Genomic DNA, 48,161 nt, shown 5'->3' with positions numbered 1-48,161 from the left:
CCGCCGTCTGCTAACAGAAATTTGCCCTGGCGATCCTTATCCGCATTCGTAAACGCCCCTTTAACATGGCCAAATAGCTCACTTTCGATCAGGTGGCGGGCAATGGCGGCACAGTTAACATACACCAGGGGTTTGCTTTTTCGGTTTGATTGCTGGTGCAAAGCGCGGGCAACTAACTCTTTGCCCACGCCGCTTTCACCTTCTATTAGAATAGTGAGTTCAGAGGAGGCGGCTAAGCGGATAGATTTTTTTAAGGATTTTATTACGGTGCTGGTACCTATCATCTCAGCTTGGTTGTGCTCCTCCGCATTATGCTCACTAATGGCTTGCAGAATATGCTGCGCCTGATTGGTTTTGCTTTGTAGTTGGTCAATGATCAAACGAGAGGCTAAAAATCCGGACGCCAGTGAAGCCAGGGTATCCAGGCTTGTATTATCCAGTAAATCAAATTGATTCGGTGCCACACTATCGAGTGTTAGTACGCCCAAAAGCTGACTGTCCTTGTATAGTGGGATACCCATGCAGGAATGTACGGTAATGGTATCGTGGTTACAAATCATCCCATCGTAAGGGTCAGGCAGTGCACAGTCTGCGGCAAAACGAACCGCTTTATACTCGTTACAGATGACCTTTAGGCGGGGATGTTGGTGAATTAGAAAACGACGCCCCATGACATCTGGGCTAAGACCACGCTGCGCCGCGGGGGTTAGCGTACCCTGTTCATGAAGTAACAGCGCAACCGCGTCACAACTTATAGTTGCACAAATCGCGGCAATCAATCTTTCAAACGAATTTTCTGTGGTGACTGCACCTGATAAATCCAGTGCAAAGTTGATTAAAGCATGGCTGGATATTCTATTCATTATTTCTGCACCGCCAAATTGGCGTGTCATTTTGACACAAAAGAAATTAAATGACATTTTTTACATGTGTCATTTTGACGCTTTGTAGCTTGGGTTTGTTTTAACTTTTTGTTTTTGAATGGTTATTTTTGTGGCACGCGTTTGGCAATTGCTTTAGCAAGCAACAGTATATTTTCCAACCAAAGAGCACCCTAATGTTATCACAGAATCATATTCAGACCGTAAAAGCGACTATTCCATTACTTGCCAACGCAGGAACCGCTCTCACCACATATTTTTATGAGCGCATGTTTACACATAATCCCGAGCTTAAAAATGTGTTTAACATGACCCATCAAAAAACCGGCCGTCAGCCAGCAGCACTTTTTGACGCGATAGCGGCCTATGCCACATACATTGATGATCTGGATGTATTAGAAGATGCGGTGATGCGCATTGCCCACAAACATACCAGCTTTAATATTCAGCCTGAGCAATATGAAATCGTCGGTCACCATCTGATTGAGACATTACGAGAGCTCGCATCTGATGATTTTACTCCCGCGGTTGAAGAGGCATGGGTAGCAGCTTATGGTCAGCTGGCAGATATCTTTATTAAGATAGAAGGCGATCTTTACCAACAGCGCGCGGCAGCAGAAGGCGGCTGGGAAGGATTCAGGGACTTCCGGATTGCAGCGAAATCGTCTGAGTCCGATCTTGTCACCAGCTTTGTGTTTGAACCAGTAGATGGCAAAAAAGTTATTGATTTTCAGCCAGGGCAATATATTGGCATTAAAGTACACCCTGAAGGCAGGCAGTATGAGGAAATCCGTCAGTATTCGCTTTCAACAGCGCCCAATGGAAATACGTACCGGATAAGTGTTAAACGAGAAGGTGACGACAGTACAGCTGGTGTACTGTCGAATTATCTGCACAACCACCTTAATGTAGGTGATATCGTTGAGCTGATGCCGCCCGCCGGGGGCTTTTATCTAAAACAATCAGCATCACCGGTAGTGCTTATCTCGGCTGGTGTTGGACTGACTCCAATGCAGGCAATGTTAGACACGCTGGCACAGCAGCAACATCAATACCCGATCAGCTATCTTCATGCGTGTAAAGTCCCTGCGCAACACTCTTTCAAACATCATGTCGAAAGCCTGAAAAGTGTATTGGAGATGCAAGTGTATACCTGGTACGAAAACGCCCCAAAACTCAATGACGGGGAGTTTGAAGGCACCCTGCAAATTGATGCAGTTAAAGACAAGCTTCCGTTAAACAGCGGCGATTTCTACCTATGCGGGCCGGTACCATTTATGCTCTCTGTGAAACAGCAGCTCGTAAACGTTGGGGTTGATAATGACCGCATTCACTATGAGGTATTTGGTCCTCATCAAGATATTTGATTATCCACTCGTGACGCAAAGGTAATCAACCTTTGCGTCACTTATTGAGAAGCCCTTTTTTCAACCACTAAGACGTCTAAATCAAAGACGTAGAATCTAATGTTAGTTAATCACCTTTCATACTGCTTTTTATGATTTTAATGCAACAGGGGGTTATTAGTCATCGAAATAAGTTTACCCTCCGGGACTTCATTTATAAGGAAAAGCGTACACCTTTGCAGCGAGCAGATAGGTTTCCGCCATGGAGAGGTGATTAACTGTATTCGTATAGGCAGTGTAATAATTTTTATCGAAAAAACCTATCATTGAAATTTCACTGTTAAATAATACCCGGGCTACCCCTTCCTCATTATTTTAGCGAGCATAGCTTTTATAACGTGAAAAAGTATAAATAAATTGACTATCACGAAGAGAGCAAGGAGTGGATAAAACCAAGCATAGAAAAATTTCGCATCTGTCAGTGCTTCCTCTGACCGGAGCTGAATAGTTTTGCGCATTGATTGGGCCGACATTTTTGTCTTTTGACGTGCCTGAGAAATTTGCTCAAAAATCCCTTCTGTTTCCAGTAAAACAACCTTGCTAACGGTTTTACCATCGGTTTCACCGAGCGCCTTGTCGTACTCAAATCGAATGAAGCCGTTGGCCAGAAGCGCAGGTTCAATGAGTTTAAAGCTGGGGCCTGACTCCTCAAATACATATTGGTTAACACTAATAATCGAATAATCGGGTTGAACACCTTGTAGCTTGAAATCACTGTATCTGGCATTCCTATCTGCGCCCATATATATTTTAACGCTGGGGGAAAAGTTTACTCTGTGGCCTTGGTGGCTAGTGATTTTTTTCATTTCATTATAGTGGATATCAAAAATATCCCACCAAACTTTATTGAATGCCTCGGTTGCTACTACATCAGTTTCGAAACTAAACTCAAGCGCAAGCCCTTTGTTTATATCCCAGACATAAAATATCTTGAAATCACCATTTATTAGCCTTTTATCCTTAGTGTACTGGATTGTTTCTTGCGCGTATGCAAAAGAGGAAGTGGCAAATAAGCACACAAAAAAGACCATTCGGACATAGCTCTCCCTTACCAAGACTTACCCTCTGCTTTTCGAAATGTTAACAATTTTTAACAAAGCAGAGAGTAGGCCGCAATACGTACTATTACTTATGTTTCTCAAGGGGGAGAGCCTTAGGCTATATCCTTAGAATATTGAGGGGCGATTGAGTTGGCCCCGAAATGTTGATGATATGATAATTTTGTAGGAGTTTAATCAGTAAAACCCTTGATTGAAGCAGTTTGGGCGAGCAGAATTTTTTACAAATATTTGTTATAGGGAAAATGCACAGAGTTGCGCCAGATACGTCGAGAAAGTGGGCTACACGTATTTACCACAACAGTGCGCTGTCTTTGCTAATCCCTCAGCGTTTTTAACAAATTCATCTTTTTACGCCACTCTCTAAGCATGTATCTATGCTTTTCAACTAGAACGCTACTCGTTTTACAAATATCGTCAAACTCAGATCGTGCCTCTTTCACTGTCCAATAGAACTCGTGGCTTCTCAAATCCATTTCAAACTTTTCAACAGCTTTAATGTGCCTTGCTATTAATTTTTCCATGATTATCGTGGCTTTACTTTCTTATTATTAATTTTATAGCACAAATTAAAGCAGTGTAAACCTGATTGGGGTGTTAATAAAAACGTCCGATTTATATTGATACAAGCTTGCTTTTGAGAGGCATTTTCAACCAGCACTCAGTGATGGCCTGGTATCAGTGCGTTTAGCAGACCAGATTGTTATTTCTTAAATAGCCTCCCTTTAACGGAGCGGAATCAGTAATAAAATATCAGCTACCGGTTTGAATCGCCGCCAACCAGTCAACACTGCTAAGAATTGCCTTTAGCTCAGTTTCAGAAAATTGGCTGACGCTTTTAGGCTTGCCCGATTTCGTGGTAAGCATCATGCTGGGTGCATCACAACCTGTCACGAACCGCTTTAGTACAGCAGCAACTGATGTTGTGCCCAGCGCTGTTACCGCAACTTCAATAACACCGCTGGAAACCGCCTTTTCACCGGTGTTGCATATCTTAAGCCCCCAATTTATTTTTTGCTCATTCAAGAGAATTGCCATCACCTTAAAGCTGTCAGAAAATACATGAACCTCTAGCACTCCCACCTTAATTTTCTCCAACCTTTTGTGACAAATAGCTAAAGGGTAGGTGCTAAAAAAAAATTAGCCAAGCCTACCACGGATTTTCTCATCATTTCGGCTTTACGAGCCCAAGAGACCAGTGTGGTTAATACTGCGGTTATGACTAAACTGAATTATTTACTGGGGAATGCTCAACTCGCGCTCCTGACTATTACTGCCATTACCAGTTTGTATGATATGCAAGTCACGTTGCGGGAACGGAATCGTTATCCCTTTACTTTCAACTTTCTCCTTCATTTTTCGCTGCGTTTTCCAGTAAATATCCCAGTAATCAGGTGTAGGTGCCCAGGCTCGCAATTGTAGGTTCACAGAGCTATCAGCCAAAGTGTGAACCAGATATTGAGGCTCAGGTAACGGCAGTATTCTGGATTCTTCTGCTACCAGCTCCTTGAGTGCAGCCAGGCCGTCTTCGATTGAGTCACCATAGGAAATTCCAACGGTCAGATCCATACGACGCTTTTCATTTCGTGTATAATTTTTAATGGCACTTGCCCACACAGTGCTGTTGGGAATAGATACGAAAATTCCGTCCGCTGTTTCCAGCACCGTGGTAAACAAACCCAGATCTGTCACGCTACCAGCACTCCCGGCAACTTCGACGAATTCAGACTTTTTTAATGGCTTTAAAAATAACAACATGACGCCCGCTGCTACGTTGCTCAACGTATCTTTTAATGCCAGGCCAATCGCCAGGCCTGCGGCACCCACAAGTGCGACCAGGCTGGCGGTATTCACGCCAAACAGGTCCAAAATAATCACTAACGCAATTAAATAAACGATATAGCCGGACATTGTTGTAAGAAGCTTGGTGATAATTTCATCTTGCTTACTTAAATGGTAAACCGCTTTATGGACGGCGCGCTTTAATAGCTTTGCGCCAATGCTGGCTGCAACCAAAATAAACAGTGTAAGCAACGTATTTTTTGCAATGGCGATAAGTTGAAGCTGATGTGCGGAAAAAAAGTTTAAAATGGGATCCATGGTCCACCCTATAAAATCGTTTACCTAATCAGAAAGCTTTGTAAGAAGCATCCCGTAAGAATTCGCCCGTCGATGACGCAGCACATAAAGATAGCTGCATCATCATTCGTCATTTGAGCATATTTTATGCAAGTACATCCATGACCAGATACCCGTTATAAGCAACATATGCGCTTAATAAAACCGTGCCTTCCACACGGTTAATTCGACCCTGACGACCAAATCCGTAAGCCATTATCATCAGCAAAACCGTAAGAACCAGCATTACACTCCAGTCTCGATTGAATACAGCGGGAGAAATAGTCGATATGGGCTCAATAACACCGGCTATCCCTACCACGGCAAGTATATTGAATACATTTGATCCCACGACATTACCAATAGCAATGTCATGTTCTCCTTTTTTTGCAGCAATGATAGAAGCTGCTAGCTCGGGTAAAGAAGTTCCCAATGCCACGATGGTCAGCCCAATGATTAAGTCGCTGACACCTAACGCTGAGGCTATTTCAACGGCGCCCCAAACCAGGAGCCGGGAGCTGATAATGAGTAAAATTAAGCCAGCAGCCAGCCAGAAAATTGCCTTACCAAGGGCCATTGAATGACTTTTTAGTTCTGAGTCGAACTCGGTTTCCAGCGCATCGCCGGGATTTTTCATCCCTGAATATATGGACCACACCAAAAAAGCCAGCAAGCCTGACAGAAGAAGAATCGCATCAAAAAAGGTTAAATTACCGTCGTAAAGTAAAAAGCCACTGAATAAAACCACGGCCACGAGCAGAGGTAACTCACGTTTTATTATCTGCGATTGAACAGCGATAGGTGCGATAATCGCTGTGACACCAAGGATCAGGCTGATGTTGACAATGTTGGAGCCTAGCGCATTTCCTAATGCTAAATCTGGGTTCCCGTCACTGGCGGCCATGGCCGATACCACCATCTCGGGTGCCGAGGTGCCAAAACCAACGATAACCATACCGATAAGAATGCTAGGAAGGCCTGCATGTCCTGCTGTGGCAGCCGCGCCCTCTACAAATCGGTCAGCACTCCAAACTAGCAATGCGAAACCGACGATAATCGCTACGGAGGCTAATAGCATGACTTCGCCTCCATAGCACGTACGGATGTAATTTGAGTAAAGAGGGTAATGAAAAGGCTCTGCGTCCAGTAAGTGCTGGCGGTTGCCGGTAGGTAGCTCATAAGAATATTCCTTAGGGCAGAAAAGACCAAAGACAAAATACCACCTCTGCCCGAAATGGAACTTTGCCTTAAGTCTTGTCAAAGCCGGTAAGGCTCGAAACTGCCACAAGCTAAAAAGCTCGGAGACTGTTGACAGCTTCCCTGCATGGTGCAGGAGACTACTCCCCTAAGTGAGAGTAGAATAGATGAAAGATTTAAATAATACAAATTACGAAAATGTTTTTGTAAAGCGCTCCACGTTATTTCACTAAGACCATTTAAATAGCGATTGATGAAACAGGTAACTTAACTACACTATAAAGGTAGCTATGACCAAATTATTCCATCTGATCTGCTTGTTTTGGCTACGATATTTTCTTACTCATCTATGATTGCGTTAACTTATGGGGATTATAAATTTGCCACTGATCATCATCGGTGCTGTGACCTTGGGTATGTTGACTGCCGGGTTATTAATGCTTGTCGCTCGCCGCAAATTATCCAGACATGCTGCCGCTTCAAAATATTATGACCAGCATTTATCTGAAACATTCTTGGCATCACTTAAAAACAAGATGAACAGAGTGTTTTGGCATTATCAGGACAACGCAGGGATGGCAATAGAGGCGTTAAAACAAGGGGAGCCATTGCTCTGTCACTATGTTCTGCAAAAAGATTTCTTTTTGCTTTATGAGGGTAGAGGATTCCTTTTGAGTAAAGTGTCGAATAAGCAGCTTCGAAGCCAAATAATCAAAACTTACATTATGATGAAGCGGATGGATGAGACTATTCGAACAAACAATGATTTATTAGATGAGTTTGAAACAAAACAGCGGGCTCATCGCGAATCGGGGCGCCGCGATAAAGGTGTCATAGAATATGAAGACTCACTCACAGAACATGCAAGTCTTCTAAAGCGCGAGCATCATCAGTTTAAAAAGGCGGCGCTGGAGCTTCTTGGCGCGTTGGATGGTGAGCACTTTATCAAAAGACCACAAGGCTCTCTGATCAACGAATAAACTCTTAATAAAGTGTTTATCCTGATAGATTGGAACTTACGCTTTTTTCTGCCACGCTAAGTATATTGCAGATATCTTCAACAAGGAGCGGTGACGATAGTGAAGCGCGTTCAAATAACACTGATACCTCTCATTTCAAGTATCACCTTCTTGCTGTTTTTCTGGATCACCATGGTACGAACGCCCGGTGATGTAATGGGTCTGCGCCAGGATGTAGCAGGCGGTCTCGTGATGGGGGTTGGGCTGGGTTTGGTGCTTTCTTTAATGTTTTCCATACGCAGAAAGCCCAGGCGTTCCGCTGGACGCGGGTTTAATCTGGATATTAAACGCCATCAGACTAAGTAGAGTTATTTTCAAACCGCAGAATGCAAAAGTTTCAAGTTTGTCTCTCAACAGCATTAATACATGCCGCAGGCGCTAGCTCTGGGAGTTTCATATGCGCTTGTATTAAATGCTTCTAACCATGCCCAGCGCATTTAGGTGATATTTTATCATTATGCCGGAACACTGCCTGTAAGGCGGATATTATTAGATTTTACCTTTTTCAGTCCGAGGATTAGTTTTTGTTTGAGATAAAAACAGTTGGTCTTTTTTTTATTACCGCTCTGGCCGAAATTCTGGGTTGCTATCTGCCATATCTCTGGTTACGAGAGAACAAATCTGTTTGGCTGCTTGCTCCTGCTGCGCTTTGCCTGATAGTTTTTGCCTGGTTACTTTCATTGCATCCGACGGCAGCAGGCCGGATTTACGCTGCGTATGGTGGTGTTTATATACTCATGGCTATTCTCTGGTTATGGTTGGTAGATGGGATAAAGCCAACAATCTGGGATATTGTGGGCTCAGGCGTAGCACTACTGGGTATGGCAATTATTATGTTCGCTCCTCGCGGCACCTGACCAAGTGTCCGATTAAATGCCAAATACTCAACTACATACAAAACAGGCTTCTTTTAATGTATGCAACTAAGCTAGGTGCGTAGGGCTTGGATGACAGCTATTAGTTCAATTTCATCAAGTTACGCCACCAAATGCATGACTGATATCCAACGAAGTCACGCCGCCTATCTGCGCTACTTTATTTCTTTGAAATGAAATTCTGTCGTAACGTAAACAGGGGTATTTGTTTTGTTCTTTTTTGAAGGTGAGTACTGTAATTGCTCTGCCGCAAGCAATCCTTGGTCATTCCAGACGCCAGCGGGGTGTGACTTAACAACGTTCAGATGGGTAGGGTTCCCATTTGAATCTATCAGGTATCGGATTTTTACGTACCCAGCAGGCCTCGGTCCAAATTCTCCGTCATACTCAGAGCTAAATGAAAAGGTCTCGAAATCGACCTTCCAGTATTGAGGCAAAACATCAACAGACACCTCAATCGGTTCAGGTGATTTGTTAACATAAGTCGATGGATTGGTTGAGCAGCCTGCTAAGAAGAATGTGATTAACAGATAAGTCATCTTTTTCATAAATATCCCTTTTATATTTGTCAACAAAATGAAAATCAGCCGAGCACATTTTCAAGGTATCGCTCAAAGGTAGTGAAAGCAATCCTGACGTATAATGAGGCAGCGCAAAAGCCTTCTTGTATAGTGCCTACATACCGCACTATTGAATAACCTTGACATGAATGCGTGGCGATATATTAAGCCACGATGTCAAGGGAGAGCTGGTAATACTGGGCTTAGCTGGCATTTTTTCGGTGCCGACTGTGCTCTATCAAGCCTATGCCTTTCTGCAAGTGATTTTGATAGAGCCATTGAATGTCTCTTACACTAAAATACTCCGCATTGTATTCATCTCATTTGTTACCACGGCCCGATAATAAAATCCAAATTTGTAAGTAATATTGCGTATAACGCCCCTAACACAAAAAACCATGAGAAATTAGTCGCTTTAGCGTTCAAAAATCGCTTATGAAGTCCGGCAAGAAAATACAGCAACATTACTGGCACCAAAGCGAACAAAAAGTAGAACGTCGCTGAATAAAACACTGTTTCCACCGGATTTCCAGGATCACTGAGGGATAGCGATGCACCGTCGGATGACATTGGCACAGGAAAACTAAAGTTAAAAAACAGCAGTGTAGCGCAGACGAGAAGCCCTACATAGAAAGCTATGACTGATATAAAAATAACTGATGAGTAAGACACGTTTTTCTGTGACATCCAGCTCTTCCTTGTTTTGGATACATAACAGTGATGGTCAACAATAGGGCAAAAACCAATAGCTTACAACGTTCGAGCTTGAGCAATGTGTCCTCATTTCAACAGCATTGAATATATACATATTGTGCATCTCTTAAGCTACCACCAGTTTTTCTGTCAGAAAGCTTTGAGATGACACCTTCAATATTTCGGAAAGAAATAAATTGTGAAGAAATCCAAAGCGTACTCTTCGCTCTCCCGCTGGAAATATCATGTTGCGCTACGAATACGCCAAAAGTCACAGACTGTAAGAATAATAATAAGTAACGTATGATATTTCCTTATAGATTACAGCATCATTTGTTATGGAAAAGACAAATACGAATGCGACATGTGGTCAAAAAGCGTCCAGTATTTTTACACCTGGTAACAAAATGACACTACCCATAATGAATTGTTCGAAAAATAATCTGAAATAACAATCTGTTAACAAAATTGGCACGGATATCGCCTAGTAATTAGTCAATTAGACTTAGGTCTAGTTTTTCTAATACAAAAAGGTGAAGACAATGAAGTCAAATATAGTTAATGCAACAATGATGAAAGTGGTACCTGTCGCTAAGTATGTCGCTGCTGCAGCGGTAATTCAAACCAGTGTTGCCAATGCCACCGTGATATCCGGTAACAGTGATGCCTATGCACTGGGCGTGGATATTAATGTTGCCGGCGAACTTTTAACAGTGGATGTTACAGCACCTTCTGGTGTGTCTGGTAGCGCGCCAGCCCCTTACAATATAAATAACAATGTACTGGATGCAGAGGTAGACCTTGGCGCCGGAGTTACTGTTGGTAATCTGCTGGATGTTCAGGCTGCTGCTTTGGCAGATGAAACCTTACTGGGCGCAACCGCCAGTTCCAATGTTGATGGCGGTATGGGGGCCCGAATGACGTCCGCGACGGCTACTGTCAATGACCTGAGCCTGGATGTTGTTAATACTACCTTCTTATCTGTGATAACCGATACGGCGGTTAACCTATCTTCTTCAACAATTTACTCTGAAGCGTCAGTCGCGGGTGATTACGGTGACTTCGATGCAATGGGGAGCTCCTATATAGAAGACCTCTCTATCAATCTGTTCGGTCTGGGTGAGCTAGATCTGGCTTCATTAGGGCTCGAAGTGGATGCGGATGGCTTTATTGCCGCGTCGCCGAACTTTGAAGTACTTGATGTAAGCGGTATTGCGGGCTTAAACCTGATCCTTAATGAACAGTACGGCAGTTGTAATGATATGTTCTGTTCAATGGGCGTAAACGCATTACGACTAAGTTTTAATGCCGTAGATTTGTCTGGATTAGGCCTGAATCTTTCCGGCTTGCTGGACGGAGATATTGTAATCGGTCACTCGTACGCAGAAATGTCAGCACAGATTAATGAGGTACCGGCACCGGCTACGCTGGGCATCTTTGGACTGGTAATGCTTGCCCTGGGCTTTACCGAACGTCGGGCAGGCTAGGCTCGGCTGGTAGCAGAGGGAGTTTTCCCTCTGCTTTTTTACTTTAAAAATCAAGGTTGCAGAGAAGAAATGATCCTGCCAGTTTTTTTCGAATTCACGGCTTACCTATGGGCATTTATAAATCTCCCCTAAACTAGTGACATGCCTGAATAAACTTCATCGTGGTGGCCATTTCTATTCAGGTACCAGCTCACATCTATTTTGAAAACACATCTCTACATTTGCTTTTTAAAAACGAGTGTATAAGACACAAAAAACCAGTCATAAGTCATCGCATCCAACTTCCATCCATTTTCCCCCATTTTATTACAAAGATTTTGGATGTTACGAACCTTGACTTCTCTAAATTTGAAAATGCCACCAATTATGTGCGTTTCGTATATAAATTTTTTCATAACCTTAATCAGCTTTCTTTGTCAATGGTATTATTATCACACTTATCGGGTGGAGATGCATACTTCTGCAAACCTCTCATCTAGCTCTAAGGGATTCGGATACTCCATATGTGGGATATCTGAAGAGGCTTTTTTCAATTACACCGTCTTTATTCCACGGTATATGAATTTGTGTAGCCATAAGTTGTCTCCCATTTATAAGGAAATTTGAGTATGGCATTCTGCTTATCGGGTAGAGGTGAGGGCAGTGCGAGACAAAGAATGGACGATCAACGACCTGATTTCCTGCATCTAACTTTAGCCAGAAGCGGACCATCTAAGGTCGGCTATCTAATAATCGCTACTAGCGACCAAGAAACTAATTCTAGTTTCAAACAGTTGAATAGCTTGAGCATAAGTCAACTTCTTATAAGGATCGAAAAGCTTCTGAAAATTTTTCAGATAAATTTTTTTCCGCTATCAACATTAATAAATCGCGTTCAGCGTTTGACATACTAAATCTATGTAAAGGACCGCATCAATTTAACGATGGGCTACTACCGGCAAAAGCGGAAAGATTAGCTAAAAAGATGCCCAGGTTTTATCGACCTCTACAAAGCTATAAAGTGTCTAGGGGACTAGAGGGCTTACCAGTTGCAAATTCCAAGCAGACATTTAATTGATTTCTGACATAAACAAAGCTAATGCTACCTCTCAACTTAGTAACTAATGCTTCAACGATGGTCAAGCCAAGTCCAGTTCCACGCGCTGTACTATCTCTCCAGAAACGCTGTGTCATTTTCTCGAGCGCTTCATCAGTAAGTTGCGCGAAGTTTTGTACCTTTATAGTTAAGGTATCGTTCGTTTCTTGTATTACTAATGAGATGGGGTAGCCTGTTTCACCATGTTGGCGCGCATTCTCTAATAAATTTTTTATTATCATACCGAAGGCAAATGCTGGGATGCAGTTGATGATCGAATTGCATTCGATCTGAGTATCTACATCGTCACGCTCAATGCCCAGTTCGTTAAAAACGCTATCCAACTCGCTATCTACATTCCAGGCAGAAACATTACCAAGAACACTCTCGTTCTCTACTCTGGCAAGTAAAAGCAAGTTCTCAATAAGGCTTTGAAGACGGGTTGCACTGTAAAGGCTTTTCTTAATCGCGTTTTTCTGGGAGTTTCCTTCGGTAATGTTAGCAACCTGAAGCTGACTAATGATACCGGTGAGTGGGGTTCTCAACTCATGTGCGGCATTGTCCGTAAATGACTTTTCTCTTTCTATTGCACTTTCAACCTTTCTAAAAAGCGCATTCTGACTTTCGATAAGCGGGGTGAGCTCGACAAGTTTATGGGCTATCCGGATGGGTTGTAGGTCGTTGGGTGACCTGTCTGTAATCGCTTTTTTCAAAAGCTGAAGCGGCTTAAGTTCGTGACCCAATGCAAACCAGATGATTATGAATGATATGAGAATGGCGATAAGGGTGGGTAGCGCACTCACCAGCACAATTTCAATAAAGATGGAGTGACGTTCAGACAGCCTCTCAGCGATAACGACGTTATGTTCCTTTGTGGCGAGCGTATACACCCGCCACTCACCATCATTAATAGCTACGGTATTAAAGCCTGAAGGCAATGAATCTGGCAGGTTTAATGCATTAGGATGACTATTAGCAATCACTTCACCATTTAATGAGCTTACTTTGCAGGCAAGTCCTTTTGTCGAGCCGGTATCACTGAATCGTTCTACGCCCTCTAACCCAAATTCCGAGGGCGTGTTCTGATTAGACAAAATTAAATTATTAACCATTTTTGCCGTAGAGAGTAAGCGATTATCCATGGCTTGATTGATTTCATCTTTCAACTGGAAAACCGAAAAATAGCTTGCGACCATCCAAAAAAGAAAAAACACGGGCGCAATTATTAGTATAAACTTCAGTCGAAGACTCATTGGTTTTGCTCTTCGACTGAGGCTAAGCGAAAGCCAAGTCCACGCTCAGTAACGATAATGTTTTTACCGACTTTCTTTCTCAAGTTGAACAAGTGAACGTTAAGTGCATTGCTACTCACATCCTCATCCACCCCGTATAGATAGTCTTTTAGCTGATTATCACTCAATATCCTATTGGGGTTTGATAAAAACGCAGTAAGCAATCTTAATTCTGACGCTGAAAGAGTCAGGCGTTCGTCCTTGAGCTTTACTTCCTTGTTTGCCAAGTCGTAGTGCAAATTTCCGTGTCTCAAAAAGCTATCAAGCTGACGGGTAGAGCGTCTGTAAACACTATGGATTCTTGCCATAAGCTCTTCGAAGTCAAACGGCTTTGTTACGTAGTCATCTGCTCCGGCATTCAGCCCCTGAATCTTGTCATCAAGCGCGTCTTTTGCTGTTAGAAGAATAATTGGGAGATCCTGATTACGTTTTCTGGCGAATTTTATAAGCGAAGTTCCGCTACCATCGGGCAACGCTATATCCAACAGGCACATGTCAAACAGGCATGTGGTTAGGTAGTGCTTTGCTTCAGAGATGGTAGCAGCGTGAGTAACCTGCATAACCGAATGGCCCAGATAGACGCATATTGCATCTGCAATAACAGCATCATCTTCTACAAGTAATATATTCATAAGCCTTATTGGTTTATCTGTCGGATATTCATAAGGTATCTGTTCAAGATTAATTTCAAATTAATCTACGCTAGTTAACCTGCCAGCACAATTCGCCAACATCGTATCTATTGTGACCAGTATATCGATTGGACCCTTCGCGTTGATGACTAGTACAGCCCTTGTGTTAGTCAGTATTTTTCTACTTTGGATTTTTGTGAGTATTCTTACAAAGTCAACCGTCCACAAAAAGCTTGCTACCGACACGTTATTTTGGGGCATGGTTATTGGCTTTCTTGCATCCCGTATAACGTTCGTTATTGCATTGTGGGATGTTTATCAAAATGATTGGTTTGCAATACTTGATATCAGAGATGGTGGCTTTAATCAGGCTGCTGGCTGGTTTGCAGGAATTATCTTCGTCATGATTCGGGCTCGCGGCAATCGTAAACTGATGTCTGCATATCTTAAATCTGCACTGTTCACTGGCGTAATCATTTTCCCGCTTTTTTTATTTAATACTTTAATCAGTAGTCAAAATGCTGTGACGAGTGTGGATGTAGTCACAGCACAAGGTAGGCCACATGTAGTGAACACCCAGACGGGAAAGCCACTAATCGTTAACTTTTGGGCTAGCTGGTGTCCACCCTGCCGTCGGGAGTTGCCTATTCTGCAAGATGCGCAGCAAAAACACGACGCCGTTCAATTCGTCTTCATAAATCAAAAAGAATCGCCTGAAAAAGCCCGCCAATTCTTAGAGAGTCAACAAATAACGATAAAGAACAGCTATTTCGACTTTTCCGGTAAATCGTCTGCGCAATTAGGTGCCTATGGCCTTCCCACTACGCTGTTTTTTAATGCTGATGGCGAGCTTGTCGACAGTCACATGGGGGAACTGTCACAAGCCACATTGCAACATTATTTAGCGACCCTGTTGAATGATTTAAACAAGTAATGCGGAGAGTAAAAAATGCTTAAAAACACCCTTTTATTTTTAACTATCGTAAAGTCCGGCGTGGCAATCGCATCATCAGTACCAGAGCCACTTAAATTTGTAGATAAGCAGGGAGGTGAAGTTGTCGACGCGTTTGACGCGCCTTCGGGGTTTACTGGTTACATTATTGACTTCAGGGGGAATGCCCTGACCGTCTACCTGACTGAAGATAAGCAGTTTCTGTTCACAGGTAAAATGCTCGATTCGACGGGCCGTGACATGGGTGAAACAGCACTAAGTGCATATATAACTGGTCCGCAAAGCGAGAAAACCTGGCAGGCACTTGCCTCATCAAATTGGATCCCTGATGGTGACAAAGATGCCGAGAGGGTGATTTACACGTTTACCGATCCGAATTGTCCCTACTGTAAGAAGTTCTGGCAACAAGCCAGACCCTGGGTGGAAGCCGGGAAAATACAAATCCGACACATACTGGTGGGGATTTTAAAAGCAGATAGCTTCGATAAATCGGCTGCAATTTTAAGTGCAGAGAATCCCGCTACAGCACTATACCAGCACGAATCCGGTAACGAGATTGACGTTCGCGCCATTGCCTCACTGTCTGATAGTGTTAAAGGAAAGCTAAACGCCAATCATGCACTAATGCAAAGCTTGGGGGTTAGTGCGACGCCAGCTATTTATTACAAAGACGGCAATAATGCCGTTAGCCTCCAAATGGGTCTTCCTGGAAAATTACAACTCGAACAAATAATGGGCGCTGGAGACGACCAGTAATGTGGATAGTCAGTCTCGCGCTGCGGCAGCGATATACGCTTGGTGCGTTAGTATTGCTGCTCATATTGTTTGGTGCGCGAAGCGTTTCAAAAATGTCTACGGACATTTTGCCATCGATAAATATTCCTTACGTAAATGTTTTATGGACATACCCGGGGCTGGCGGCAAGCGATATGGCATCAAAAATTTCCTCTTTCAGCGAAATTGCGATAATGAACAACGTGGACGATGTTAAAATGGTGGCTTCAGACAGCGGTAACGGCTATTCGATGATTCAGGTCCAGTTTCATCAAAATGCTAAAATCGACGTTGCACTGTCTCAAATCACCAGCGTCTCGCAAACAATCTTAAAGCGGTTGCCCGAGGGTATGACACCACCATTGGTTGTCAATTATTCCACCTCCAGTGTGCCGGTACTGCAGCTTGCCATTTCATCGGCGAACTTAACTGAGTCACAGTTGTACGATTATGCGCGTTTAACACTGCGCAGACAAATTCAGTCAATTCCCGGACTTCGATTATCCCTCCCATATGGAGGAACCACTCGTCAGCTCATGCTGGACTTGAACAGCGATAAAATGCGCAATGCTGGCGTAAGCGCTGAAGATGTTGCTCGTGCGCTGGCACAACAAAATGTCACACTGCCCTCTGGTGAAGTCACCGTTGAGTCGACCCGTTGGACAGTTTCGACCAACGCCAGTCCTGTAGATCTCAATAGCTTTGCTGACATTCCTATAAAAAGCACGAAAGATTCTGTGGTTAGGTTAGGCGATGTAGCGAATATCAGAGATGGTGGCGCAGAGCAAACAAGCATGTCGAAACTTGATGGCGAACCAGGGGTTATGGTCTCAATACTAAAACTGGGTAATGCCTCTACGGTTGATATTATTAATGAAATTAAACAACGGCTTCCGGAGATAAGGGAAAATGCGCCAAAGGGCCTTCGTCTAGAACCCGTTTTCGATCAGTCACGCTTTGTTATTGCCGCCAGGGATACGGTAATTCATGAGGCTGTACTGGTCTCCTTTCTTGTTGCTGTTGTGGTACTCCTTTTTCTGGGAAGCGCAAAGAGCACGGCAATAGTATTGACGTCCATTCCGCTTGCACTTTTAAGTGCTCTCACGGGTCTTAGTCTGGCTGGGTACACACTCAACCTGATGACTCTGGGGGGACTCGGGCTGGCAATCGGCATTTTAGTCGACAATGCACTGGTCGAAGTAGAAAACATTAACCGCAACATCGGTATGGGCAAGTCTGTTCGTCAAGCTGTGTTAGACAGTGCCAGACAAGTTGTATTCCCTGAGTTCGTATCGACGCTAAGTATCTGTATCGTCTTGCTGCCGATTTTTACTCTTGAAGGGGCGAGCGCATTTGTCTTCAGACCATTGGCTATGGCTGTACTCCTTTCAATGGTGTCTTCTTTCATCCTCTCGCGAACACTTGTACCTACACTGGCCTTTATGCTGTTAAAAACAAAGAGTGAGAAAACACAGCCTCACTCACGTACATGGCTGCACCGGGTTCATAGTTTAGTCGAGCGTCTGAGCGATGCGCTCATCCAACGGCAAGTCCGTAATGTCAGTACATTAATGAAAAGAAAAGCGTTGGTACTGCCACTTACACTTGTGATCTTATTGCTGCTGTTAGGCACAACCTCCTCACTGATAGGAAAAGATTATTTCCCTGAATCGGACGCTGGGGGAATCAAACTGTTTATAAGAGCAGAGAGCGGCAGTTCACTGGAGCATACCGCAAAAATGTTTGCAAAGGTGAGGGAGGTTGTGAATCAGGTTATTCCGCAGCAGGAGTTACAAGCGGTTGCCGAGAAAATCGGGCCTCCGGACCCAATAAACAGAACCTGGGTACCCAGTATGTTAACGATGCCATCTGAAGGAGAAGTCTTTATCCAGTTGGCGGCTGAGCACGCGCCAACAAAACAGTACATTCGTAAACTAAGAGAGCGGCTAGCTGCTGAACTACCCGAATTAACGGTCATGTTCAGGCCTGCAGATATCATAGCGCAGACCCTCAATGGTACAGCCAGAGCCGCTATCGAAGTCAACCTGACCGGCCGTGATGTACAAAGGAGCCTGGAAGCCGCTAAACAGATGATGGAAAGCCTTAATGAAATACCTGGGGCAGTGGACATCACGCTCGGCCAGATTTCGGCCTGGCCTGACGTATATCTTGAAATCGACAGAGTGAGAGCACTGCAACTAGGTGTTGATATAGGCAAAATCAGTCAGGCAATTTTAGTATCGCTTAGCTCCAGCGCCACGGTTTACCCAAATAGCTGGGCAAATAATGGCATAAGCTACATCGTAGCCGCCCAGGTTCCATCCAGTCAGCTTGGTAATTTGGAGGAGCTACTTAACATACCGGTGGGTTTTGATTCATCGGGAAATCCCATCTTATTGAGAAACTTCGTTGAAATAAAAAAGCGAACCCGGCCAGCAAATATCAGGAGACAGATGTTGGCACCTGTGGTGAGCATTTTGGTGAATGTGGATAAAAGAGATTTAGGGGCCGTGTACAATGATGTCAGAGGCGTGATTAACAAGTTCAAAGGCAACCTTCCTCCCCAAACACGCGTTGTTACACAAGGCCAGGCAGGTGACATGGAAGATGCTTACACCACACTTGCATTAGGTATGGCGATGGCAGCGGTGCTTGTTTACCTGTTAATGGTGACCAACTTCCAATCCTGGGCTCTTCCTTTAATGGCGCTAGGTGCAATGCCTTTTGCCATTACAGGCGCTTTTGTCTCACTTTGGATAACCGGGACAACCCTGAGCGTATCGGCCTTTATGGGCATGATTATGGTTATGGGTGTCACTACTGCAAACAGTGTACTTCTGGTTAGTTTTGCGCGATACGCCATGTTGGATGGCCACCCTTCAGTTCGGGCAGCATTAGAAGCGATAAGCGCTCGAATGCGACCAGTAATGATGACCGCAATTGCCATGCTTATAGGAATGCTGCCTATGGCACTAGCCTTAGGTGAAGGGGCTGAGCAGAACGCTCCTCTGGCAAGGGCTGTGGTGGGGGGCTTACTTTTTGGAACGCCGGCTACGTTAACTATCGTGCCCTTATTAATCAGCATGCGCGAAAAGCGCTTATTCACAGAAGACGAGGTACCTGAAGATGCCAGCAAATAAGTTAATCCTAGCAACTCTGGCAACACTAATAGCAAATTGGCCTTTGCAATCATTAGCTGATTCAGTTTCACGCGACTCCGCTACATTTGAAAGCCAACCTATGATCGTTATCCCAGCGATTACCAGGGCTTGGAAGATGGCCGATCTTCATTCGAGAGCTACTGGAATCGTCGATGAAGTATATGTAGAAATTGGTGATGCCGTTTCTCGGGGCGATGTATTATTGACTATCAATGATCCCATATTGGATACAGAGCTTCGCATTCTCCAGGCAGAGCTTAAGGAAGCTGAGGCTGAGCATAAACTGAATGAGCTGGACTTCAACCGTTCAGAGCGTCTGCGTGAAGATAACTTGATCAGTGCTTCTGACAATGACCGCTTGCAAGCCAAAGTGGAAAAATCAGAAGCTTTTATTGACGCGATAAAAGCAAAAATTGCACGTAAAAAGCTTCAGCAAGCCTTCTTGACCGTTCGCGCCCCATTTGATGGCCATGTAATAACCCGAGAGGTGGAAAAGGGAGATTTAGTTATGAGTGATGACAAAGCCGGAGCCGCACTTTTCAAGATAGCGGACCTACGCCGGCTACGTATACAGTATCGCGTCCCTCAGGGAGTTTCCTATCAAATAGACAATGGTGATGGCGTTGAGTTTACGGCAAAAAGCTATAACAAGCTGCTGAACACTTCAGTCAGTCTGATTTCTAAAGATATAGATGAATCATTTGGCACTGTATTGATGGAATCCTGGATAGATAATGAAAGCTTAGAATTACCAAGCGGGCTTAGGGGAGAGGTAGCGATAAGTGCAAAATAGAATCAATTTCAACGAAATTGTAAGGCATTAGCAGAACGCGGCTTTTTTAATGTCTATCTAAAGCTACTAGAGCGAAATGTTGGCGACCTCCAGCCAACCCTATAAGCAAGGTTGGCTTGGAAATGATCCGGCGTTTATTGGCGACTACGTGAATCCTTTAGCTTTATAAGCAATTATATTTGAAAAATATAATTATAAGATTTCAATATAATGGCGTATGAGATACCTCATTAAACAGATGCTCGCCCAGGCCCACTGTCTGTTGCAGCGCCATTCCTTCGACCTAATGCTTTGCGCCAGATGCTACGACCGGCTCTAATTCGCGATTCTGTCCAGGTCTGCCTATAAGGAATATACGTGTGAAATATCACGCACAAGTGAGGCAAGCTATGAGAATCGCTTCGTTTACAAAAGCCCGAAGTGAGCTTTGGACTTCCCCCAGGCGCTTGGCAATCGGACACATGGCCACTATACAGCCATCGTTATTGCTCAACACAATTACCAGTTTATCGCGGATAGTCGGATCAAACACCTTTTCTGCTGAGGCGTACATGCCAGTAGCATCAATCAGAGCTAGCATACGAGGTGCGCCAATGGTTTATGTAATCTTATAGAGCGAATAACCACGCCCTCTATCTGAAAGTCATCCCCTTCCTTTAAAAAGTAGGGGGCGATATCGTCTGAGCCGACTACCAGGCACCGATTGCGTTTATCCACCCGCTTACAGATAAACACCCCATTCAGATTAGCCACGCAGATGCACATATCTGTAATTGGTTCGGCGCGAGAGATGATAAGCAAATCACCATCGAAAATACCGTCCCTGACCATTGAATGGCCTTGCGCCAATGCAATAAATGTTGCGCTTGGTTTATCAATTAGTAATGCATCTAAGTCTAAACCCAATTCAGTGTATTCTTTTGCCGGGGATTCGAACCCAACGAGGCCAGCCTGCGCTTTAATAGAGACTACTTTTAACATCATGATCGCCAATACTGTTTTTATATACAGCATATTAAATGATGACTATTGGGTTTAGCAATAAGATACCCTCAGTCTGACTTTTCATGCTCCGCATCATCATGATTTTTAAAAACTAAAAGCTCCCGGGTCCCTACGGCATAACTAGACGACTCCGTATAGATATTAATAACTACGTATCAAAGAGTGAATTCGACAGTGGCCCGCGGGTTACTTGCCTCTGGGCTACGGCTTTCAAGGGGTGTCAATTGGGATTGGACTTGTCTTAACTTTTAAACGGAACACTTTAGGCCACATTCACAGCCATATTCGGACAAGTCATACCTGTTACATGGAAACTTAATTTGACCGTTCAGTTTTTATCCAGCTAGTGTAGAAACGTGACTCGACGAAAGTATAATTTTGGGTACCGTGATGGCTACAGGGAACAGTGTTAAAAGCTGCTATTCGTTCGGACAGGGATGTAAATTTTACCCCGACCAGAAGCTGCTGGTATGTGCGACTAATGAACATGTTTTAAGAAACAAAACGGCAGAAGTACTTCTTATTTTATTACAGACACCCGGGCAGGTCGTGCCTGCGAAAAGCTTCTTCGATATTGTCTGGCAGGGGAAGTTTGTTAGTGAGAATGTCCTGAAGCAAAGTGTCAGTGAGCTACGCCAGTGCTTAGGTGATAGTGGGCGCAAGCTCATTGTCACCTTATCGAAGAAGGGGTACATGTTTAAGGGTGAAGTAAACCTTGCCGTAAGTTCATATCAAGACAATTCGGCCGACGCACAAAGCGAACCTGATAAAAGTCAGCTCGCCTTGGGCCGATCAGTGCCAAATTTGATACTGTGGCTCAGTCGGTTTTTTTCCCACGCTAAACTGCGCACTACACTCAGCCTGATATCTGTCTTTGCCCTATGCTTTCCCACATATTTTGCCCATGAAAAAAGTTTATATAACGAGGCTATTTACGCAAAAAACCAGCTTCTAGAAGGAAAGCTACTAATCCACAAAACGATGAACGCAAATGAATTCAAACGTGACGATAAAGACAGTGACCAGCGACTAGATGAACTTAAGGCAATTGCATTCAAACAAGACAGTGACGTACTTTTCTCACTTGGTAAGCTTTCAGCTTTCAGACACTTTGCTATGAGTGTGGGCGCGTATAAAGAAGCGCTATTAGCAGTAACCAGAGAAGAAAACCATATTGAAAATTCATATGGGTTGGTGTCCGTCCAGTATCTAGAAGCACTGCTTACAAAATCAGATATTTTGCTTGATTTAGAAAGGCGCGAAGAGGCCTTTCGGATATCGAAAGAGGCAATGGCATTAGCTGAACAGAACTTCTCAGAGAACAAACAGCTTCTCGCAAACACCTACTTGGCACACAGTAAGGCAATCCTGTACTGCCTGGAGCCCTTATGTCGTCGAGAGAAAACCATGAAAGAAGGGCGCCGGCTTGCATTACTGGCCGCTGAATTTTATAAGTCCCATCGACAGCAAGATCGTGTTCGCTATGGTGATAGCCAAATACTTTTAAGCTGGTACACGTTCACGCCTGAAAAGAAGCTTGAATTTGTGGAGCGTGGGCTTTCTGCATTTCAGAATAGTTTGGGCCCCGGTCACTCCAAAACAATCGGAGCACGTGAAGAGATTGGACGCATTAAAGCTTTCTATTATGAGGATTGGAAAGCAGCAGAGACAATTCTGACAGACACCAAAGCGATGAGAGACAAGACCGAGACCGGCGAAAGTAGAAGTTTAGCTATGTCTGAACACTACCTGGGGGAGTTATTCTTCATGAGCGGTCAATTTGAACGTGCGATTGAAGCTCTAAATAATGCTAAACACAAGTTAGCAACGAGTGTTGGTAAATACAACAATACTTATTTAGAGCAAACCATGCTCAAAGCCAGAGCACATCTTTATTTAGGGGACTTGTCCGGCTGTAAAGAAGAGCTCTTAGAGAGCCATAAAATATCCGCATCACCGAATATCTCTGCCGGTGTAGTAATCTTACGTGCCATCGAAGCTACACGGATGAGGCTTAATTCACTCGAGCCTTCAAAATCGATGGCGGAGATGGCTGTACAAGAGGGCGAGAGTCCTCCTGCCAAGGATGTTTATAAATCGCCAGGCTCAGTATTGGCGCACGAAGTTATCACCAGGAAATTTAAGCTATCACCTAAAGAAGTCGCAGGTAAATTCATCCAAAGTATCAGGGAGCTGAATAAACCTTCCAGTGAACTGAACCGATATTTCTATCCAGCGGATTTAGCGTTTATTCAGGGACGCGCTCAGGCAATTTGCGAGAAACACAGTAAGTCTTTTTGCGGTCGCATGAGTAGCATAATGGCTGTGAGACTGAACGATTCTCCCAGCTTTTCACAGCGAAGAGTATTGTAAATTGCTATTGTGTATCAGCTATATGTCTGCTGTGTACGTAAAACAGTCGTTGGTTTATTGAAAACTGAGTAGCAACAATGAGCGTTAAGCGGACCTTGAAGGTTACTAACGCGCTAGTCCATTGTAGACAAGGGGCGAACGTTCTACGCCCAAAGCAGCGACAGCGTTAGCTGTCCGACTGACTTTATTTGTTAGCCTCGAATTGCTCCAATGCCTCCGCTGCAGGCCTGAAGTAGGCGTTTATATAAGATTACAATTGATAACCATTTAATCTTCCCCTCAAATAACTGCCTTTTTTCTTTTAAACGGAGTCAAGCTTTCAGAGAGTTAATTGTTTTAATATTTTCACTTCGTTCCGATGTATAGGGCGGTATAGAGTATGTACCTACAGCATGTGCTACCAAATCACTCACCCCCTCAGAGTACAGAGAAACCTCCCCAACCACGAGAGTACGGCCGACTTTTATCAGAGAACATTCCGCAATGATTCGCTCATTTGCCGATGGCTTACGTAAGAAGTTGATGTTAAGGCTAGTTGTTACTGCCAATGGCACGATGCCAATTTTACCAAGTATCGCCACATAAAGTGCCACATCAGCCACACTCATTAAGACAGGCCCCGAAACCGTTCCGCCAGGACGTAATTCATCCTGACCCACATGATGAGATACAGTCGCTCCAACGTTGCTCACTGCTTCCACAACGCATTTGCTTTGTGGAAACTCCGATTTCATGAAAGCGATAACTTCTTCTTTTGTAGCTGTCATTGAGACTCCTTAAATATTTATTCACGTTTATAGGCACCTGGTGAAGCGTTGCCCCAAAACTTCTATATCCCATTGTAAGCCTAGTTTCTCTTCCACCAATGCAAAGCTCTGACTTTCGTACAGAAGCTAGAGTTTTATCGCCTCGTTTGATCGTCCGAATCTCATTGCTTGGGTTATCTAGCCTTCCAATAAATTCCGCCATGCTACTCGCCACTGAACACGCAAATTCCCGACCAAAATCAGCCACTGACTGAGTTGAGAGACAAGTGGAAGCTACGAACGGTTAATCAAGTTCGACCACTATTTTACCAATCTGCTGATTTGACTCCAGATAGTGATGCGCTGCTACTATCTCTTCAAATTTAAAACTTCGATCAATGACAGGCTTGAGTGTTCCCTCGGATAAACCCGAGAGGATAAATTGCTTTGCTCTGCGAAAACGCTCGATGTCTTTTATAACTTCAGTAAACACATACCCCCTAACTGTCAGACCTTTACGAAGTGCTATTTTTAAGGGAAAAGGAGTTGCTTCGGGACTTAATGCTCCGTGTACTATTATTGTTCCTTCAGGGCTCATTGCTTCAGCAATTTCAGCTATCTGCGGCCCACCGACAGCATCAAATGCGATTTTTAAATTGTTTGCTCCCAAGATACTTCTCAAGCTATCCATTAGCGGTTCTTCTTGGGTTGCAATCACATGGGCCGCGCCAGCCTTGAGCACAGCAGCCTTTTTAGCTCCTGTTAGAGTTGTAGCGATAGGGATACCCCCCAGAGCATTCACAATTTGAATCGCAGCCAATCCAACACTGCTCGATGCGGCGGTTATCAGTACTGCATCGCCTTTTTGCACGTTAGCAATTTCGACCAAAGCGCCATAAGCTGTCAGGTACTGCATCCAAGCTGCTGCGCCTTCAGCAAAGGTTAGCCCTGCTGGTTTGAGTGCCACATATTCACTTGGTACGACAATCTCTTCTGCATAGCAGCCGTTCTGAGAAAGCCCCATCTGAGGGACAATACAAACCTCGTCCCCAAGGCGTAAATGATTTACCTCTTCCCCGACTTCAATGACTATCCCGGATGCTTCATAGCCGATTCGTGAAGGGAAGTCAGCCTTTTCTATATAGCTGCCTCGCCTAAACATGGCATCAGCACGATTGAGCCCAACAACTTTGACCGCAATACGTACATCAGTGGCCTGCAAACTTGGACTCGCGAGCGAGTCAATAGTTAATACCTCGGGGCCACCTAATTCATGAAACGAACAGTTCGAATTAGTTTTCTTGGGCTCATATGCATCCTCAACAATGACTTTTTAAGCAATTACATCAATAACTACTTTACCCATTGATCCCAACTCTACGGCATTATGTGCATCCATTGCCGTGTCTAGGGAAAAGCGTAACGGATCTAGTAGTGGCTTAATTTGTCCAGCTTCAACGAGAGCCGTAATTTGCCGCAAAATGTCACCATGATGTTTGCGCCCCTCTCCGCTGAGCTGTGGGTGTAACACAAAAATCGCTGACAATGTTGCAGAGCGTAATGACGACGGTACCAGGTCATGTGAGTCGAATGCAGCACAGCTTAAAATATGTCCATAATGTGCAATGATACCTAATGAGGCATCGAGTACAGAGCCACCGACAGTGTCGTAAACGATATCGAATCCTTTGCCTTGGGTGTATGCGTCCACGTAGTCAGCAGGGTTTACAGTGTGATAATCAATCGGCGTGGCACCAACCGCCTTGAGCAGTTCTTGTTTTCCAGTCGATGCAGTGGCATAAACGTCGGCACCTAAGGCCTTAGCAATTTGCACAGCTACATGCCCAACTCCGCCAGCTCCACCTTGGATAAGGACTTTCTGGCCCGCTTTAACATTCGCCTTGTCAACCAAACCTTCCCAAGCGGTAAGTGCAACCAGAGGTAAAGCCGCAGCTTCACGCATGGACAAATTTTTCGGTTTGAGAGCAAGTAACTCAGCATCTACGTTGGCATATTCAGCCAATGATCCTTGCAATCCTCGCACTCCGCCAGTCAGACCATAAACTGCATCGCCTACTGCAAAGTCGGTGACGCCGTCGCCGATAGCAACAATTTCTCCAGCTAAATCGGTGCCAAGTACTGCGGGTAATTCCGGCATGGCATAAGGAGCGATACCTTGGCGGATCTTGTAATCAATAGGGTTGACTCCACTTGCAAATATTTTTACTTGCACCTGACCTGCTGATGGAGAGGGTAAGTTAATCAGGGCTTCCCGGAATACTGTACCCTCTTCATAGCTATCTAATACCAAAGCACGCATTTGTCTGTTTAACGCTGTCATCAATAACCTCACAAACTAAATATTCAGCGGGTGGTTAAATCACCCGCTGGTTAATAGGTCTTTTATTAAACTAATTAAAACTCTTGAACAGTTGGGCGCAGAACAATCTCGTTGATATCCACATCCGCAGGCTGCTCAATTGCGTATGCGATAGCACGAGCAACAGATTCAGATGGAATTTCATTTTGCTGATAAAAATCTTTTACAAAGGCTGCACCCTGAGTATCTGAACTTCCATGTTTTAATTCAGATTCGACTGCACCTGGTGAAATGATTGTTGAACGAATTTTACCCCCAACTTCATGGCGTAAGCCTTCGGCAATAGCGCGAACAGCGAATTTGGTTCCGCTATAAACCGTGCCGCCGGGACTGAATACTTTGACACCCGCTACGGATGAAATATTGATAAAGTGGCCTGTTCCCTGAGCCTGAAAAATCGGAAGCGCTGCGGCTACTCCATACAGCAGACCTTTAACGTTGATGTCAATCATGCGATCCCATTCGTCAACTCGAGTCTCAGCTAACGGTGCAATCGCCATTAACCCTGCATTATTGATAACCACATCAACTTTACCGAAGCGCTCTTTTGCAAGATTTAAAAGGGCCTTAACTTCGTCCTGGCAAGTCACATCTGTCGCTTGAACCGCAACTTTTCCGCCTGCTGAGTGAATGTCAGCAGCAATAGCTTCAAGCTTCTCCATACGTCGGGCACCTAAAACAACAGATGCGCCAAGGCTGGCTAAATGTCTTGCCGTGGTCTCGCCTAAACCGCTGCTACCACCAGTGATAACAACGACCTTACCGCTGATGTTATTTGCTAAAACACTGCTCATAGTTAATATCCTCAAATAAGTTGAATGACGTTGTCTAAATAACAAGCAAAGTATCTCTTACCTTCAAAAACCAATAAATGGAAATGTTTTAATTTCATAATTCCATATTTTGGAATAATATTTATGTATTCATTTCAAACCTGAATGTGACTGTGATGCTTAACAGATTGGAAATGCTCCGGATATTTTGTACTGCTGCTGAGTCTCGCAGCTTTAAAGAAGCGGCTAACCGTCTGGGAATTTCTCCTCAGGCAGTGACACGAGCAGTGAAAGAGTTAGAGCGATTGCAAGGGGAGCTTTTATTTCATCGAAATACTCGACACATACAAGTGACCCTAGTTGGAGAAAAATTTGCTTTGATAGCAAAAGAACGCCTGCACGCTGTAGATGAATTGTTTCAAACAAGCGCCCGTGACTCGGGTAATGAATTACAAGGGCGGGTTCGTATCGCGGCGCCTGTTGGTTTTGGTCATAAATGCTTGATGCCAGCATTAATGGAACTCTCAACAGTACATCCTCAACTTGATATAGACCTGACACTCAGTGACGAGCGCGTGGATGTGGTTGACGAAAAAATAGATATTGGGATTCGTATCGGCTTCATGAGGGATAGTCGATTTATTGCCCGCCAGCTCGCCAAAATTAATATGTATGTCGTGGCTTCGCCTGACTTAATAAATAGAGTGGGAAGGCCTGCGTCTATTGAAGATCTAAACCACTTGCCGGTTACAGGGTTAGTAGATCGCAATACGGGAAAGCTTTGGCCATGGATTTTTTCCATGGACAGACAGTGGATGCCATCCATAACACGTTTTCGAAGTGCCGACGCCGAAGCTGAATTAATGGCTATACAAAATGGACTGGGGTTTGCTCAAATTCCTGACTTTTTGGCCCAAGACTTATTACGCCAAGAGAAACTTGTGAGAGTGTTAGAAGAGGTCGAGCCGGTGCCTTGGGATTTATATATTTATCGCCCTCAACGTGGTCCAGTACCACAACGTATTCGATTGGTTTTTGATCACTTGGTGTCAAGATTGAGTGTCCGCTAATGGCACGAACCAGAAGCTCAAAATCACAAAGTTAAATGGCCGCTCTTTGTCTAAAGCGGACTGCCTCGGCTGTGCGAACCAACTTCCGCAAATCGCGTTTTTCGAACCATTGGATTAAGTATTTTACTAACTAACTAACCTCTCTCAAGCCTGACTATTTTCTTGCGTATAAAGCTAACGCCTACGCTGTTTCGCGCTAAGGGAGTACATTAGGCTAAGCACCACGCCTAATCCAGCCCCCATAATTAACCCACCAGCCAAATCCACAGATAGTCCAAATATTTCATCTTCCTTTCGTATAGTTGTTACCCAAAAGAAAAGCATAAAGGAGATACTTGCAATGAGAGGAATAAGGGCGATTTTCGTGTTCTTGAACATACGAGCTCCATGCACATGTCATTTTACAAATTTCTTATATAATTATAGGTAAGTCTATGCCTACTTCCTGCTCCCTGTCTTCCAGTTTGAGTTAGGTAGCGATTAGCAACCGATTAACTGCTAGCCAGTCAGCTCTCATTCAGCCATTAAGACCAGTAGTGCGGGGAACCATTTTATTTAGAATACATTGAATAAGGAGATATACATGCATTCACCAAAAGAGAAAATGCCCGAGGTAGGACGAAAATTATGGCTTAGAATACGCGCGCCCGCCATTTCTTCTGAGGGTTATTTCGACGGAAAGCAATTCTGGCTGGTTCAGAGTTGGTTTGACTACGAAGTCTTGCCTTGTGACGTGGAGAAGTGGAAATATATGGGAGCAGAAAATGAAGCAGCCACATATGACTTGCAGAGCCAGAAAAGACAAAGGTTGAAGTAGTGGCCTCAAACTGCTTGGTGGCCACCGACTTCTGCAATCGCTCTCTCAGCAGTAAAGCTTGCCGGGTCAAAGAGTAAATCATCAATTTTCGCCCATAACTCAAAGACTTTTTCACAACTAAATACAATCATCTGTGCCGGCTGCTTAAGCTTCAAACACTTTAAAATGCCTAAATCACAAAACGATGTCAGTAGCTCATTTGCATCGCTTACTCTCAGCTTGAGGTGCTTACATATCATCTCAAGAGTCACCAGGGGATAATCAAAAAGTAGTTTGAGCAACGCTATTGCATTCACGGGTTGGCAATACAGGGCGAGTTGGCTTGATAATGCAAGCCAGACACTGTTTATCCTTTCGCTTATCACTTGGCTAATACCATTTTGCCAAGCAAAAGCTCTTTCCCAATAAGAAATAACATCGTTCCAGCTTCCTCCGATAAGGGCTCTGGGGGTTGCGAATAGCTCTTCACGAGACTGTTCAAAATGATTTAATCTATAAAGTGTGGGACTTAAAAAGGAAGAAAACTCGCGTTTTGATGACAAAAAGCTTGTTAAAAGTAAGCGTGATAACCGACCGTTACCGTCTGCAAATGGGTGGCTGGCGATAAAATAACTAAAGGCCAGCAGTGCGTTAGCAGGCTTTGTTATGTCTTCATGTTTTACAAAAGCCTCCCATTCACTAATCAATTTATTTAGCTCAGCGGGAGGGGGAGGGACTACCGTTGCATTCTCAATTTTATCTGCCCCAACCCAGTTCTGATGCTCTCTGATCCGCCCCCGGCTATTTTCCTCCGGAGTGATTAGCGTATGCATATCGCAAAGTAGCTCTACCGACATTTCTTTTTGAGCACAAAGCTTCAGCGCAAGCTCAAAGCGCTCTATCTGTGTGGCAATAGTATGGGCATAGGTATCACCGTTCTGTATGCCTGCCTGCGCGATACTGAGCCGTTTTCGGCTTACCTCCCTTCCTTGCTTTAAGGCACTGCCTCCCGATATGTAGCGTGAGGTGAGCCTGGCTATATTAATGTGAGGAATAGCAAAGTTGAGCGCCGGCAAACCGGTCGCAGCGCTTTCAAACGAATGTACCTGAGCGTCAATGGATAAAGGGTTTGAAATAATCAGTGGCTTTCTATTATCAGATTTCATAATTATGCTTTGGACTTTGAACGTATTAGTAGAGGTGCCATAGTGGCACCTCTTTCACAGGTTGGGCTTAAAGAGAATAAATATAATTAGTCGGGTAGATGCCCCACATAACATTATTCGACTCGTAACGGCCACCGGTTGTGAATCCGCCTTGGCCATAGACCCTTGCATCTGAAGAGAAGCAATAATTACCCGATTGTTGATAAATATTATTTGTTACTCTATCGACGTTCCAGGCTTTATCTACTTCAACCACCAAACCATCAATCGGGGTAGTCTGGTAACTCGTTGAGATGACATCGTTTCGGCTGTAATCAGGGACTGCTGCGGCGTTTGTAAAACAAGCGTCAATGCGCTTTGATTCATAGCAGGGTCCAATGGCGCAGGCGCTCTTTTGAATATCCAGACGCTTTTCTACTCTGACAGACGCCTTGAAAGAAATCCGTTCCGGTCTGTCCATACATTGCGTGCCATTCACCGTGTCGATACAGCTAGAGTCAAGCGGTTGATAACACTGAGCCCAGTTACCCTGATTCAAACAGTAGTCAATATTCTGGGAGACCATATTTTTGACGGCTTCACACATGTTTTGCTCTGTTTCACCGTTATCAACAACAGCGCTACCAAAGGCCTGTTGGAACTTAAGAACAACATCCTGACCCACTTCTGATTCATCATACATCCAGCACCGATCCTGAAGCTGCGCATCCAGGGTGCTCCAGTACGATAAATTTCGCTGGTAGGTGGTGTAATTAGCGAATACATCGAAATGATCCTGCCCGAGCATGGAGCTGGGTAATGGATAATTCACTTCCGTTGTTTCGATGTTTTTCATAGACTCATCAGAACTATTAGCAAAGTTTTCCAGTGCCGTCATGAAATCTTCGACGTTGTTCAACACCAGAAGGTTTGCAGCTTCATCAGCGCCGGCTTGGGTACCGAGAATTTCAAAGCTATACCCTTTGAATTGCTGCTCTATCTCACTACGCTCAGTGGAATCATAATTGCCGTCCGCACCATAACTTTCCAGTGAGGCTTTCAATTCAAATGTTTTTGATTTTATCTCAGAGTTGGACTCCGACTCTTTTTTCACCCGGATGGTAAAATACATACTGCGACCGGTAGTCACTGTATCAACGTATTTATCACCACACGCGCGACGGAATGATTTCTTATAGCCATTTTCAAGAAAGCTTTCTTTGTCGCTTTGCATCTGCAGGACCGAAGCCTGTTTTGCTTTGTACTTATTTTGTTTGTCAGTAAAAGCGGCCACAATGACAGAGGATTCAGTTACTTTTTCAGTTTTACTGAACACTTCTTGATTGTAAGAGCCTCCAACACTGAAGCCACTAAAGGCGAGATTAAGCCCTACTTCACGCTTTATATTAAGAGAACGCGCCAGACTTTCGTATGTTTCTACCTGCGTAAAGGAGTAGTTTTGTTCGTTGATGAACTCAACACTATCAATGACATCTTCACCCGATGAGACCCAGCATCCAGAGCTAAGATACTCACCTTTCAAAGCTTCAAAACCATGGCCTAATAAGGCCGTGGCAGTAGCAGGTTGAGACGTTTTCGATAATCCGGTTGAAGATTTCACCTGGATATTCACATCATTCATTGGCTTGGTATAAAGCCCGTCCTGATCGAATGAGGGATTTATGACTAAATAGCTCGAATATTCATAATCACTACATCCTTCGCTGCTACAGGCTTTAACTGCGAAACGAGACGTTGTGCTGCCCGCATTGAAGGTAGTTGAGCGGCCTGTGCCATAATAGATCTGACTGAGGCTGCCGCCCTGGGGCTGCTCATAGACTTGGTAGCGAAAATTAGAGCCGGTACCTTGAGTTGTACTAGGCCAGTTTAAGCTTACCTGACCACTGCCTTGCTCGTATTTCACAAATATTTCTGAAACAGAGCGAGGCGCAACCGGCAAAGGCTCACCTATGGTTGTATCACAGGAGGTATCACCAATTTGGCATGCAGCCATCGCTGAGGTCCACCCCCAACCATCTTTGCTTTGGTCAGTAACTGTTTCAAAATCACTCGTGTCTTCAAAATACTCAGTGTCTTCGACCTGTTGAGGCGCTGCATATCCTGAGTAACTGAATCCCAAACCTAACGCCCCAAGCAAGAGCGATATTTTGTTTAATCTAGACATATCTTTACCTTTATCAGTAAAAGTTGTGGGCAGTTTTTTGTTTATTTCATATCCGCCCAGTGTGTTTCCCTCGAACGGCTTGTTGACTGCAGATCTCAATTAAGCTGCCAAGCCAAGGTAACTGTCTGCCTTTTGAACAGAAAAGAACTGAAAAAAATGTGAAATTTATCCTATTTCACAAAAATTGTATGAATTCACGATTAGCCATATGCACGCTATGCCCGATGCACCATAGGATTAAAGCAAGTTAGCTTTGAGAGGGTTGCTACTGCTAAGGAGGTTAGATAAGAAGGGCCTATCCTAGATATATCGGCATTTGAAGTCACACTACACAGAATTAGCGCCTATTTTGATTAGAAATCAATAAACCTAAACACCATATCAGATAGGACTTACCTTAATTTAATTAGTCACTTTAAAAGCAATATGGTACAAATGTATTAATATTAAAAGTGATACTATCATTCAGTTCAGTGTGTTTATCATCTGCATGAGACACTAGCGTGACTCAGGGGGTTAAAATGACCAGTAAAGATACAATGTCCTCTTCAAAGGCTTCACGCGCTACTAAAAAGCATGTGTATGCCTCGAAAAGAAGCGATGCAACTTTTGTAACTCTTAGCCCCAAGCCTCTAAAAAATGAGACAGTAGAAAAAGTTAATGCTCGCGGTGGATGGCGAATTCGTCCGTCGGTGCGCGGTAAAAGGCACCTGAAAGAAGTCCCGTTAAAAATTCGTGGTGAAACTGTTCAGGTTGAAGTCCACGCTGCCGAGGCTCAGATGAGTCGTATTTTAGAATTAACAGAGCTTTTTGCACAAAGTGGAGAGCTCGATCACTTTCTCAGTATGGCAGAGGAGCACGCCGAACATAGTTTGATGGAGTTTAAACGCTCAGTTAAAGCGAGGAACTATTCACCTGCACAGTATGAATTGGTACAAGCTCTCAATACAATAGAAAAGAAGGTTACCGACTTTCCTTTAGTCACTCCAAAGCAAGCAACGCAACTATTAGGTATGTTCGCTTCAAGCAACCCTTCTAGAGACATTGGTAAGCTAGTTAAAGAAAATAAACTGCTAGGATTTAGTTTTGGCGAAGCTAAAGTACTTCAATTACCTGCTTTTCAGATTGATGATAAGAAGCTAAAAGTATGGCCACCTGTACATCGGCTCTGTGAGCTTCTCTCCGGCCTTAATGATTGGGCAGTGTATGACTGGTTAACGTCAGATAATGATGATTTAGGCACTACTCCTGCAGATGCACTGAAGCGTTCTGAATTGTATGATGACCTCTTGGACGTAGCTGGTCTTTTTCTGAATGAAAACAAACACGCTCATCTTAGCTTTTCTGTGAAGGAAGATAGTAAAGGTGAGTAATTTTCCAACTCATACCATCCGAAAGGGACAGCAGCTATATCGTGTACTCACCGCCGAATACGACCAAAACGGTAATCGGTTTTATGACGCTTTGGAGCCGAACCCATACACCTATGTCACGTTCGATGAAAAAAGTGATGTTAAAGCTCGCTTTGAAGATAATACTTTAGTTTCTGGACGCTTTGCTCCATTTCGTTCTAGCAAAGCAGAACCTGAAGCGGTGCCAGCTTTATATTTTGCTGAATCTGCAATTGGTGCTTACTACGAGATTATTCTTCGTCCATTAGGTAACAAAGCGAAACGGGCCATCGAACTTGCTGATGTAGAAAACAAAGTTTTGGCTCGGGTGGTTCTAGACAAGAACTTAAAGTTGGCTGATATTCGGCGTCCTTACTTAAAAGGGGGCGAGAAGCCTTTTTGGGAGTATTCCGCCGAAGATTTGTATGAAAGCAGTAATCTAAAGGTAATTAAAGAAACTCGTAGTTTGTCTAAATACGTGCATGATAATTACCCCGAGCTTGATGGATTGATATGGGACTCGGTGCAAGCTCAGGGGCCTGTAACCTGCATGATCCTATTTGGTTTGCGCAGGGCTGGGCGTATAGAAGAGGAAATTGAAGTTCTTTCTGATATAAGTACCTGGCGGCCTTATCTGCTTGAAGGCGTTAGACATGGAGAAATTGTTGTTGCTCCAGATTTAGTGAATATACTAGAGCTATAAGTCTCAGTTCTCCCCCCCCTTAACCGACCTTTTGTAGTTTAATGGAAAGGAATTGTCTTTTATGCTGCTCAAAAATGTTCAGCCAGCTTTGGAATATTTGAGAAAGAGCCCTGTAGTATCAGATCTTCGTCAGCACACTTATTTATCAACATATCCATATCTGCTTAAGTTAGTTAGCGCAAGTTAACAACATGAAGATTGATCACCTTAGTCAACTAACGCTTATGGTGTATGGATGGATGCCCAGAACCTTAAGGATAGATAACACTTACCTGGCCTCTACTTTAAACGCTGTCAAGGCAGCATCGAAGACTTCCTTGAATGACTTTGACAGTGTTCCGATTCAGAACATTGCGAATTGCTTACGTTCGGTGGTGGGAGCGTCAAAACTCCTTCATTTTATCAATCCCAAAGTTTACCCAATCTGGGATAGCAAAATACAAGCGTTCAGAGGCTTTCCGACAAGAAATTCAAATATGCAGCGAATGGACAATTATCTAGCCTACGTCCGTGATGTGCATGCAATAGTTGAAGAAAAAGGATTTAACAATTTCTATACTCAATTTAATGAGGCATATCGTGAACGGTTAGAGCAAAGTCAAATTGAGGTATACAAGGTGGGTCCTCTCCGAGCAATTGAATTATCGGTATTTGAGCTGGCCAGTCGAGCCTGTCAGCGGTGAAAACAGGTCACTTTTCTAAGGCGCGAAGATATAGCTAAATCCATAAGTATGCCTTGTGAAGCATGCCATCATTCATAATAATACCGACTGTGTAACGTGTTTTCGATTCGGCAAACCGGGTGTTACCTAACCTTTGCCATGCCTACAGTACCGGCACGGTATTGCTTAGCATAACGAATCGCCATGGCTTCACTTTTCCAGTTCCCGGATAGTACAATTTCTGCCATAGGAACATCTGCAGATAGTAAGGTCAAAACGCCCCCAGTGCGGGTACTGTGACAGGTAAATTTACCTTCAGTATTAAGCGCAATACCCACAGCCTCATACCGACGCAATAGCGCCTGGTACTTCATGGGCTCAGGCTGGACCGTCTGTTTGGGTGACAATTTGCGAAAGATAAATCCTTCTTCTATACCGGCATCCGCTAACCACTTTTTCAACAGCATAGCCGTTTCATCCGACATGTATCCATAATGACCATCACCAGCCTGATCGGTTTTCGAACGCGGGGCGAAGATGGTTTTGGCCTGCCAATCGATATGCTGAACCTCAATGGCCAGCAGGTTAGAGGCTCGGAATAGCGTATCCAGCGCCAAATTAATCAGCACCGCATCCCGCAACCCCAGTAGCGTATCGACATCAAGAACGTGGTTCGCCAGCCGGGCCTCGTGTAACTGTAGTGGCTTGGCCTGTTTCTGCGCCGACGGTTTGGCTTTTAGGCTACCGTTGATATAGCGAGTGAACAGTTTGGAATGCTTCCACGGATCCGGCAATTCACTGACCCCAAGAAAAAAACGAATAGACGCCAGCTTACGCTTAATAGAATGGTGGCTCAGCGGCGATTGCATCATCCAGTCAAAAAATGCCTGACACGCCACTTTCGTTATTTTCCAGTCACTGGCCAGCGCCGGCAATTGGCGTTCACGGCAAAAAAGCAGGTACTGATTGAAATCGGATTGATACGCTTTTCGGGTATTAGACGCCATGGTGTGCCAGACCGAATCGTGCAGCTCGGTCAGATTATCCACCACCAGCTGGTAGTGTTCATCATCAATCGCAAAATTGTCGTGAGTTAATGTCAGTGCCTGGCTCATAGTCTATTATTACAGATAACTGTTATTATCTGTAATAATAGAGCAGGGCAGACACACCGTCAATAGCGTTACATATAACGCTATTATTTTTATGGCAGAGCAGGGTAGTTATCTGTATCATTGAAAGCGTTATATGTAACGTTTGTGTCGGGTAACTAAATATGAGTGATAACACGCTGTGGCATAACTACATCACCCAAAATTTTCACCGGTATATTTCAACGGTTGAAAATTCGGAATGGAAAGGTGATTCGCCAGTAGAAATTGATATTGAGAAGGTCCGGGGCCAAGAGCCCAAGCAAGCTTATGCCTATTTACGCCAATTCATACATGATACGGCTATCAAGCGCCTGCAAAATCGGTTTCGGGCCCATAAACACCGCGAAACAACCGGCTTAAAGAATATTCAGCTAAAAGAACATTATTTAAGAATGCTGGACAGGTTCAAGGATCAGGTTGGCGCCGCCAGCTATGAAGAAGCTTTAGACTTCTTGCTGTCACCTGACTATCGTGAGTATCAGGCGGAAGTAAACACTGCTAAAAACGTAATAGGGGGTGCAGAATACGACAGCGATGAATTATTTCTTAATGGGCTTATGTCCAGATTAACGAAATATGACCGTCAGCGAGTTGCATTAGCCATTGAAAAAACGTATTTTTCAGCCTGGCGGACTGCTAAGCAAACAAAAAAAAGAACCGGGGACCCAATCGATGAAGCAATAAACAGTTTTACGCTTTATCAAGTGGTTAAAAAATTCACAAATACCTAGCTGATTAAAGGTAAGAAGGAGCTGCTCTCAAAACTATCTACAATTTCATCGAGACTTCGTTATTTTAAAGAGGCCTTCTGCGTTATGAATACTTGTATGAAATTTGTCTACTGAAATTTTAAGATGGCATCTTCAATTTCTTTCCATTTTCCGAATGCATAAATACGCTGATCAACAACCTGGATGATTTTCACGTATCCAACGGGATAATAGCTTATAGAATCACTACTAGCCATGAAACTACCCCTATTGGCTAGAATATAAAGCTCACCCATATCCTTTATTGGAAAAAATGTTTGATATCGCTTACCAGAACTAAGCAGGTTCTGATTACAAATACCTCTCATTTGACTTCTCTTTAGAATCGCAAAGTATTTTTTATGATTTTTAATCAGATCATTCTTATTCCTCACCCAAAAATGTGAATTAACAATCTCTCCTTTAAATGATTTCAAACTATTTGCTGTAATTAGATAACCACATTTATCATCTTTTTTTACATCAATGACTTCTACAACGCCGGTAAAATCAGAGGTATTAACAAGAGTTTTTAAGCTAATATTCAGGCTCATAGCGTTAATGCTTACAGTAAAAAAACAGCATAAAAATACTATAAATCTCATTTTAAAGCTCCAACTTATCCAATACCAATTAATGCCTTAAATTCTACCTCTACATAAAAATGACAAATCTCATGCATAAATATAAATTTTGTAAAAGTCTCTGTAGACCACTCATAGTGACCCCTGCAAATGAAACTATTTAAAGGCATTGTGGCTTACGCGCAAATCGTGATTCTCTATGTGCTATAATTAATCAATACGGCAACCTGCCTGTGGTAAGGCCAGACTTTCCTAGACAATTTCCATATCTCGCTGCAGCAAAACTTTTTTCTAAAGCGAGTTAACTCTACCGGGTTTTAAATACTCATCATGACTACTAATAAATAGCGGGATAGCAAACATGCGAGAAGGGCATTACTGAACTTAGCATTAAACAATGAGACTTTTATTTAAGTAATAGGGAGTCACTATTAAAATTTTAAACTAAAAAATTAAAACAAAAAATCCCCTAAATAGTATATTTAATAAGTCCATAGCCATGGTAGTAGCCAAAACATAAGGATGCAAATTGCAAAAATACTAGCTTTGAACGCCTTGAAATGAACATTAGCTCTCAATAGTAAATACAACATTGCGATAACGGAAAAAAAGGTCCAAACTATTGAAACTCCCAAGGCTAACATAGGCGGGCCAAGTGGCACACCCCTTAGTTCTTCCCTACTTAAATTCGATATATCGAGAACGTATGCTGATAAAAGTAAAGTTAGAACAATATAAAATAGAGTACCACCAAAGCGTTTTAGGAACATAACATTAACCTCTAGATAGGCCAGTACAGGCAGATATAAAATCCATCACGCATGATAAATCCGATTATCATGCGTGATAGTAAACTTTTAGAATCTGAGCGAGTTAGATTGTCAGTTAAGTCACATATAGTGAATATTACGTGTATCCTGGAGCTAATCAATCTAGTTGGATAGCCTGCAGCGAGCGTCTACCAGCTTAGATCCACCACAAATTCGATAGTCTACTTCAGACAAGGAGCGGACGTTCGATGGTTGAATATAGACTGCTGATTAGTGCCAAAAACAGTCATTCAATTCAAGTTGACTGCCGCCAATTAGATGGTGTTGTTCCAGTGTTCTTTTTGAATAAACGAGTAAAAAAGCTATCGTTTTCATAGCCAACCTCTAAGGATATTTCTTTTACTGACTTATCCGTAGTCAGTAAGAGCTTCTTAGCTTTATCTAACCTTATTTCTTGAGTGTATTTATTGATTGATATTCCTGCTGCCAACAAAAATCTGCGTTTCAGGTTTCGCTCACTAAAGTTAAATTTATTTGCCAAGTCAATAATCTTGATATTTTGAGAGGAATTGAGTGTAATCCAATCCTGAACAGCCAATACATTTAAATCATCATGCTCCAGATATTGAGGAAGAATCGGACTAAGCTTGTGTGGCTCGGCCACAAGCAAGTGAGTAGCGCATTTTTGTGAAAATCTATCTCCTTTATCTTTCGCAACAATAGCTAAAAGAACATCTATTCCGGCTTCAAAGGTGCTTGTTGCGTAAATATTGTCATTTCTAATGTAAGGCTTATCTGTAACGAACTCAGCACTAGAAAATAACTTTTTAAGTTGTTTAGTGAAAGCCCAGTGAGTCGCCCATTGTTTGTCATCACATTTTCCTGTTGCTACCAAAAAATAGGCTGCCGTACTTAAACTAATGACAATTGGCGAATGCTTCATTTGAAGGGACAACCAATCAATAATAACTTTCGAAGATGACGGCATGTTACTTAGTTGAATTCCTTCTATAGGAGGAATAATAACAATATCGTACTTAGCACCATCTAAATGCCCTTCTGATACAATCACCGCTCCACTGGACGAGCAGACATGACCGCCATCATTGCTAAGTATTTTCACATCATAACTTAGTGGATGGTTCTGGTGCTGTTCTAATAAAGAAACAATTCTAAAGAAGTCTTTTGCCAAATAAACACTCATTGCCCAGCAAGCTTCGTAAGCTACTATCGCTACTTTTTTCATTTTAATCATGGCCTAATCGGAGGGTGTCAAATTCCTATTTGGATATAGTACCTGAACTATTTGCTTTGTAGAATTTGCTGTAAAAATTATCAACAAGCATATTTATGATTATTAAAGAGCAATACATCCCTACTACTGATGGCGACATATTTGTAAAAATTTGGACTCCAGAGATTGTTCAATCAAAAATCTCAATCGTTTTACTCCATGATTCACTTGGCTCATGCAATCAGTGGAGAGACTTTCCTGAAAAACTAGCTAACACTTTATTCATGCAAGTCATTGCATATGATAGGGCTGGTTTTGGGAATTCTTATACCAGACACACCTTGCCGTCTATTAACTTCATAGAAGAAGAAGCCGATGTATACTTCCCTCAAGTGAAAAAGGCTCTTGAGCTAGGACGGTTTATTATATTAGGACATAGTGTTGGCGGTGGTATGGCTGTCAACATTGCAGCCAATGAAAAAGACTGTTTAGGCGCAGTGACTATCTCTGCCCAAGCTTTTATTGAAGAGCGAACATTGGAAGGTATACAAAACGCTAAACAAGCTTTACAACGACCTGAAATGTTATCAAAGATAGCCAAGTGGCATGGAGAAAAGGCGCAATGGGTAATCAATGCTTGGACTGAAATTTGGCTTAGTGATGAGTTCCGCAACTGGAAGCTATGCCAAGTTAAAAACGTATTTTGCCCTTTACTCGCAATACATGGTGAAAATGACGAATATGGCTCGACAGCATTTCCTAACTACATTGTACAAAATTCATCTGCAAGTGCTCAAGTGGAAATAATCGAAAATTGTGGGCATATGCCTCATGTAACACATACTGAGGTTGTGCTTAAAGCTATAGCAAGCTTTATCAAAAGCGTAATTGACCTAAACTAGAATCCATTTCAATGGATTTAGAGTGAGAGTCCGCTTCACGTACAGAACAGACCGTCAGAACTGATTGAGCCCTACCACAGTTAGTGGCTGACAGTTAAAGTTGTAAGCATTACGTTTTAGTTGTCCGCCGATAGCCTCTCTTTATCACTTAAAGGTTCGCCACCCTTAAAGGTTTTGACTTTAGTGACCGCGAGGTCCTGATGAATTTTTGGATTATCTAGCTCGGACAAAACCAAGGCATCGTTTGCATCGCCATCCAGCCACGCGGATACAAAATCTTTATCGTGAGGCAAAAAGCAGGGTATCGATTTTTGGTGATATTTGCTGAATCGTTCATGCGGTGGCCGGGTGATAACAGCTGTCGAATAGCAGCCATTTTCAAACTCTCGATATACCGCACCAAAGAGTATCGCTTCCTTGGCGTTCATCAGGTAATGCTCATTAGTTGAGCCTACCTTATTTGATTCACCTAAAGCGGTACCCACAACGATCGCTCTATGATGCCGTACAGCGCCTTTCCAAAAAGGACTATCTAGGTTGCGAGCATTAAAAGTCGTTCTGTCTCCTACTCTCAATGTATCGCCATCTGGCTTGCAATCGAACCACCAGGTAGCATCGACTGCTTTATTTGGGTTAACAATCAGATTCTTAATCTGTCGATTAGGGTTTTTGCCAAACGCAGGATAAAAGTTAAGTAAACCGGCATTTTCTTTTTCAAAAGTTGGGATCATATTGTCCAACCCAACTTTACGAAGGATATTGATGACTGCCGGGGAGCCGGCATCTCTTTGAATAAATCCACACATGAATGCTCCCCATTTTGGAAGTGATACTGAAGTGGAAATCACCAAAAGTATATTAGTGATGGTTAGATAAAGAATCTGTATCTTAGGTTATTCAGTTCAATTGTTATTTAAAGCTTCTTACTGTCCTGCTTCATGAATATGCCAAAGGCCATTTCTTCTGAGGAGCCATCCTGATGTGAGAGATAGAAATATGAAACCTATCAGCATAAAATAAACACCCGGGCTCATCTTTTCAATGGATGATACCAGCGTTACTTCAGTATCCTTGTTGTCAGCTAAAGACTTAAATATGAACGACACAGGCAACACGGTGACAAGAAGTAGAAAAGCTTTAAATATGGCCATACCAGCATCAATCTGAGAATGACCAAATGCCTCGCGAGCCTTTGGGCTTAGATTTTTATACTTCATTCCTTTTCCAAATTTAGAACGTGGCAATGAAGATTCCTATCTTACGACAGACTTCTTCAGCGGTGTCTAGGTATCTGCCTGACGTAGTACGAAGGCGATTTTTTCAGTGTAACTGGTCTTTTCCATGATTCATAGTATGCCTAAGACCTCTAAAACGGCACGACACTAATTTGGAGGTTTTCTATTAGAGAGCATCAATTTGTGTCGTGAAAATTTCGGCACATCGTAATTAAAGCCAAAGTGAAAATTACCGTTAACATAACCGATATCAAATTAGCAGTAGGACAAAAGCAATGAAGTCGTTTTACCAATTTGCAGCATTGACTCTTTCAGTGACATTTTTATTACTTGGCGGGTGTAGCTCCACCAGCAATGAAAATAAGGGGCCAACCTTGGTGTCAACAATCAAGACAGTTAAGGTCTATGATACGGATACTTACGACTGGAAGGATAATCGTTCATTCGCCTATAACATTGCTCATATGGCTCAACCCTCTGGAGCTGGAAATGGCCTGAGCGATTCATACAATCCAACAAATGGTGTTCAGTCATCCGGCACAAATACGGGTGCTCTTGCTTTTGCCAGAGGATTTCTTGCTATGGATGCCCTTACCGGCATCAGCCATGTATTTTTGAGTAGTAAAGAAAAAGACATGCTTGACTATGGTCCTTTCGCAGTAAGCTTTGTCGGTGTTAATGACATCGATCTGAATGACGAAGTGGCAACGGCAAATTATTTGTTGAACACTTTAGACACAGAGCTTCGTTCTGCGACACAAAACAGCCAAATGGACGGTAAGTTTCACGGTGTTTACGCGAATGCGATTAAATACTCGAAACGTAATTACGTAGCAGTTCTTGAGGGCAACGTTTGTCAAAATGGCGCTAATTTTCTGGCACCAGAGGAGGTGAAAAATGCTTCATTTAAGAATACAAAACTCAAAAATTACGTTCTTGGTCTAGAGAAAGAACTGAAAGATGCTCCCTACAGCGAAGTGTGTGCAATTTTTTATGAAAGCTCTGTAGCTGGTAAGCTGGGGAATAAGTACATCGTTGTCCATGAAGCGATAAATTCAAATCTCGCACTCTATTACCACAACGGTATTGCACCGACCTCAACGATGGCATTCGTTTTCCCAGAGAACTTCAGCCACATTAACGAAGCCACACGGGCAAAGTATGTTTATCAATTTCCATATTCATTCGTATCTTATAAAGGTAAACAGTATCTTTTTGATGCCAATGAAGATTCAAAAATTACTCTTTGATCTGAAAGGGCGCTTTTATAGCGCCCTTAATTAACCTGCTATCACAGATAGATTGAGTATATTGTCTCAGTCTGAGACACGGCCAGCCTGCTTAGGGCTTCAGACCTTCGATACGACATTAACTGTTGTAATATTCAAACTGCTCATCATCTTTAGCTGGTGAGCTTACTTTATGGTCTTTGAAAATGTACATGAGCGTTTTTTCAATCGGCTGTGCTTTTTCATCAGTTAGCTCTCGTTTGAGCCAAAATTCTTGAGCTTGTTGATCTGCAATAAAATTACCGTCGTTACTCAGTAAAAACGAGTGATATGATACTCCTTGTATTGGACATATGGAGACAATCTCCCATCCCGCACTTCCTAGTTTGCCAATAATTTTATTGAATTTATCCACATGGCTATTACCGAAGCGATTCTTCCCCGTATCAAGCGATATATGCTTAGTCTCACCATACTGTGTCACAGTCACTCTTTTTTGACCCTTCGACCATGACAAAACTAATGATACGTATTCCCATTGTTTCAACTTGCATCCTCCATACGATTCTTATTTTAGGTTCAAACGCCTTTAATGTGACCTGATGCGTCCTCTACGGCATTGCAATAGCAACAAGCAGCCCTCGCACTGCGTTAGTATCAGAATCGATTAGAAAGATCACACAGAGCCGCTTTTAATAACTTGTTATGGTATTGCTGTAGTTAGTCAATTTTCATTAATCTTCCGCACTTAAGGGATTGTGATACCATTTGATTTGCCACCTCAAGAATTACCACGATAGAACACTGAATCGCTCTAAGATTGTTGCCAACAATCTATTCTGCGCTAAAACAAAATGCTTAAATATATACGCCTCTACATGGCCTTTACCTGTCAACCCTATCGTACCCAATATGCCAATGTGTTTAGATATCCCTGTTCAAAAACTCACTCAATGCGTTAGCTTCCTTTTCTGTGAGTTTATCAGTAACAACTAAACCTTTGTCGGTTTGCATTATTTTACTTATAGGAAAATCACTGTCCCTTTTTGAAAATAACCGTGATGACAGCATTTTAATGAATCTTCGCATCTTCTCAGCCTTCTTTAATAAAGCGCTCGGCTTAGGCTGGATGATAGGGCAAAGAGAAAATCTGCCCCTTCGTAGAATGTTTAATTATTGAAATGAAAGTTGCGGAACGCTTGAATAGCGGATGAAGTCATCTGTTGTTACAGTAACGATTTGTTCATCATCGTCACTAACTCGCATTACCGCTACCTGTGTTGAGCGAGGGTTAGGCTTATCCATCAAATCAATCACGAGCAAGTAATTGGCGTCAGTTTTTACCGTAAAGGTACCATCCGGTTGGATATCACTGGCTTTTTCCATTGCATCGTAGAACATGCCAAGCTCATAGATTGGTTTGGCTTTTTCAAGCTCCTCACTAAGTAATTTCAGCGAATCAGCTTCAATTAATTTAGCCGGCATCGCGAGAAGGCGCTTCTTTTCATCTTCTGCATAGCGGATATTATTTTCTGCACGATTGTAGCGCTGTCTTTCACGCCAGCCGAAAGAATTAACCTGTTCCACCAGCTGAGGGTTATCACGGTCTACACGGGCCAGGTCTTTTTTGATTTGAGGACTGGATTTCAATTGGCGAATATATGCCCCGGATGCATTACGTAACTCATCAATGGCGGCTTGCGGCAGCTTAGCTTTCAGCTTCGCCTTTTCATCTGGTGTATATCCGGGCATTTGAAAATATGGGCAGTAATGGCGCCCCTCGTGTTCATATTGCTCGCCGTATACATTCGTTTTGGCTTCATCACGAAAAAGCCAGGTTGACGAGGTCACAAACTCTCGACAGTCTTCAATTGGCTTATCATCAGACTTGTTACCATAACGAGTTTCACGACTGGCTTCTTTGACAAGTTCGTTAGAAACTCGAAACTCCTTTTTATCATACTTAATAAAGTAGGTAGCTGCCTTGGCCCGGCTTTGGCTGAAAGCTTCGTCCAATGCTTGAAGCTGGCTACTTAGCGCTTGCTTCTTTTTATCAAGCTCTGCTTTCGCCTCGTCACTCCTGCCTTTTTGAGTAGCAACAGAATCCAGGTACTGCTGGCTTTTCTGGATAGTCTCATTTATCTCGGCCACAAACTTGCCACCGGTTTCATCAATATCTTTGACGTAGTTCTCAAAGTCCAGCTCTGGCTTGCTTAAGAAGTCACTATCTGAAAACTGCTGTTGCACCAACTCAACACTTGCGTATTTGTCTCGCAATGCAAGCAGCCCCGCTTTTGAATCCGGTAATTGCTCATCTTTGCTGATAGTGGCCTTCCAGTTCTCAAACTTGCTGTTATCTATTTTATAGACGGCACCATTAGCAGAGATTAGCGCAACCTGTTGGCCGTTACCTTCAACCTTTCCGGCAATCGGATCCCCCCCACCACAGGCAGCAAGATTAAGCGAAAGTGCGATAACTACGATGGATTTCTTTAACATTTCAAAGTCCCTTAAAAAACAAAGGTGTCAGGGTACTTTCAATGCGATGCGAGTCTCTAGCATTTATGTTCGATAAATCGGGATCGCTGGCTGATACGCTTAAATGAACTTATCGATGCAGTTGAGCATATTTTCTTTTCAGGCTGTACTCAGCCCATCCGACTATTACAGCGCAGTCAAAAACTTCTTTAACCCATCTGCATAGATACTCAGAAGCCTTAACGGTCAGCGCCTCAAAAGCGATTCTAACTAAGTACTTCCTTGCCCAATCTTCGCTTTCACCTTTAAAAAAGTCCGGGCTATAACCTAAGTCATTTCCCCTGGCATAAAGGGTTATATCATTCTCATGACAATAAACAGCGGCCATCAAAGAAATTAAACTCAATAACGCTGATTTCATATCATTAGAGTCAGAAGAGCCCTTCAAATTTTCACTCCCACTACTTCTCGTTCTGTTCAGGATTGACCACATGCTGAAAGTAGTCTTCGCTAAACTCAGTCATCATCAGTACTGGTTCGCCTTTTTTAATGACAGAGCCGGCTTTCCCGGTCGATGGAATGACTTTGACGGTTTGTCTGCAGACAACTCTGAAGCCAGCCCAATCCCTCCCTGCTCCCATCTCCTTTAGTGTGGGGTCGGCTATCCAGCGAGACTCCCCTACGCTGAGCATTTCATTGTTTACTAAACACTGTAACCGCTGACTGTCATCCCCATTAGCGTGCGCTGGTACCGATATACCGCAAAGAAACGCGGCAGCAATATAGTTTTTCATCATTAATCCTTGAGGACCATAAAAGCAGGTTTATCCTGGCAGCATGGCAGATTCATAGGCTGCGTAATGCCTTTAGAAAGTAGGATTTGGGTAATTATGTGAGGTAAAGGCTACATGATGTGCCCTTATAGGAGCACGACAATAACGTTGATAAATCCGAAAAGTTCGACATTAACCTGATTAAGTCTACAGACAATATTATTTGTATTTTGAATCTACAGATATTATTATGGATTATAGATACCACTTTTTATATTTACTATCTGGAGATACACATGCAAGCCGTGACTGAATTAGCAAGTTCTAATGCTGCCTCGAAGTCATTGCATGTAGCGGTGAACATTTTGACCAAGTGGAAAGCCACTACAGAGCAAATGGCAACAATTCTTGGTGTATCAACAGCCAGTATTAATCGGGCGAAGCGCAAGGGTACCGTTAGTCTTTCACGCGACCAGCTGGACCGGGTGAGTTATATCCTTAATATGCATGCCGCCCTGCGCACGGTCTTTGATAATCCAGAAAACGTGTATGGGTTTGTCAGGAAACGAAACCACAACCCCTTTTTCAACGGTGCCACTCCTTTCGATTTAATGGTGCAGGGCTCTATGGCCACCCTCTATGAGGTCTTCAAGCGTGTCGACGGACTTAGAGGCGCTCAATGGTAACGGTAGCGTCTCTAAGTGATTTAGCGTTTCACCCGGTAACGGGCTACCGATTGGTTAATTCAAAGTTCCCTCCTATCCCACTATTTGATGATGTGGCTGATGCAGAAGAACTGGACGCGGTGTATGAAATCCAGAGGCTGACAAACCCGCGCCTGCAAAATGAGATTGGAAACCTGAACCTTCTGCCCCGCAACCAAATCCCTTTTGGTATTGATGGCCTTCCCTATGCGGTAGCCTCATTTACACACGTAAATCCGAATGGCTCGCGTTTCTCTACTGGTGACTTCGGTGTTATGTACATTGCCGATAATTCAGAAACAGCCCTTGCTGAAGTGGCACACCACCAGCAAACATATTGGGGCAAGGTTGAAGACCTGGCTTACGATAGGTTTGTATTTCGTGAACTTTGTTGCGACTTTATCACTGAAAAATATAAGTGCATCGAAGCGAATGATGAAACTAAGGGTCTATTGGCGCCTGACGATTATTCTCAGTCACAGCAGCTGGGGCGAGAATTGCGACAATCCGGTATTGAGGGGTTACGATACCCTTCAGTAAGATTGGAAGGGGGGCAATGTTTCGGGCTGTTCAGCCCCAAAACTGTCAAGAGAGTCGTTCAAGCTAAGCATTATGAAATGGTTTATCGTGAGGGGGCATTGCAGGTCAACCAATTGCTTCAACCTCGCTAAGCCAGAGCATTACGGTTGGAAGTATAAAAGTCTGCCAAAAGCGAGAAGCTGACACTTTTAGAATCGCCGTGGCAGACTGCTTCAGACAAAAAGCGGACTGTCAACTTCCCACTGAGGGGCGATAACTGTGGGAGGGTAACAAAGTTTCATACTCAGTATTAAAGTATAATACTGAGTAAAAGAGTCTCATACTATCTCAGGTCGGTTAGCTCAATCTATTTCTGACACCATCGTGTAGGCGGTGGTGTCCTCTTAGCTAATAGAGGACTTCGACATTCAAAGATAAGAGTGGTCAGTTTCTTAGAAAAATCAGGCTTTAACTTCTCGTAAAATAGTTCGTAAATTATAGGCTTTCTATTTTATTAACCGTATTAATGCACTGCAAAGTTGGACTCATGTCTGGTAAGGCCTAACTTTCCTAGACACTTTCTATGTCCTTAAAATACTGCCTGTCATATTCTGTTGGTGACGTGCGT

The 48,161-nt window shown here is 43.3% G+C and carries 44 protein-coding genes and 2 pseudogenes; 20 read left to right on the top strand and 26 right to left on the bottom strand.

Annotation, left to right across the window (positions count from 1 at the left end; genetic code table 11):
* Window positions 1-863, bottom strand: an 863-nt coding sequence (locus HHX48_RS19115) for a sigma 54-interacting transcriptional regulator (protein WP_191026723.1), incomplete at its 3' end; no start/stop codon positions are given.
* Between the two features lie 194 nt (window positions 864-1,057).
* On the opposite strand from HHX48_RS19115, the gene hmpA reads away from it, so the two are divergent.
* Window positions 1,058-2,248, top strand: coding sequence for an NO-inducible flavohemoprotein (gene hmpA, locus HHX48_RS18280; protein ID WP_191026722.1), 1,191 nt, complete (start codon window positions 1,058-1,060; stop codon window positions 2,246-2,248).
* Window positions 2,249-2,583: 335 nt separating this feature from the next.
* Here the strand turns inward: hmpA and HHX48_RS18275 are convergent, their stop codons facing one another.
* The 4 genes from HHX48_RS18275 to HHX48_RS18260 all read right to left on the bottom strand — a co-directional run bounded on the left by HHX48_RS18275 (window position 2,584) and on the right by HHX48_RS18260 (window position 6,541).
* The gene (locus HHX48_RS18275; RefSeq protein ID WP_191026721.1) at window positions 2,584-3,318 is read right to left on the bottom strand and encodes a hypothetical protein; all 735 of its coding nucleotides are present in this window, start codon (window positions 3,316-3,318) and stop codon (window positions 2,584-2,586) included.
* A gap of 780 nt (window positions 3,319-4,098) precedes the next feature.
* Window positions 4,099-4,422, bottom strand: coding sequence for a hypothetical protein (locus HHX48_RS18270; protein WP_191026720.1), 324 nt, complete (start codon window positions 4,420-4,422; stop codon window positions 4,099-4,101).
* A 159-nt stretch (window positions 4,423-4,581) separates the two neighbouring features.
* Complete coding sequence (locus HHX48_RS18265) at window positions 4,582-5,445, bottom strand: mechanosensitive ion channel family protein (RefSeq protein WP_191026719.1); 864 nt, start codon at window positions 5,443-5,445, stop codon at window positions 4,582-4,584.
* Window positions 5,446-5,569: 124 nt separating this feature from the next.
* Window positions 5,570-6,541 (bottom strand): calcium/sodium antiporter, encoded by a 972-nt coding sequence (locus HHX48_RS18260; protein ID WP_191026718.1) that lies wholly within the window; start codon window positions 6,539-6,541, stop codon window positions 5,570-5,572.
* 499 nt (window positions 6,542-7,040) lie between these two features.
* Between HHX48_RS18260 and HHX48_RS18255 the strand changes: the two genes are divergently transcribed.
* The 3 genes from HHX48_RS18255 to HHX48_RS18245 all read left to right on the top strand — a co-directional run bounded on the left by HHX48_RS18255 (window position 7,041) and on the right by HHX48_RS18245 (window position 8,536).
* Window positions 7,041-7,640, top strand: a complete 600-nt coding sequence (locus HHX48_RS18255) for a hypothetical protein (RefSeq protein WP_191026717.1) — start codon at window positions 7,041-7,043, stop codon at window positions 7,638-7,640.
* 99 nt (window positions 7,641-7,739) lie between these two features.
* On the top strand, window positions 7,740-7,985 hold the full coding sequence (locus HHX48_RS18250; RefSeq protein ID WP_191026716.1) for a hypothetical protein: 246 nt from the start codon (window positions 7,740-7,742) through the stop codon (window positions 7,983-7,985).
* A gap of 218 nt (window positions 7,986-8,203) precedes the next feature.
* On the top strand, window positions 8,204-8,536 hold the full coding sequence (locus HHX48_RS18245; RefSeq protein ID WP_191026715.1) for a YnfA family protein: 333 nt from the start codon (window positions 8,204-8,206) through the stop codon (window positions 8,534-8,536).
* Between the two features lie 173 nt (window positions 8,537-8,709).
* Here HHX48_RS18245 and HHX48_RS18240 read toward each other — a convergent pair whose 3' ends face one another.
* Both HHX48_RS18240 and HHX48_RS18235 read right to left on the bottom strand, forming a co-directional pair.
* Window positions 8,710-9,102, bottom strand: coding sequence for a TonB family protein (locus HHX48_RS18240; RefSeq protein WP_191026714.1), 393 nt, complete (start codon window positions 9,100-9,102; stop codon window positions 8,710-8,712).
* 339 nt (window positions 9,103-9,441) lie between these two features.
* Window positions 9,442-9,801, bottom strand: a complete 360-nt coding sequence (locus tag HHX48_RS18235) for a hypothetical protein (protein ID WP_191026713.1) — start codon at window positions 9,799-9,801, stop codon at window positions 9,442-9,444.
* Between the two features lie 548 nt (window positions 9,802-10,349).
* Between HHX48_RS18235 and HHX48_RS18230 the strand changes: the two genes are divergently transcribed.
* Window positions 10,350-11,294 carry a hypothetical protein gene (locus HHX48_RS18230; RefSeq protein WP_191026712.1) on the top strand — a complete coding sequence of 315 codons (945 nt, stop codon included), beginning with the start codon at window positions 10,350-10,352 and terminating at the stop codon, window positions 11,292-11,294.
* A 993-nt stretch (window positions 11,295-12,287) separates the two neighbouring features.
* Here the strand turns inward: HHX48_RS18230 and HHX48_RS18225 are convergent.
* Window positions 12,288-13,622 carry a histidine kinase dimerization/phospho-acceptor domain-containing protein gene (locus HHX48_RS18225; RefSeq protein ID WP_191026711.1) on the bottom strand — a complete coding sequence of 445 codons (1,335 nt, stop codon included), beginning with the start codon at window positions 13,620-13,622 and terminating at the stop codon, window positions 12,288-12,290.
* On the bottom strand, window positions 13,619-14,293 hold the full coding sequence (locus tag HHX48_RS18220; RefSeq protein ID WP_191026710.1) for a response regulator transcription factor: 675 nt from the start codon (window positions 14,291-14,293) through the stop codon (window positions 13,619-13,621). Before HHX48_RS18220 ends, HHX48_RS18225 begins: the two co-directional genes overlap by 4 nt.
* Before the next feature lie 112 nt (window positions 14,294-14,405).
* On the opposite strand from HHX48_RS18220, the gene HHX48_RS18215 reads away from it, so the two are divergent.
* Genes HHX48_RS18215 through HHX48_RS18200 form a run of 4 tightly spaced genes read left to right on the top strand, consistent with a single transcriptional unit; the run spans window position 14,406 to window position 19,973 of the window.
* Window positions 14,406-15,227 (top strand): TlpA disulfide reductase family protein, encoded by an 822-nt coding sequence (locus tag HHX48_RS18215; RefSeq protein ID WP_317983524.1) that lies wholly within the window; start codon window positions 14,406-14,408, stop codon window positions 15,225-15,227.
* Window positions 15,228-15,242: 15 nt separating this feature from the next.
* On the top strand, window positions 15,243-16,001 hold the full coding sequence (gene dsbG, locus HHX48_RS18210) for a thiol:disulfide interchange protein DsbG (RefSeq protein ID WP_191026709.1): 759 nt from the start codon (window positions 15,243-15,245) through the stop codon (window positions 15,999-16,001).
* Window positions 16,001-19,159 carry an efflux RND transporter permease subunit gene (locus tag HHX48_RS18205; protein ID WP_191026708.1) on the top strand — a complete coding sequence of 1,053 codons (3,159 nt, stop codon included), beginning with the start codon at window positions 16,001-16,003 and terminating at the stop codon, window positions 19,157-19,159. Before dsbG ends, HHX48_RS18205 begins: the two co-directional genes overlap by 1 nt.
* Window positions 19,146-19,973, top strand: coding sequence for an efflux RND transporter periplasmic adaptor subunit (locus HHX48_RS18200; RefSeq protein WP_191026707.1), 828 nt, complete (start codon window positions 19,146-19,148; stop codon window positions 19,971-19,973). The genes HHX48_RS18205 and HHX48_RS18200 overlap by 14 nt, the downstream gene beginning before the upstream one ends.
* A gap of 439 nt (window positions 19,974-20,412) precedes the next feature.
* On the opposite strand, the pseudogene HHX48_RS18195 reads toward HHX48_RS18200, so the two are convergent.
* Window positions 20,413-20,553: pseudogene (locus HHX48_RS18195) on the bottom strand (Y-family DNA polymerase); the annotation flags it as partial.
* The gene (locus HHX48_RS18190; RefSeq protein WP_191026724.1) at window positions 20,547-20,954 is read right to left on the bottom strand and encodes a LexA family protein; all 408 of its coding nucleotides are present in this window, start codon (window positions 20,952-20,954) and stop codon (window positions 20,547-20,549) included. The gene HHX48_RS18190 and the pseudogene HHX48_RS18195, both read right to left, overlap by 7 nt.
* Window positions 20,955-21,368: 414 nt before the next feature.
* On the opposite strand from HHX48_RS18190, the gene HHX48_RS18185 reads away from it, so the two are divergent.
* Window positions 21,369-23,351, top strand: a complete 1,983-nt coding sequence (locus tag HHX48_RS18185; protein ID WP_191026706.1) for a winged helix-turn-helix domain-containing protein — start codon at window positions 21,369-21,371, stop codon at window positions 23,349-23,351.
* 311 nt (window positions 23,352-23,662) lie between these two features.
* Here the strand turns inward: HHX48_RS18185 and HHX48_RS18180 are convergent, their stop codons facing one another.
* The 4 genes and pseudogenes from HHX48_RS18180 to HHX48_RS18165 form a co-directional block, all read right to left on the bottom strand.
* Window positions 23,663-24,118, bottom strand: coding sequence for a PaaI family thioesterase (locus tag HHX48_RS18180; RefSeq protein ID WP_139758146.1), 456 nt, complete (start codon window positions 24,116-24,118; stop codon window positions 23,663-23,665).
* A gap of 283 nt (window positions 24,119-24,401) precedes the next feature.
* Window positions 24,402-25,408 (bottom strand): annotated as a pseudogene (locus tag HHX48_RS18175) (zinc-dependent alcohol dehydrogenase family protein).
* A 22-nt stretch (window positions 25,409-25,430) separates the two neighbouring features.
* Window positions 25,431-26,438, bottom strand: a complete 1,008-nt coding sequence (locus tag HHX48_RS18170) for a zinc-dependent alcohol dehydrogenase family protein (RefSeq protein ID WP_191026705.1) — start codon at window positions 26,436-26,438, stop codon at window positions 25,431-25,433.
* Window positions 26,439-26,512: 74 nt separating this feature from the next.
* Window positions 26,513-27,271 carry an SDR family oxidoreductase gene (locus HHX48_RS18165; protein ID WP_139758271.1) on the bottom strand — a complete coding sequence of 253 codons (759 nt, stop codon included), beginning with the start codon at window positions 27,269-27,271 and terminating at the stop codon, window positions 26,513-26,515.
* 155 nt (window positions 27,272-27,426) lie between these two features.
* On the opposite strand from HHX48_RS18165, the gene HHX48_RS18160 reads away from it, so the two are divergent.
* Together HHX48_RS18160 and HHX48_RS18155 are read left to right on the top strand one after the other, a co-directional pair.
* Entirely contained in the window at window positions 27,427-28,320 is an 894-nt protein-coding gene (locus HHX48_RS18160) for a LysR family transcriptional regulator (RefSeq protein WP_191026704.1), read from the top strand.
* Between the two features lie 583 nt (window positions 28,321-28,903).
* A complete protein-coding gene (locus HHX48_RS18155; protein WP_139758143.1) occupies window positions 28,904-29,137 on the top strand; it encodes a hypothetical protein in 234 nt (77 codons plus the stop codon).
* A 5-nt stretch (window positions 29,138-29,142) separates the two neighbouring features.
* Here HHX48_RS18155 and HHX48_RS18150 read toward each other — a convergent pair whose 3' ends face one another.
* Both HHX48_RS18150 and HHX48_RS18145 read right to left on the bottom strand, forming a co-directional pair.
* On the bottom strand, window positions 29,143-30,192 hold the full coding sequence (locus tag HHX48_RS18150; protein WP_191026703.1) for a Fic family protein: 1,050 nt from the start codon (window positions 30,190-30,192) through the stop codon (window positions 29,143-29,145).
* Window positions 30,193-30,349: 157 nt separating this feature from the next.
* The gene (locus tag HHX48_RS18145; RefSeq protein WP_191026702.1) at window positions 30,350-32,446 is read right to left on the bottom strand and encodes a hypothetical protein; all 2,097 of its coding nucleotides are present in this window, start codon (window positions 32,444-32,446) and stop codon (window positions 30,350-30,352) included.
* A 521-nt stretch (window positions 32,447-32,967) separates the two neighbouring features.
* Here HHX48_RS18145 and HHX48_RS18140 point away from each other — a divergent pair.
* The 3 genes from HHX48_RS18140 to HHX48_RS18130 all read left to right on the top strand — a co-directional run bounded on the left by HHX48_RS18140 (window position 32,968) and on the right by HHX48_RS18130 (window position 35,223).
* The gene (locus HHX48_RS18140; protein WP_191026701.1) at window positions 32,968-33,819 is read left to right on the top strand and encodes a hypothetical protein; all 852 of its coding nucleotides are present in this window, start codon (window positions 32,968-32,970) and stop codon (window positions 33,817-33,819) included.
* The gene (locus HHX48_RS18135) at window positions 33,812-34,540 is read left to right on the top strand and encodes an RES domain-containing protein (protein WP_168190728.1); all 729 of its coding nucleotides are present in this window, start codon (window positions 33,812-33,814) and stop codon (window positions 34,538-34,540) included. Before HHX48_RS18140 ends, HHX48_RS18135 begins: the two co-directional genes overlap by 8 nt.
* A gap of 191 nt (window positions 34,541-34,731) precedes the next feature.
* Window positions 34,732-35,223 carry a hypothetical protein gene (locus tag HHX48_RS18130; RefSeq protein ID WP_191026700.1) on the top strand — a complete coding sequence of 164 codons (492 nt, stop codon included), beginning with the start codon at window positions 34,732-34,734 and terminating at the stop codon, window positions 35,221-35,223.
* Between the two features lie 122 nt (window positions 35,224-35,345).
* On the opposite strand, the gene HHX48_RS18125 is transcribed toward HHX48_RS18130, so the two are convergent.
* Complete coding sequence (locus HHX48_RS18125) at window positions 35,346-36,317, bottom strand: tyrosine-type recombinase/integrase (protein ID WP_139758137.1); 972 nt, start codon at window positions 36,315-36,317, stop codon at window positions 35,346-35,348.
* Window positions 36,318-36,478: 161 nt separating this feature from the next.
* Here HHX48_RS18125 and HHX48_RS18120 point away from each other — a divergent pair, with 161 nt between their 5' ends.
* Window positions 36,479-37,087: a hypothetical protein gene (locus HHX48_RS18120; protein WP_139758136.1), complete on the top strand. Its 609-nt coding sequence runs from the start codon at window positions 36,479-36,481 to the stop codon at window positions 37,085-37,087.
* Window positions 37,088-37,194: 107 nt separating this feature from the next.
* Here HHX48_RS18120 and HHX48_RS18115 read toward each other — a convergent pair whose 3' ends face one another.
* Both HHX48_RS18115 and HHX48_RS18110 read right to left on the bottom strand, forming a co-directional pair.
* The gene (locus HHX48_RS18115) at window positions 37,195-37,659 is read right to left on the bottom strand and encodes a hypothetical protein (RefSeq protein WP_139758135.1); all 465 of its coding nucleotides are present in this window, start codon (window positions 37,657-37,659) and stop codon (window positions 37,195-37,197) included.
* 1,095 nt (window positions 37,660-38,754) lie between these two features.
* Complete coding sequence (locus HHX48_RS18110) at window positions 38,755-39,705, bottom strand: GlxA family transcriptional regulator (RefSeq protein WP_139758134.1); 951 nt, start codon at window positions 39,703-39,705, stop codon at window positions 38,755-38,757.
* Between the two features lie 104 nt (window positions 39,706-39,809).
* Here HHX48_RS18110 and HHX48_RS18105 point away from each other — a divergent pair, with 104 nt between their 5' ends.
* Entirely contained in the window at window positions 39,810-40,595 is a 786-nt protein-coding gene (locus HHX48_RS18105; protein ID WP_139758133.1) for an alpha/beta fold hydrolase, read from the top strand.
* Between the two features lie 116 nt (window positions 40,596-40,711).
* On the opposite strand, the gene HHX48_RS18100 is transcribed toward HHX48_RS18105, so the two are convergent.
* Window positions 40,712-41,401: an SOS response-associated peptidase family protein gene (locus HHX48_RS18100; protein WP_191026699.1), complete on the bottom strand. Its 690-nt coding sequence runs from the start codon at window positions 41,399-41,401 to the stop codon at window positions 40,712-40,714.
* Between the two features lie 117 nt (window positions 41,402-41,518).
* Window positions 41,519-41,812, bottom strand: a complete 294-nt coding sequence (locus HHX48_RS18095) for a hypothetical protein (RefSeq protein WP_191026698.1) — start codon at window positions 41,810-41,812, stop codon at window positions 41,519-41,521.
* A 293-nt stretch (window positions 41,813-42,105) separates the two neighbouring features.
* Between HHX48_RS18095 and HHX48_RS18090 the strand changes: the two genes are divergently transcribed.
* Window positions 42,106-43,080: a hypothetical protein gene (locus HHX48_RS18090; RefSeq protein ID WP_139758131.1), complete on the top strand. Its 975-nt coding sequence runs from the start codon at window positions 42,106-42,108 to the stop codon at window positions 43,078-43,080.
* A 118-nt stretch (window positions 43,081-43,198) separates the two neighbouring features.
* On the opposite strand, the gene HHX48_RS18085 is transcribed toward HHX48_RS18090, so the two are convergent.
* From HHX48_RS18085 to HHX48_RS18070, 4 genes are all read right to left on the bottom strand, one after another.
* Complete coding sequence (locus HHX48_RS18085; protein WP_139758130.1) at window positions 43,199-43,606, bottom strand: hypothetical protein; 408 nt, start codon at window positions 43,604-43,606, stop codon at window positions 43,199-43,201.
* A gap of 626 nt (window positions 43,607-44,232) precedes the next feature.
* Window positions 44,233-45,558, bottom strand: coding sequence for a hypothetical protein (locus HHX48_RS18080; RefSeq protein WP_139758129.1), 1,326 nt, complete (start codon window positions 45,556-45,558; stop codon window positions 44,233-44,235).
* Window positions 45,559-45,667: 109 nt separating this feature from the next.
* Window positions 45,668-45,985, bottom strand: a complete 318-nt coding sequence (locus HHX48_RS18075; RefSeq protein WP_223858547.1) for a hypothetical protein — start codon at window positions 45,983-45,985, stop codon at window positions 45,668-45,670.
* 13 nt (window positions 45,986-45,998) lie between these two features.
* Window positions 45,999-46,331 (bottom strand): hypothetical protein, encoded by a 333-nt coding sequence (locus HHX48_RS18070; RefSeq protein ID WP_139758270.1) that lies wholly within the window; start codon window positions 46,329-46,331, stop codon window positions 45,999-46,001.
* Window positions 46,332-46,606: 275 nt separating this feature from the next.
* Here HHX48_RS18070 and HHX48_RS18065 point away from each other — a divergent pair, with 275 nt between their 5' ends.
* Complete coding sequence (locus HHX48_RS18065) at window positions 46,607-46,996, top strand: antitoxin Xre-like helix-turn-helix domain-containing protein (RefSeq protein ID WP_139758127.1); 390 nt, start codon at window positions 46,607-46,609, stop codon at window positions 46,994-46,996.
* Window positions 46,990-47,685 (top strand): RES family NAD+ phosphorylase, encoded by a 696-nt coding sequence (locus HHX48_RS18060; RefSeq protein WP_139758126.1) that lies wholly within the window; start codon window positions 46,990-46,992, stop codon window positions 47,683-47,685. The genes HHX48_RS18065 and HHX48_RS18060 overlap by 7 nt, the downstream gene beginning before the upstream one ends.
* Window positions 47,686-48,161 lie beyond the last annotated feature (476 nt).

Origin of the sequence: Salinimonas profundi (assembly GCF_014750655.1) — a bacterium.
In the GTDB taxonomy this organism is placed as follows: domain Bacteria; phylum Pseudomonadota; class Gammaproteobacteria; order Enterobacterales; family Alteromonadaceae; genus Alteromonas; species Alteromonas profundi_A.
The sequence above is the reverse complement of the archived record's forward strand: the minus strand, read 5'-3'. Positions and strand labels throughout refer to the sequence as shown.

Excerpts from the sequence above, each read along its gene's own strand:
- hmpA (WP_191026722.1), top strand. The coding sequence starts at position 1,058 with ATGTTATCACAGAATCATATTCAGACCGTAAAAGCGACTATTCCATTA.
- HHX48_RS18275 (WP_191026721.1), bottom strand. The coding sequence starts at position 3,318 with ATGGTCTTTTTTGTGTGCTTATTTGCCACTTCCTCTTTTGCATACGCG.
- HHX48_RS18265 (WP_191026719.1), bottom strand. The coding sequence starts at position 5,445 with ATGGATCCCATTTTAAACTTTTTTTCCGCACATCAGCTTCAACTTATC.
- HHX48_RS18260 (WP_191026718.1), bottom strand. The coding sequence starts at position 6,541 with ATGCTATTAGCCTCCGTAGCGATTATCGTCGGTTTCGCATTGCTAGTT.
- HHX48_RS18240 (WP_191026714.1), bottom strand. The coding sequence starts at position 9,102 with ATGAAAAAGATGACTTATCTGTTAATCACATTCTTCTTAGCAGGCTGC.
- HHX48_RS18235 (WP_191026713.1), bottom strand. The coding sequence starts at position 9,801 with ATGTCACAGAAAAACGTGTCTTACTCATCAGTTATTTTTATATCAGTC.
- HHX48_RS18230 (WP_191026712.1), top strand. The coding sequence starts at position 10,350 with ATGAAGTCAAATATAGTTAATGCAACAATGATGAAAGTGGTACCTGTC.
- HHX48_RS18225 (WP_191026711.1), bottom strand. The coding sequence starts at position 13,622 with ATGAGTCTTCGACTGAAGTTTATACTAATAATTGCGCCCGTGTTTTTT.
- HHX48_RS18220 (WP_191026710.1), bottom strand. The coding sequence starts at position 14,293 with ATGAATATATTACTTGTAGAAGATGATGCTGTTATTGCAGATGCAATA.
- dsbG (WP_191026709.1), top strand. The coding sequence starts at position 15,243 with ATGCTTAAAAACACCCTTTTATTTTTAACTATCGTAAAGTCCGGCGTG.
- HHX48_RS18205 (WP_191026708.1), top strand. The coding sequence starts at position 16,001 with ATGTGGATAGTCAGTCTCGCGCTGCGGCAGCGATATACGCTTGGTGCG.
- HHX48_RS18200 (WP_191026707.1), top strand. The coding sequence starts at position 19,146 with ATGCCAGCAAATAAGTTAATCCTAGCAACTCTGGCAACACTAATAGCA.
- HHX48_RS18190 (WP_191026724.1), bottom strand. The coding sequence starts at position 20,954 with ATGTTAAAAGTAGTCTCTATTAAAGCGCAGGCTGGCCTCGTTGGGTTC.
- HHX48_RS18185 (WP_191026706.1), top strand. The coding sequence starts at position 21,369 with ATGGCTACAGGGAACAGTGTTAAAAGCTGCTATTCGTTCGGACAGGGA.
- HHX48_RS18180 (WP_139758146.1), bottom strand. The coding sequence starts at position 24,118 with ATGACAGCTACAAAAGAAGAAGTTATCGCTTTCATGAAATCGGAGTTT.
- HHX48_RS18170 (WP_191026705.1), bottom strand. The coding sequence starts at position 26,438 with ATGACAGCGTTAAACAGACAAATGCGTGCTTTGGTATTAGATAGCTAT.
- HHX48_RS18165 (WP_139758271.1), bottom strand. The coding sequence starts at position 27,271 with ATGAGCAGTGTTTTAGCAAATAACATCAGCGGTAAGGTCGTTGTTATC.
- HHX48_RS18160 (WP_191026704.1), top strand. The coding sequence starts at position 27,427 with ATGCTTAACAGATTGGAAATGCTCCGGATATTTTGTACTGCTGCTGAG.
- HHX48_RS18155 (WP_139758143.1), top strand. The coding sequence starts at position 28,904 with ATGCATTCACCAAAAGAGAAAATGCCCGAGGTAGGACGAAAATTATGG.
- HHX48_RS18145 (WP_191026702.1), bottom strand. The coding sequence starts at position 32,446 with ATGTCTAGATTAAACAAAATATCGCTCTTGCTTGGGGCGTTAGGTTTG.
- HHX48_RS18140 (WP_191026701.1), top strand. The coding sequence starts at position 32,968 with ATGACCAGTAAAGATACAATGTCCTCTTCAAAGGCTTCACGCGCTACT.
- HHX48_RS18130 (WP_191026700.1), top strand. The coding sequence starts at position 34,732 with ATGAAGATTGATCACCTTAGTCAACTAACGCTTATGGTGTATGGATGG.
- HHX48_RS18125 (WP_139758137.1), bottom strand. The coding sequence starts at position 36,317 with ATGAGCCAGGCACTGACATTAACTCACGACAATTTTGCGATTGATGAT.
- HHX48_RS18120 (WP_139758136.1), top strand. The coding sequence starts at position 36,479 with ATGAGTGATAACACGCTGTGGCATAACTACATCACCCAAAATTTTCAC.
- HHX48_RS18115 (WP_139758135.1), bottom strand. The coding sequence starts at position 37,659 with ATGAGCCTGAATATTAGCTTAAAAACTCTTGTTAATACCTCTGATTTT.
- HHX48_RS18110 (WP_139758134.1), bottom strand. The coding sequence starts at position 39,705 with ATGAAAAAAGTAGCGATAGTAGCTTACGAAGCTTGCTGGGCAATGAGT.
- HHX48_RS18105 (WP_139758133.1), top strand. The coding sequence starts at position 39,810 with ATGATTATTAAAGAGCAATACATCCCTACTACTGATGGCGACATATTT.
- HHX48_RS18100 (WP_191026699.1), bottom strand. The coding sequence starts at position 41,401 with ATGTGTGGATTTATTCAAAGAGATGCCGGCTCCCCGGCAGTCATCAAT.
- HHX48_RS18095 (WP_191026698.1), bottom strand. The coding sequence starts at position 41,812 with ATGAAGTATAAAAATCTAAGCCCAAAGGCTCGCGAGGCATTTGGTCAT.
- HHX48_RS18090 (WP_139758131.1), top strand. The coding sequence starts at position 42,106 with ATGAAGTCGTTTTACCAATTTGCAGCATTGACTCTTTCAGTGACATTT.
- HHX48_RS18080 (WP_139758129.1), bottom strand. The coding sequence starts at position 45,558 with ATGTTAAAGAAATCCATCGTAGTTATCGCACTTTCGCTTAATCTTGCT.
- HHX48_RS18070 (WP_139758270.1), bottom strand. The coding sequence starts at position 46,331 with ATGAAAAACTATATTGCTGCCGCGTTTCTTTGCGGTATATCGGTACCA.
- HHX48_RS18065 (WP_139758127.1), top strand. The coding sequence starts at position 46,607 with ATGCAAGCCGTGACTGAATTAGCAAGTTCTAATGCTGCCTCGAAGTCA.
- HHX48_RS18060 (WP_139758126.1), top strand. The coding sequence starts at position 46,990 with ATGGTAACGGTAGCGTCTCTAAGTGATTTAGCGTTTCACCCGGTAACG.